This is a genomic window from Streptomyces sp. NPDC003248, from assembly GCF_055563235.1.
Map to the genome: position 1 here is coordinate 1 of NZ_JBVHDT010000027.1, position 51,901 is coordinate 51,901.

The window sequence follows — 51,901 nt, forward strand, 5'->3', positions numbered from 1 at the left end:
CTCTCAGGCTTTCCTCCGGGCTTTTCCCTTCGGTCTTGCGTTTCCGACTCTATCAGATCTTTTCTCGATCCGATTTCCTCGGTGCTTTCCAGGTTCCCGCTTTTGTTTCGCGGTTTCCTTTCCGGCGGTTCCGACTTTATCAGAAGTTCTGAGTCGGTTTTCCCGGCCCCTTCCGGGGTGGTCCCTGCGTGCTCGAAGCTGCCGGGTTCCCGTTCAGGCGGAGCCGTAAACGTACTGGAGCGGGGCGCCCCGATGCAAATCGAGGGGCCCCGCTCCGAGTCCACGCGGATGACGGGTGGTCCGCGGGTCAGACCTCCACGACGACCGGGAGGATCATCGGCCTGCGGCGGTAGGTGTCGGAGACCCACTTGCCCAGCGTGCGGCGGATGAGCTGCTGCAGCTGGTGGGGCTCGACCACGCCGTCCTGGGCCGAGCGCTCCAGGACCTCGGTGATCTTCGGGAGCACGGCCGAGAAGGCCGAGTCCTCGATGCCCGAACCGCGGGCCTGGACGTGCGGACCGCCCGTGATCTTGCCGGTGGAGGCGTCCACCACGACGAAGACCGAGATGATGCCCTCGTCGCCCAGGATCTTGCGGTCCTTCAGTGCCGGCTCGCCCACGTCGCCGACCGAGAGGCCGTCGACGTACACGTAACCGGCCTGGACCTTGCCGGAGATCTTGGCCTTGCCCTCGATGAGGTCGACGGCGACGCCGTCCTCGGCGATGACGATCCGGTCGTGCGGGACGCCGGTCATGGCGCCCAGCTCGGCGTTGGCCCTCAGATGGCGCCATTCGCCGTGGACCGGCATCAGGTTCTTGGGGCGGCAGATGTTGTAGAAGTACAGGAGCTCGCCGGCGGACGCGTGGCCGGAGACGTGCACCTTGGCGTTGCCCTTGTGCACGACGTTCGCGCCCCAGCGGGTCAGGCCGTTGATCACGCGGTACACCGCGTTCTCGTTGCCGGGGATGAGCGACGACGCCAGGATCACCGTGTCGCCTTCGACGATGCGGATCTGGTGGTCGCGGTTGGCCATGCGGGACAGCGCGGCCATCGGTTCGCCCTGAGAGCCCGTACAGACCAGGACCACCTCGTGGTCGGGGAGGTCGTCGAGGGTGCGGACGTCCACCACCAGGCCCGGCGGGACCTTGAGGTACCCGAGATCGCGGGCGATGCCCATGTTGCGGACCATCGAGCGGCCGACGAAGGCGACCCGGCGGCCGTACTCGTGGGCCGCGTCCAGGATCTGCTGGATGCGGTGGACGTGGCTGGCGAAGCTGGCCACGATGATCCGCTTGCGGGCGTTGGCGAAGACCGTGCGCAGGACGTTGGAGATGTCCCGCTCGGGCGGGACGAACCCCGGGACCTCGGCGTTCGTCGAGTCGGCGAGGAGGAGGTCGATCCCCTCTTCGCTCAGACGCGCGAAGGCGTGGAGGTCCGTGAGGCGGTTGTCCAGCGGGAGCTGGTCCATCTTGAAGTCGCCCGTGTGGACCGCCATGCCGGCCGGTGTGCGGATGGCGACCGCGAGGGCGTCCGGAATGGAGTGGTTGACCGCGATGAACTCGCAGTCGAACGGGCCGATGCGCTCGCGGTTCCCCTCCGCCACCTCGAGGGTGTACGGGCGGATGCGGTGCTCCTGGAGCTTGGCCTCGATGAGGGCGAGGGTCAGCTTGGAGCCGATCAGCGGGATGTCCGGCTTCTCCCGGAGGAGGTAGGGGACGCCGCCGATGTGGTCCTCGTGGCCATGGGTGAGGACGATGCCCTCGATGTCGTCGAGGCGGTTCCGGATGGACGAGAAGTCCGGCAGGATCAGGTCGATTCCGGGCTGCTCCTCCTCGGGGAAGAGCACTCCGCAGTCGACGATCAGCAGGCGGCCGCCGTACTCGAAGACCGTCATGTTGCGGCCGATCTCTCCGAGACCGCCCAGTGGCGTGACCCGCAGGCCGCCCTCGGGGAGCGGCGGAGGCGGGCTCAGTTCGGGGTGCGGATGACTCAAAAGACTCTCCTCAACCACGCGCGCCACGTACCGGTCGGGCACGTGGCGCGCGTGACGTTCGTGCAGAAGCAGTTGTCGTGTGGAAGGTGCAGGCGCCGGTGGGCCTGCCGTGTTCGGTCGTATTCAGTTGTGAAGTCTGGTGTCAGAGCTGTACCCCGCCCGCGGCAAGATCGATCTTGAGCTGTTCGATCTCTTCGGCGGAGCACTCGACCATGGGGGCGCGCAGCGGGCCCGCGGGCAGGCCCTGGAGGGTGAGGGCGGCCTTCGTCGTGATGACGCCCTGGGTGCGGAAGATGCCCGTGTACACCGGGAGCAGCTTCTGGTGGATCTCGGTGGCCTTCTGGACCTCGCCGGCGACGAACGCCTCCACGAGGGCGCGCAGGTCGGGGGTGACGACGTGGCCGACGACCGAGACGAAGCCGACCGCGCCCACGGAGAGCAGCGGCAGGTTCAGCATGTCGTCGCCGGAGTACCAGGCGAGACGGGATCGGGCGATCGCCCAGCTCGCGCGGCCGAGGTCGCCCTTGGCGTCCTTGTTGGCCACGATCCGCGGGTGCTCCGCGAGGCGGACGAGCGTCTCGGTGTTGATCGGGACGCCGCTGCGGCCGGGGATGTCGTAGAGCATGACCGGCAGCTCGGTGGCATCGGCGATGGCCGTGAAGTGACGGTACAGGCCCTCCTGAGGGGGCTTGTTGTAGTACGGGGTGACGGCCAGCAGGCCGTGGGCGCCCGCCTTCTGCGCCGCGTGCGCCAGCTCGATGCTGTGGCGCGTGTCGTTGGTGCCGACGCCGGCCACGACGTGGGCCCGGTCGCCGACGGCCTCCAGGACGGCTCGTACCAGGTCCGATTTCTCCGCGTCGCTGGTGGTCGGGGACTCACCGGTGGTGCCGTTGACGATCAGGCCGTCGTTGCCTGCGTCCACCAGGTGGGTGGCGAGCCGCTGTGCGCCGTCGAGGTCGAGTGCGCCGTCCGCCGCGAAGGGCGTGACCATGGCGGTGAGGACCCGCCCGAAGGGGGTCTGCGGAGTGGAGGTCGGAGCCATGGGTAACACGCTACTCGTTGCTCAGGGCGGGGTCTGCCCTCGGGGCGGGCGACAAGTCGTGACAAAGATGGAGCCCGGCACTGCCTGCTCGGGGGTTCAAGCAGTGCCGGGTCCGTTTGATCAGGCTAGATGAACTTCCGCAAATGCCGCAATACGGACACTTCGCACGGATGATCCGTACATACGTCTTCGATCACGGGGCCACACGGCCGTTGGCGTTGAAGGCCGCGTAGGTGAGGGGCATGAGCCTGGCCCACTCGGCCTCCATCTTCTCGCCGACCATCTCGATCTCCCGCTGCGGGAAGGACGGGACCTTGGCGAGCTCGTGCTGGGTGCGCAGGCCGAGGAAGTGCATCAGGGAGCGGGCGTTGCAGGTGGCGTACATCGAGGAGAACAGGCCGACGGGAAGGACGGCGCGGGCGACCTCGCGGGCGACACCGGCGGCGAGCATCTCCTGGTAAGCCATGTAGGCCTCGCGGTACGAGTCCTCCATCGTGCGCGCGACCAGCTCCTGCTGGGCCTCGGTGCCCTCGACGAAGACGTACTTGCCCGGGCGGCCCTCCTGGACGAGCTTGCGGGAGGCGTCGGGGACGTAGAAGACGGGCTCGAGCTCCCGGTAGCGGCCGCTCTCCTCGTTGTACGACCAGCCGACGCGGTGCCGCATGAACTCGCGGAAGACGAAGATCGGGGCGCTGATGAAGAAGGTCATCGAGTTGTGCTCGAAGGGACTGCCGTGGCGGTCCCGCATCAGGTAGTTGATCAGGCCCTTCGAACGCTCGGGGTCCTTGTTCAGCTCGTCCAGGGACTGCTCGCCGACGGTCGAGACGCGGGCGGCGAACAGCACGTCGGCGTCGGACGCGGTGTGCTTGACCAGCTCGACGGTGACGTCGCTGCGGGTGAAGATCTTGGTTTCGTCGGCGGGCCTGTCGGTCACAGTGCGGGGGTCCTTCCGGATCGGCTTGAGCGCGGCGTCAACTCTACGGGGGCGCCGGGGGCGGAACCTCACGGACGTGGCTCGGATTCGTCCCGGACGACTCGTGAAATGGGGCACGTTTTCGGGCACCCGGTCGTCTGTATCAGTGACGCGTACCGGTGACGCGTACCAGTGACGACGTCCACGCGACTTCCCAAGGAGGACTGACCCATCATGTTCCGTCGGCGCGAGTCCGTACCCTTCGCCTTCCTCGCCGAAGCCGACAAGTTCCGCAGCAATGTCACCCCGCCGCCCCGGGAGCGGTCCTCCGTCGGGCAGATAGCCGGGCGCTGGCTGCTGGGGCTCACCATCGTGGCCGCGCTGGTGGGATCCCTGGTCATCGGGATGCCGGCGCTGTCGCAGGACCAGTCCGCCCTCACGCAGCAGTCGCAGGCGTCGGAGGGACGCTGACCTCTCCGCCGTCGTCCGAAGGGTGCGTGGAGTACCCCCACGGGCCCCTGAAGGTGGTGGGGACGGGCGGGGGGCGGATAGCCTCTGCGGGCACAGCCCACGCATGGATCGAGTGAGGACCAGCCGTGCCCCTGTCCTTCCTGGCGGCCGACCGCGCCTTCGAAACGGTGGACGACGTCGCGTTGCCCTTCGACGACCGTGACCACTGGCGGCGCCCCTACCGTCCCGGGCCCTGCCGTGTCGGCGCGGCCGCGCTGTGTCTGCTGCTCGCCTCCTACGTGCTGTTCGCGGCGGTCGTGATCGCGCTGACCAGCTCGGTGTCGGAGGCCGGCGTGATCTTCGGCGTCTCGCTGCTGGTGATCGCCGCCGCGCTGCGGCTGCTGCGGATGGGCGTATGGGTGAGTGCGCGCGGGCTGCGGCACGTGGGCTTCCTCCGCACCCGGACGGTGTCCTGGGGGCGGGTGGCGGCCGTACGGACCGTGCAGCAGCCGGTGCGCTGGCTGGGTCTGCCGCGGACCGTGCAGGGCCAGGCCCTGACGCTGCTGCGGCGGGACCGCGCGACCGACGGTGCCCTGCCGCTGCTGACCACGCACGGGGCCGACTTCTTCGGACGGGTCGAGGCCTTCGACCGGGCCGCGGACACGGTGGAGGCCTGGGCCGAGGAGTACGGGCGGCGCTGAGCCCGGATCTGTACGGCGAGGGGCCCGACCGGCGTGTGTGCCGGTCGGGCCCCTCGCCGTCACCCTCCGGGTGCCTGCGGCCGTGCGCCCTGCCTGGGGTCCGCCTCCGGGTGTCGGACTCCCCGGGCACCTGTGTGCTGTGCTCTCCGCCCGGTGTCGGCCTCCGGGTGCCTGTGGCTGTGCTCTTCCGCCCGGGCGGGGGCGTCCGGCTCAGGGGGAGGTCGGGTGCCGTGCGCTCCTGTGCAGGCTGATCGCGTGTTGCATGGCCTTGCGGGCGCGCGGGGTGTCCCGGGCGTCGTGGTAGGCGACGGCGAGGCGGAACCAGGTCCGCCAGTCGTCGGGTTCCGCTTCCGTCTCGGCCTTGCGCCGGGCGAAGACCTCGTCGGCGGAGTCGCGGTCGATCCGGCCGCCGGGGGTGCGCTTGAGCTCGTCGACGGGCAGGCCGCCCTCGGCGTCGAGTTCGGCGGCGAGCCGGTTGGCGCGGCGGACGAACTGGGTGTTCTTCCACAGGAACCAGACGCCGATGACCGGCAGGATCAGCACCGCCACGCCGAAGGTGACGGTCAGGACCGTGCCGGACTGGATGAGCATGACGCCACGGGTGCCGACCAGGAGGAAGTAGACGACCAGGACGGCGGCCGTGAGGGCGTAGGAGAGCTTTGCGCGCATGACGGTCGGGGCTCAGTTCAGGTCGAGGAAGTGTTCCAGGCCGAAGGTCAGGCCCGGGGTCGTCACCACGCGGCGGGCGCCCAGCAGGATGCCCGGCATGAAGCTGCTGTGGTGCAGGGAGTCGTGCCGGACGGTGAGGGTCTCGCCCTCGCCGCCCAGCAGGACCTCCTGGTGGGCGAGCAGGCCGCGCAGGCGGACGGCGTGGACGGGCACGCCGTCGACGTCCGCGCCGCGGGCGCCGTCCAGGGCCGTGACGGTGGCGTCCGGCGCCGGGGCGGAGCCTGCCCTGCGGCGGGCCTCGGCGATGAGCTGTGCGGTGCGGGTGGCGGTGCCGGAGGGGGCGTCCACCTTGTTCGGGTGGTGGAGCTCGACGACCTCGACGGACTCGAAGTACGGCGCGGCGATCTGTGCGAACTTCATGGTCAGCACGGCTCCGATGGAGAAGTTCGGCGCGATGAGCACGCCCGTCTCCGGCGACTCGGCCAGCCAGCCCTTCAGCCGCGCGAGGCGCTCGTCGGTCCAGCCGGTGGTGCCGACGACGGCGTGGATACCGTGCCGTACGCAGAATTCCAGGTTCTCCATGACGGAGGCCGGGGTGGTGAGCTCGACGACGACCTGGGCGCCGGTCCCGTCCAGCGTCTCCAGCTTGTCACCGCGGCTCAGGGCCGCCACCAGTTCCATGTCCTCGGCGGCCTCGACCGCCCGAACCGCCTCGGACCCGATCCGGCCCTTGGCGCCGAGGACCGCCACGCGCAGCTTGCTCATCTGTTGCTTCCTTACCGAGGGTGCTTTTCCGGAGGTGATCACTGGTGTCAGGCCACGGCGTCGTGCAGACGGGCCGCCTGTTTGTCCTTCAGCGGGCCGATGACCGACAGCGACGGCCGCCGTCCCAGGACGTCACGGGCCACCGAGCGCACCTCGTCCGGGGTGACCTCCGCGATCCGGGTCAGCATGTCGTCGACGGACATCTGTTCGCCCCAGCACAGCTCGCTCTTGCCGATGCGGTTCATGAGCGCGCCGGTGTCCTCCAGGCCGAGGACGGTGGAGCCCTTGAGCTGGCCGATGGCGCGGCCGATCTCCTCGTCGGACAGGCCGTGCTCGGCGACGTGGTCGAGCTCGTCGCGGCAGATCTTCAGCACGTCGTGCACCTGGCTGGGCCGGCATCCGGCGTACACCCCGAACAGGCCGCAGTCGGCGAAGCCGGAGGTGTACGAGTAGACGCTGTAGGCCAGGCCGCGCTTCTCGCGGACCTCCTGGAAGAGCCGCGAGGACATCCCGCCGCCGAGGGCGGTGTTCAGGACGCCCAGGGCCCAGCGGCGGTCGTCGGTGCGCGAGAGACCGGGCATGCCGAGGACGACGTGCGCCTGCTCGGTCTTGCGGCCGATCAGTTCGACGCGGCCCGCGGTGCGGAGCGCGCGCCGGCCGTCGCGCGGGGCGATGGGGACGGCGTCGAGGTCCTTGAGGGCGCCCGCCTTCTCGAAGGCGGCGCGCACCTGGCGTACGACCTTGTTGTGGTCGATGTTGCCGGCGGCGGCGACCACGAGGTGGGTGGGGTCGTAGTGCTTCTTGTAGAAGCGGCGGATGCGGTCGGCGGTGAGGGCGTTGACGGTGTCGACCGTGCCGAGGACCGGGCGGCCGAGGGGGTTGTCGCCGAACATCGTGTGCGCGAACAGGTCGTGCACGCAGTCGCCCGGGTCGTCCTCGGTCATGGCGATCTCCTCGAGGATGGCGCCGCGCTCGACGTCGACGTCCTCCTCCAGGATCAGGGAGCCGGTCAGCATGTCGCAGACGACGTCGATGGCGAGCGGCAGGTCGGCGTCGAGCACGCGCGCGTAGTAGCACGTGTACTCCTTCGCCGTGAACGCGTTCATCTCGCCGCCGACCGCGTCGAGGGCGGAGGAGATGTCCAGGGCCGACCTGCGGGTGGTGCCCTTGAAGAGCAGGTGTTCCAGGTAGTGCGTGGCGCCGTTGAGGGACGGGGTCTCGTCGCGGGAGCCGACGTGCGCCCAGATGCCGAAGGTCGCGGAGCGGACCGAGGGCAGGGTCTCGGTGACGATGCGCAGGCCGCCCGGGAGGGTGGTCTTGCGGACCGTGCCGATGCCGTTCTCGCCCTTGATCAGCGTTTGGGTACGGGCGACGGCCCGCGCCTCCGAAGAGGTGCGGGCCGTCGCCTTGGAGCTACGGGACGTCACTGCTCGGCGTCGTCCTTCTTGTCGTCGGCGGCCTCTTCGCCCTCGATCACGGGCACGAGGGAGAGCTTGCCGCGGGAGTCGATCTCGGCGATCTCGACCTGGACCTTCTGGCCCACGCCGACGACGTCCTCGACGTTCTCCACGCGCTTGCCGCCGGCCAGCTTGCGGATCTGCGAGATGTGCAGCAGACCGTCCTTGCCGGGCAGCAGGGAGACGAACGCGCCGAAGGTGGTCGTCTTGACGACCGTGCCCAGGTAGCGCTCGCCGACCTCGGGCATCGTCGGGTTGGCGATGCCGTTGATCGTGGTGCGGGCGGCCTCGGCGGAGGGGCCGTCGGCGGCGCCGATGTAGATGGTGCCGTCGTCCTCGATCGTGATCTCGGCGCCGGTGTCCTCCTGGATCTGGTTGATCATCTTGCCCTTGGGGCCGATGACCTCGCCGATCTTGTCGACCGGGATCTTCACGGTGATGATCCGCGGCGCGTTCGGGGACATCTCGTCCGGCGTGTCGATCGCTTCCATCATCACGTCGAGGATGTGGAGGCGGGCGTCACGGGCCTGCTTGAGGGCGGCGGCCAGGACGGAGGCGGGGATGCCGTCCAGCTTGGTGTCGAGCTGGAGGGCGGTGACGAACTCCTTGGTGCCGGCGACCTTGAAGTCCATGTCGCCGAAGGCGTCCTCCGCACCGAGGATGTCGGTGAGGGTGACGTAGTGCGTCTCGCCGTCGATCTCCTGGGAGATCAGGCCCATGGCGATACCGGCGACGGGGGCCTTCAGCGGCACACCGGCGTTCAGCAGCGACATGGTGGACGCGCAGACCGAGCCCATGGACGTCGAGCCGTTGGAGCTCAGCGCCTCGGAGACCTGGCGGATCGCGTAGGGGAACTCCTCGCGCGTCGGCAGGACCGGCACGAGGGCGCGCTCGGCGAGGGCGCCGTGGCCGATCTCGCGGCGCTTCGGGGAGCCGACGCGGCCGGTCTCGCCGGTGGAGTACGGCGGGAAGTTGTAGTTGTGCATGTAGCGCTTGCGGGTCACCGGGGAGAGGGTGTCCAGCTGCTGCTCCATGCGGAGCATGTTGAGGGTGGTGACGCCCAGGATCTGGGTCTCGCCGCGCTCGAACACCGCGGAACCGTGGACCCGCGGGATGGCCTCGACCTCGGCGGCGAGCGTACGGATGTCCGTGACGCCACGGCCGTCGATGCGCTTCTTCTCCTTGATGACGCGCTCACGGACCAGGGTCTTGGTCAGCGAGCGGTACGCGGCGGAGATCTCCTTCTCGCGGCCCTCGAACTCCGGCAGGAGCTTCTCGGCGGCGAGGGACTTCACGCGGTCCAGCTCGGCCTCGCGCTCCTGCTTGCCCGCGATGGTCAGCGCGGAGGCGAGCTCCGGCTTGACGGCGGCGGTCAGCGCCTCCAGGACGTCGTCCTGGTAGTCGAGGAAGATCGGGAACTCGCCGGTCGGCTTGGCGGCCTTCGCGGCGAGGTCGGCCTGGGCCTTGCAGAGGACCTTGATGAAGGGCTTCGCGGCCTCCAGACCGGCGGCGACGACCTCCTCGGTCGGCGCCTCGGCGCCGCCCTCGACCAGCTTGATGGTCTTCTCGGTGGCCTCGGCCTCGACCATCATGATCGCGACGTCGCCGTCCTCCAGGACCCGGCCCGCGACGACCATGTCGAAGACGGCGTCCTCGAGCTCGGTGTGCGTCGGGAAGGCGACCCACTGGCCGTTGATCAGCGCGACGCGGACGCCGCCGATCGGGCCGGAGAAGGGCAGACCGGCCAGCTGCGTGGACGCGGACGCGGCGTTGATCGCGACGACGTCGTACAGGTGGTCGGGGTTGAGCGCCATGATGGTGGCGACGACCTGGATCTCGTTGCGCAGGCCCTTCTTGAAGGACGGGCGCAGCGGGCGGTCGATGAGGCGGCAGGTGAGGATGGCGTCCTCGGAGGGACGGCCCTCACGGCGGAAGAAGCTGCCGGGGATCTTGCCGGCGGCGTACATCCGCTCCTCGACGTCCACCGTGAGGGGGAAGAAGTCGAGCTGGTCCTTGGGGTTCTTGGAGGCGGTGGTGGCCGACAGCACCATGGTGTCGTCGTCCAGGTACGCCACGGCGGAGCCGGCGGCCTGCTTGGCCAGGCGGCCGGTCTCGAAGCGGATGGTGCGGGTGCCGAAGGAGCCGTTGTCGATGACGGCCTCGGCGTAGTGGGTCTCGTTCTCCACTAGCGTTTTCTCCGTTACTTGTCGTCTTTCGTCCCTCGGCTGCCCGTGTGGCAGGGGGACGGTGGCGGAGAAGCGCTCCGTGCGGTGCGGGCCGGTCTTCGATCGAAGCACCCGGGGCTCGCTTCCCCCCGGGGGCCACTACCGAGGACCGGCGGCGGCTAGGTGCGCTCCTCCTCGTTCTGGTGTCGTGCGTGCTACTGCGTGATGGTGCGTGGTGTGATGTGCGTCGTGCTACCACACTACAAAGCGTGAGTGACACTCCGCACGTTTCCGTACGTACGGCAAAGGGAGCGGCCCCCGATCGTCACGGGAACCGCTCCCTTCACGGCGTCTTACTTGGCGCCCGCCGCACCACGGCGGATGCCGAGGCGGTCGACCAGCGTACGGAAGCGCTGGATGTCCTTCTTCGCCAGGTACTGCAGCAGCCGGCGGCGCTGACCGACCAGGATCAGCAGGCCACGGCGGGAGTGGTGGTCGTGCTTGTGGGTCTTGAGGTGCTCGGTCAGGTCGGAGATCCGACGGGACAGCAGAGCGACCTGGACCTCGGGGGAGCCGGTGTCGCCCTCCTTGGTACCGAACTCGGAGATGATCTGCTTCTTCACTGCGGCGTCGAGCGACACGCGTACTCCTCGAAGATGTGTGGATGCCCACCGAGTGCCCCCGGTCTGCGTCTCGGGGGAGCTTCCGTTACTCGGGAGGCGGGGATCCGCTGGGCGCGGCCTCCGGAGCGGGGCTCCGGGGGTGCGTACACAGACGGCCGTCACCCACAGTACCAGCAGGCCGGGACCGCTCCGGCACCGGTCGCCGAACCGGGTGGGCGGCACGGGCGCTGCCGCTAGGGTGCTTCTGATGGATCTCCGTGGAAGAAGGAGCGGCGTTCGGTGCGTGCTCTCGGTGTGCGGTGCGGCGGGTCATGTGGCGGAGCCACCTGGCCCTCCGCACCGTGCGGTGAGTGGGGGTACCGCCCACGCCGTTCAGGCAGTGGGGGAGCGTGCCGGGCGTCGGGACGCCGCGGAGATCCATCAGAAGCACCCTAGGGTGACGGGTTGGATCATCCGTGCGTCGGGAAGGGGTCGCCGCGCCATGGCGGACGAAACGAACGAGGACGTCAGGGCCCGCAAGGAACGGGAGCGGGACGAGCTGTACGCGCTCGACATCTCCGGGGTCGAGTGGCAGTGCGCGCCGGGTACGGAGGAGCAGGAGGAGCGCGTGGAGATCGCGTACCTGCCGGGCGGGGCCGTGGCGATGCGGTCGTCGCTCGACCCGGACACCGTGCTGCGGTACACGGAGGCGGAGTGGCAGGCGTTCGTGCTGGGCGCGCGGGACGGGGAGTTCGATCTGGAGCCGGCGCCGCACAATGGGGGGCTGGACGTGTAGGCGGTCCCGGTACGGCGGTGGGGAAGCAGTCCCCGGGGCCCGTCCCCGCCGCCGTACACCCGTGCGCGGCGGCGGCCGCACTACTGCTTCTTCGTCGCCTGGCTCTCGATGCCGAGGACGAGACAGACCCACTTCGACTGGTCGGCGGCCGGGCCGGTGGCGGATCTGACGCCGAAGAAGAGACGGCCGTTCTGGACGATGACGTCGTTGAAGTCGATCGAGGTGAAGTTCTCGGCCTCGGCCGACAGCTCGAAGTAGAAGTACGGGGTCTCCTCGCCGGTCTCCGGGTCGAGGCCGACGAGCGCGGTGGGCGAGAGGTGGTCCTGGCTCTCGCGGAGGGCGAGGAGCCGGTCGCCGCTCGTGCGCACCGGGATCAGCAGCGCGTTGGCGCCGGACTCGAACTTCTGCGTGCTGTCCCCGGTCGCCAGGTCGAAGCCGATGATCCAGTTGGACGTGGTCTTCTCGATGACGTCCTTGCTGCGCACGAACACCTGGCCGTCCCCCACGGCGATGGTCGGGCAGTCGTCGATCACGATGTAGTCGGTGGAGTACGAGCAATCCCCCACGTACGTGCCGTTCCGGAGACTGATGGTGGCGCGGTTCGTGCCGTCGGCGTCCAGCGAGAGCAGCTCGGTGAAGCCGGTGTCCCCCGCGGAGACGGCGAGGACGACCGGATCGGTGGACGGGACCGCGACCTGGCGCACGCCCTTCGCCGCGGAGTAGGTCCACAGGGTGCGCCCCGTGGCCGGGTCGACCTCGCGCACCTTGTACGTGATGCGCTCCCAGGAGTCGACGGCCAGGCTCTCGTCGTCGCTCCAGCACTCCTCGCGCACCAGGAGCGCGCCTCCTCCGGCGGCGCCCCCGTCATGGCAGGCGCCGGTGTTCGACGTGCTCCACCGCTTCGTGCCGTGGTCCATGGCGTAGGCGACGGTGCCGCGTCCCCACGTCACGGCGACGGTGTCGTGCGTCAGGGTCACGCTCGGCGGGTCCTGGACGCCGCCGTTGCGGGGAGTGCCCGTGGTGGTCCCGATGGCCGCGACGGGGAAGTCGTGCGACCAGATCTCGCGGCCGTCGTCGAGGTCGAAGAAGACGACGTGGTCGCAGAAAGCCTCCTCGTCGGTGCTCGCGCGGTACAGCACGGCGGTGCGGTTCTCGTTGGTGACATGGCGGGTGTAGCCGCAGATCGGGCCGTCGAGGGCCAGCTTCCACTTCTCGTCCCCGGGTGACGCGTCGGTGCCGAGGCGGAAGCCGACGAGCGTCTTGTCGATGCCCTTGGCGAGGATCTTGTCCGTGGCCCACATGCCGGGCATCTCGTAGCTCTCGCCGGGGGTCATGTCGTCCACGGAGAGACGGAAGGCCATCGTGCCGACGGTGCTGGCGGGCTGCTCCTCCACCGATTCCCGGACGTCCAGGCGTCCCTGGGCGGAGGGCGTGTCCGTCGGGCTCTTCGACCCTCCGGAGCCGGCGCCCCAGAGGAACCAGCCACCGGTGCCCAGTGCCGCGACGAGGACCACGGCCAGCGACCACAGCAGCGCCTTCCGGCGTCGCCTGGTCCGTTCGGCCTCGGCGGTCACGGCGGACTGGGTGTAGACGGACGGGGGCGGGCCGAAGCTCACTCGACGTTCCTTTCCGTGTAGTGCGCTCGAACGGCCGCGCAGGGCGGCGGGCCTTCCGCTCGACGGCGCGCCGGGTCCGTCGCCGAGCTGGACGGTGCTCAGCCGGACACGGCCACTCGCCCGCACAGCGTGCGCGTTGCAGGCGGTCGACCGTGCCCGGCGCCGCACACGGTCGGCCGCCGCTGTCCGCGGCGCACTCCGACGGGCGCCGGATGGTGGCGCCGCGTTCAGCTCGTCATCGACCGCACGGCCGTGTACACGTCGAAGACGGCCAGCGCCAACGGGACCAGCGTCAGCAGGACGAAGCCCTCGGCGATCTCCAGGAAGCGCCCCCAGAACGGGGTGACCCCGCCCCGGGAGGCGATCAGGCCGACGGCGGTGATGACCGCAGACGCCGCCGCGATCGCCGCGACGAGCCAGATCGTGCGGATGTCGAGGTCGGTGCGGTCACCCGTCAGGGCGTCACGGACCACGGAGAACGGCGGGTTGAGTGCCAGACCGAGCCCGAGGAGCACGAGGGAGCCGAGGCCGGCTGCGAGGAGGGGGGCGACCTGGGCGGTGTACCGGAAGAGACCGGCGCGCATCAGCAGGGCGATGCCGACGGCCAGCGCGAGCAGTTGGGCCCAGACCCCGTCGGAGAAGCCGAGCACGGCGCAGGCGCCGACCACGACCGCCGCGCAGCCACCGACCAGGCCGACGAGAAGCTCGTGGCCACGGCGGGCCTGGGCGGCGATCCGTTCCACGTCGACCGGCTCCTGCGGGGCCGGATCGGCGCCGTAGGAGCTGCGGGGAGCGGTGTCCGGGGCGTCGAATCCGATGGGCAGCCGGGCGAAGCGCATGGACAGGCCGGGCAGGAAGGCCAGCGCGCCCACCGCGACGGGCGCGCACAGGGCAGCGGTCTCGGCCGGCGACCAGTGGAGGAGGATCGCCGCGAACACCGCCGCCAGGCCGACGCCGGAGGCGACCGCGCCGGCGACGAAGGGCGCGTCGCCGCCGGGGGAGCACAGGGTGAGGAGGACCGCGGCGAGCAGGACCGCCGCGCAGGCCAGGAGGAACTGGAGCTTGCCGATGCCCTGGCCGTCGGCGAGCGGGAGGAGGCCGGAACCCGCCACACCGACGTTCGGCAGCGCACCGAGCCCGAGGGCTACGGCCGAGGGCCGGTCGTCGTAGACGCGGGCCCGTACGCAGGCCAGGGCGACCAGCAGGACGCCGGTGACCGCGGCGAGGACGCCGGGCAGCGAGTGCATGTCGTGGCGTGGGTCGCCCGTCCAGGCGACGAAGGCGAGCAGGGCCGGCAGGACGCCTCCGCCGACGAGGCCCGCGGCGCGGGTCAGGTCGCCGCTCCACAGGGTGTGTTCGCGGGTCACCGCCGAGGCGATCGCCTCGGACACGTCGTCGTGGACGGCCGGGGGCAGCGACTCCGCGAAGGGGCGCAGGGTGAGGAGTTCGCCGTCGAGGATGTGCTGGGCGGCGAAGGAGCGCGATCCGTCGAGGACCCTGCCGTCCCGGCGCACCAGGTGGTAACCGACCGGGGCGCCCTCGGCGGGGCTCTGCCGGGAGAGCCTGAGGATCTCCGGATAGATGTCGACGACGGGGATGTCGTCGGGCAGGGCGACGTCGATCCTGCTGTCGGGCGCGACGATCGTGACCCGGCAGAAGCCGAGGCCCGTCCGGGAGGCGGCTCCCGTCCCGTGCCCTCCCCCGGTGGCTGCCGCGGAGGCCGTGATGCTCACCTGCTGCTCCCCCTCAGTGATGGTCCCGCGTCGGTGCTGTGAAGATTTCACGCCGGTTCGCGCCCCGCGGTGCCGGTGGATACGGCCGGGCGGTGGAACCGACGCCGTCGAGCGGCCGCCGAACGCCGAAGCATCCCGATTCTCGCGGAATGTCCCCGCCTCGACGGCCCCTGCCGCATGTGCTCACGCGAACATCCGGCACCCTACCTCCCTCTCGTCCCACAAGAAGTCAGTAGGATCGCGCGGCGGCCTGCGTCCGCCTGACACGGGGTTGGCGGACCTACTTCCGGGGCCGGCAAGGGAATTGGTGAGCAGTGAGCCACATCGTCGTGAAGCGCCCTCCGAGGTCGCTGCCGTCCGAGGTGCCCACGGGTGAGATCGCCGTGCAGCCTCCGCCCGAGCTGCCTCGGGGGCATCAGGAGAGCGTGCTGATGCAACTGCTGCCGACCCTCGGCATGGGCGGCTCGGTGGTCTTCTTCTTCACGAGCGGGCAGCCGTTCATGAAGATCATGGGCATGGTGATGATCGCCTCGACGGTGGCCATGTCCATCGCGATGGTGGTCCGCTTCCGTCGCGGCTCCCAGGGACAGTTGGCGGACATGCGCCGCGACTACCTGGGCTACCTGGCGCAGACCCGGCGCACGACCGCGGAGACGGCCAGGGCGCAGCGGGACGCGCAGTACTACCTGCACCCTTCCCCCGAGCAGTTGTGGGCGCTGGTCGCCGAGGGCAGCCGGGTGTGGGAACGGCGGCCCGGCGACGAGGACTTCGCCCAGGTCCGGGTCGGTCTCGGTGCCCAGACGCTCGCCACGCCGCTCATCGCGCCGGAGACCGGCCCCGTCCAGCAGCTGGAGCCGTTGACCGCGGGTGCCCTGCAACGGTTCCTCGCCGTCCACGGCACCCTGGACGACCTGCCGATGGCCGTCTCGCTGCGGGCGTTCTACCACATGACGGTCAGCGGCGAGCCGCAGTCGGTACGCTCCTCGGTCCGGGCCCTGACCGGTTCGCTGGCCGCGCTGCACTCCCCCGAGGACCTGGTCGTCGTCATCGCGGCGGGCCGGGACGAACTGGCCCACTGGGAGTGGGCCAAGTGGCTGCCGCACGTGCAGGCGCCGGACGCCGTGGACGGCGCGGGCAGCCGTCGGCTGATCGGCGGTGACGCGCGTGAACTGGAGAACCTGCTGTCGTCCCGGCTCACCGGCCGCCCCCGCTTCCACCCCGGCGCCGCGCCCCTGCCGGACGAGCCGCACATCGTCGTGCTCCTCGACGGTCTCTCGCTCCCCCCGGACTCGCTCCTGGCCAACCCCGAGGGCCTCCAGGGCGTGACGGTCCTCGAGATCGTGCCCGGCGAGCTGACCGGGGCGGGCGGCGACCTCGACATCGTCGTACAGCCGGGCGCACTGCACCTGGAGTCGGGGCACGGCGTGGTCTACGAGGGGACGCCCGACGTCCTGTCGTACGAGGCCGCCGAGGTGCTCGCGCGGCAGCTGGCGCCGCTGCGGATGGCGTCCGGCGGCGACGACGACGAACCGCTGCTGGCCAACCTGGAATTCACCGACCTGCTGAATCTGGGCGACGCGGCGTCCGTGGACCCGCGGCGCACCTGGCGGCCGCGTTCGCTGGCGGAGCGGCTGCGCGTGCCGATCGGCGTCGGCGAGGACGGCCGTCCCGTCATGCTCGACCTGAAGGAGGCGGCCCAGGAGGGCATGGGCCCGCACGGCCTGTGCGTGGGCGCGACCGGCTCCGGCAAGTCCGAGCTGCTGCGCACACTGGTACTGGGCCTGGCGGTCACCCACTCCTCGGAGACCCTGAACTTCGTCCTGGCCGACTTCAAGGGCGGCGCGACCTTCGCCGGCATGGCGCAGATGCCGCACGTCGCGGCCGTCATCACCAACCTGGCCGACGACCTGACCCTGGTCGACCGCATGGGCGACTCCATCCGCGGCGAGCTCAACCGGCGTCAGGAGATGCTGCGGGACGCCGGCAACTACGCCAACATCCACGACTACGAGAAGGCCCGGGCGGCGGGCGCGCCGTTGCAGCCCATCCCCTCCCTGGTCCTGGTGATCGACGAGTTCAGCGAACTGCTGACGGCGAAGCCCGATTTCATCGAGATGTTCGTGCAGATCGGCCGTATCGGCCGTTCGCTCGGCGTCCACCTGCTGCTGGCTTCCCAGCGCCTGGAGGAGGGCCGGCTGCGCGGCCTGGAGACGTATCTGTCGTACCGCATCGGTCTGCGGACGTTCTCGGCGGCGGAGTCGCGCGCCGCGCTCGGCGTGCCCGACGCCTACGAGCTGCCGAACGTGCCGGGGTCGGGCTTCCTGAAGTTCGGCACGGACGAGATGGTGCGGTTCAAGGCGGCCTACGTCTCCGGCGTCTACCGTTCGGGCCCGCAGCGGACCGGGCCGGCCGGCGCGGCCCTGCCGGTGGACCGGCGGCCGGTGCTGTTCACGGCGGCCGAGGTGCCGGTGCGGTACGCGCAGGTGCCCCAGCAGCACACCGCGGCGGACGAGCCCGAGGTCGACGAGGCCCTCGCGGACACGGTCCTCGACGTGATCGTGCGCCGGCTGGAGGCGCAGGGCCCGGCGGCACACCAGGTGTGGCTGCCTCCGCTGGACAGCCCGCCGTCGCTCGACGCGCTCCTGCCGGGGCTCGCCGCGGTGCCGGGCCGCGGCCTCACACAGCCCGGCTACGAGGGCGCGGGCCGTCTCGTAGTGCCGGTCGGGCTGGTGGACAAGCCGTACGAGCAGCGTCGTGACGCCCTCTGGGTGGACTTCTCCGGCGCGGCCGGCCACATGCAGATCCTGGGCGGCCCGCAGTCCGGCAAGTCGACGCTGGTGCGCAGCCTGATCTGCTCCTTCGCCCTGACCCACACGCCGTACGAGGTGCAGTTCTACGGCCTCGACTTCGGCGGCGGCGGTATGGCGGCCGTGGCCGGGCTCCCGCACGTCGGCGGGGTGGCCTCGCGCCTGGACCCGGAGCGGGTGCGGCGCACGGTGGCCGAGGTGTACGGCGTGATGACCCGCCGCGAGGAGTACTTCCGTTCGGCGGGCATCCCGTCGATCGGCGACTTCCGGGCGCGGCGGGCACGGGGTGAGATCTCGGTGACGGACCAGCCCTGGGGCGACGTCTTCCTGATCGTCGACGGCTGGGGCAACTTCCGCGCCGACTACGAGACCCTGGAGCCGATCGTCCTGGAGATGGCGGCGCGCGGTCTCGGCTACGGCATCCACGTCGTCCTGACGGCCTCGCGTTCCATGGAGGTCCGGTCGAACATGAAGGACCACCTGATGAACCGCCTGGAGCTGCGGCTCGGCGACACGATGGACTCCGAGCTGGACCGCAAGATCGCCGCGAACGTCCCGGCGGGGGTCCCGGGCCGCGGTCAGTCGCCGCAGAAGCTGCACTTCATGGCGGCGGTGCCGCGTATCGACGGGCTGGCCTCGGACACGGACCTCTCGGACGCCACGCAGGCGCTGGCGGCGGAGGTCACCCGCCACTGGCAGGCGCCGCCCGCTCCCGAGGTGCGGCTGCTGCCGCGGGAGTTCCCCGCCGCGGAGTTGCCGGCGGGCGACCGGTTCCCGCAGCAGGGTGTCGCCTTCGCCCTCGACGAGAACAACCTCGAACCGGTCTTCGTCGACTTCGAACAGGACCCGTTCTTCCTCGTCTTCGGCGAGAGCGAGTCGGGCAAGTCGAATCTGCTGCGGCTGCTGATCAAGCAGTTGACGGAACGCTATTCCGGCGACGAGTGCAAGCTGTTCGTCGTCGACAACCGGCGCTCCCTGCTGGACGTCACCCCGGCCTCCCACCTGGCCGAGTACATTCCGATGTCCAACGCCATGGACCACCACATGTCCGCCCTCGCCAACCTGATGCAGCGCCGCACGCCGACCGCCGAGGTGACCGCGCGGGAGCTGCGGGACCGCAGTTGGTGGCGGGGCCCGACGGTGTTCGTCGTCATCGACGACTACGACCTCGTGGCGACGTCCAGCGGAAACCCGTTGGCCGGTCTGACCGAACTGCTCCCCTTCGCCCGGGACGTGGGCGTCCGCTTCATCATCGCCCGCTCCACGGCCGGCGCGGGCCGCGCCTCCTACGAGGCGTTCACACAGCGCATCAAGGAACTCGGCGCACAGGGCGTGGTGCTCGCGGGCGATCCCGGAGAGGGAGACCTCCTCGGCGGGGTCCGGCCGCGGCCGATGCCCGCGGGGCGCGGGATCTTCGTCTCGCGGCGGCGGGGGAAGCCGTTGGTGCAGGTGGGGTTGGCGCCGGAGGGCGTCTACTGAGGCGGTACCGCCGGAGCTCGCCCCTCCGGCGGTGAGCGGCGGGTCCGGGAGGGGAGCCTCCTGGGCCCGCCGTCGTGTGTCCTCGCTCGGGGTGGGCCGGGTGGAAGGCGCCACACGCCGGCGTCTTGAGCCGGTACCGCGGGTATGGCAAAGGGTGGGCACCTCCCGCGCGTACCCACCCCGTCGCACCATGCCGCCGGCGTCACATGAAGTAGCTGGCGCCCTTCAGGTCGCCACCACGGTAGTCACCGCCGGCGGTGTGGACCTTCTGCGAGATCTGGACCAGCGCCGCGTGGATGGCCCGGGCGTGCTCGTCCCACTTCTTGGTCTTCTTCTCGAACTCGCTGTACGCCTCGCCGCCCCAGCCCGCGGACACCTTCAGCACCGCCTGCTTCAGGGCCTCGAGGTCGTCCTCGAGCTTCTTGGCCTGGTCGCCGAGCTCGGTGGCGAGCGCGTCCATCGTGCCGTACGTGACGGCAAGCTCGTCGTAGTGGACTCCGGACATCTTGTTCCTCGTTTCTCAGGAGATGGTGTGACGGTGGCTCGGTTCCGTCGACGGCGCGTCAGTAGCTGTTGAGAGCCGAGGTCTTACCACCGAGGTCCTCGGTCGAGATCTTGTTCAGGTCGGCCTCGATCTGGTCCTCGAGGTTGCGCTTGTCGGTCGCGGTCATGTGGATGCCCTCGAGGAAGTCGTCGAGCATCCTGCCGATGGAGGCCATGCGGCCGTTGATCTCCGTCTGCTTCGCGTTGAACGCGTTGGCGCCCTGGCCCGTCCAGGCCTTCTCGATCATGTCGATCGTGCCCTGCAGCTTCGCGAGCGACTGCCGGATGTTGTCGTAGCGGTCGATGACTTCGGTCTGGAGTTGCTTTACGTCGCTGTCATTGAGCTTGCGGTCGACCATGTCGGCACTCCCTTTCGTAAGAGCTGTGGTGCGTTGGAACGGATGTGACTGGCGGCGTGAGCCGTCATGCTCCTCGACGGGAGCGGATCACCGCGAAGGCACCGATACCGATCACCAGGACGGCTCCCGCGGCTCCGAGAGCCACCCACAGGGTGGTGTTGTCGGACGATTCCGTGCTCGATCCCGCAGCCGAAGTCTGGCCGCCGGAAGCGCCCTTGGACCCTTGTGACGAGGCCGAGGCGGACGGAGCGGGCGAGTCGTCACCCGTGACGCCCGTCACGTTCTCCTTCGCGAGCGGGTCCGTGCCGGCCGCGCCGGGGTCGTAGTCGCTGTCCTCCAGCACCTTGCGGGGCCGGATCAGCCCGTACCCGAGATACGTGCTCGGGTCGTCCTTCGCCCAGTCACGTCCGGCGGTGTCGATCAGGCTGGCGAGGACCTGGTTGGCCGTCCAGTCGGGGTGGGCGGACCAGATGAGGGCGGCGGAGGCGGAGGCTATGGCGGTGGCTTGGCTGGTGCCCTGGCTCGGGCAGTACGACTGGAAGGTGTTGTCGCACCACGTGGGGACGTCCAGGCCGGGCGAGGCCAGGTCGACGTAGTTGCCGTACTCGGAGAACTTGCCGACGGTGCCGGACTCGTCCGAAGCGGCGATGCCGACTACGTAGGGGTAGGCGGCTGGGTATCCGATGAAGTTCTTTTCTTGGGCGTCATTTCCGGTGCCCGCGATCATCAACTTACCCTTGGACTGGGCATACTCGACAGCCGCGAGAACTTCCGGCCGTTGAATGTCCTCGGTGAAGGACATACTGATGATCTTGGCGTCACTGTCAGCGATTGCCTTGATCACGTCCGGCAGTGCGGGAGCTTTCTTTTTCTCGCTGTCATTCTTCAGTTGGCTCGTCGCGATCCGGTATGGAACGATCTTCGCCCCCGGCGCCAGCCCCTTCAGTCCCCCATCGGCACCGGTCCCGGCGATCAGTTCCGCCATGCTCGTCCCGTGGCCGTCGTAGTCCTCAGTCGCCTTGTAGCCGACGGCGTCGGGCACCTCGGCAGCGAGTACTTGGCCGCTCAGAGAGGCAGTGTCGGGGTTGACACCGGAATCGACAACGGCCACCTTGACGCCCTTGCCGGTGCTCACCTTCCACATCTCGTCGGCCTTCATCGCCGACAAGTACCACTGCTGGGACTGGACGTCCGTGGCCGCCGCACTCGGAGCCAGACCTGCCGACAGGACAGCCAAGGCGCCAAGCGCTGAACAGACGGCGGAAACCCGTCTCCGGCTTTTCCGTCCCGCGAAAGACGCGCTCCACATGTCGCGTCGACTGCTCCCTGCCACCATGCCTCTGTTCGTCCTCGCTCTTGTCCGGTCAGTCGGTCGACGACGGCCCGTCGCGCCGTTCATCACGGCGCGCACGTGTCTCGCCAGATCCCTTGTTGGGCACGGGGCCTCGCGTCCCGCCGGTTCCGCCAGGGGTGTGTCCGCCGTTCCTGGGCCTGGAAGCTCGCTCCTTGGGGGCGCCGACCACGCCACCAGGACTGCCGACAGGACGGCCTGGTGTCTGTCCCGAGCTTGCCGTCGAACTCGGTGCCTTGATCACCCCACGCTGGCCCGGCCTCTCGCCCGTGCCGCGCGAGGTGGGTGCGTTCTGACTTCCGATGACGGTGCCGCGCGGCACCCTGGAGCCGTTGGCGCCAGGGGTAGCTCCCTTGACGGGCTTCCCGCCGACGACGCCATCGGTGGTGCGCCCGATGCCCCCGCGGCCGGCGCCCGTACGCCCCGGGCTCGTGGCACCGTTCCCGGTGACAGGACCGCGTGGGACGCCACTGGCCTTGCCGGCCGCCGTTCCGGCAGCCCTCGGCACCCCTCCGACCACGCCTCGACCTGCGGCGCCAGGCGCACGGCCGCCTGTCTTCCCTGACGCGGCAGCACGTCCGACCGGGCCGGTGCCACCGGTTCCGGTACGTCCCGCCGACGTACCACCGGCTCGCCCCTGTGCAGAGGTGGGCGTCCTCGGCCCGGCCACTCCACCGAAGCCCGAGGTACGCCCGATCTGACCGCGCGCTGCAGGGGGTGCTGCAACTGGGGCGAAGGGAGGGGTCGTTCCCACGGGAGTGACGTTGGGAGTCGTCGACGGCGACGTGATGGGCGTCGACTTGACGCTCTCCTGCGGCGGCAACGTACCGACACTGTCGATCTCTGTGCCGACGTGCTGCACTGGAGCACTGACGGAGCCGTCCACGCTCCCTTCCGAGGAATGGGATGACGACAAGCCCTCCGCGTGGGGTCGCGCTGCTCCGGAGGCCGCGAGGTGCTGTTTCGTACTTCCCGACTCATCCACGGTCGAGAGCGAACCTTGGACCGGTGGGCCCTCGATCAGCCCATTCTCAGGCGCCGGCGCAGGCACCCCCACACTCGGCATCTTAGGAAACACCGGCTCCTCGGCCGACTGCATCGTCCCGCTCGACACCGTGTAGAACGACGCCAGGCGGTACATCTGGTTGATGGCTTCCTGCCGGTGGCTCTCCGCCTTCACCGCCGCCGCGTACTCGTCGTTGGTGTCGACCTGCTGGACCACCGGGATGTCGTCGACCTTCTTGGGGTCGGTGCGGTTGTCACGCGGGGGCATGGACTTGCGTACGGAGGCGAGGCCGGAGCTCGCGGCCATGACCTGGGTGCCGACCACGTCGGTGTAGGAGGCGAGGGAGAGAGCGGTGGTGACCAGGTCGGTACCCCAGTCGTAGAAGGCGGTGTGGGCCTCGCCCTCCCAGTCGACGTCGCCCAGGTTGCGGCTCAGCTCGTTGGCGGCGTCGTTGATGGCGTCACGGGCCGCGACCAGGGCCGTACCCGCGCTCTCCAGCAGCTCGGGGCTCGCGGACTCGACGATGTCGATCATCTGGTTGAGCTCGTGGTTCTCGAAGCTGGTCTTGCCGAAGTGGATGCCCCTGGTGGCCCCGAAGGGGCTGACGATCCGGGTCATGTCGGTGACCGCGTCGAGGGTGTCGTTCTGCCGGGCGGCCTCCTGGTGTTCCGCCTGGTAGAGGTCCGGCTGCTTCCTGTCGCCGCTCATCAGTACCCCGCGTCGGTGTGGTCGGCGTCGTTGTCGCGCTTGATCTGCTCGTGCAGCATCTCGTCACGTTCCTGGTTGACCTCGGCGCGGATCTCGTGGAAGCGGTACCGCAGGTCCTCTTCGAGGTTGTCGAAGGTGACGTCCACGCCGTGGACGGCGATGTACATCGCCTCCAGTTGCAGCCCGAGCGACTTGGACAGCGACGTGATGCGTTCGTGGACGCGCTCGTACTCCAGGTGGAGAGTCTTCGCCTCCGGGAAGTTCCCCGTGCCGAACGCACTCTGCGACAGGCTGTGCGCCGCGACCTTCGACGATCCTCCAGCCGAGTCCTCGAAGGCCTTCAGCAGGTCGTCCACCCGCTTCTTGAACTTCGAGAGCGCCATCAGCCCACGCCGTACGTCGGCGGAGCCCCCCATGTCCGCAAGCACGAAGCTTTCCCTCCCCGTTGTCCGCTGCTGTCCTGAGCAGCTCACGCTCCTCAAGTGTTCATGACTGCAACACGACCACTCTAATGACTAGGTATGACAGTCCCAACTTCCTTATGCGACAGGTGTGCTATAGCCGCTCGAAGCTTCACCGGTCCTTCACGTCCGGCGGCCTGCGGTCCGGGGCCGCGCTCGGCCCGTGGCCGCTTCTACTCCGCCCCCGCGACCCTCCGCGCCCGCCGCCGCGCGTCCCGGATCGCGACCGCCGTGCCGCCGAGTCCCGCGACGAGCACCGCCGCCGCCACGGCCACGTACGTGGCGAGGCGGGCGTTGCGTTCGTCGGCGGTCTCGCCCACCTGGAGCTTCGCGGCCGTGGGGGCCTGGGCTCGGGTGAGACCCTCCTGCGGGTCGGGGGACTCCAGGGGGTGGTCGTCCTCGGTGAGGGCGCGGACGGGGTCGACCACGCCCCAGCCGACCAGCCGGTCGTGGCCGGCGATCGTGCGCTCCGCGGTCTGTTCGATCTGGGCCACGACCTGGCGGGCGGTCCAGTCCGGGTGCTTCGCCTTGATCAGCGCCGCGACGCCCGCGACGTACGGCGCGGAGAAGCTCGTACCGTTGTCGGAGCAGTGGCCGCCCTGGGGGACCGTCGAGATCATGTCGACGCCGGGGGCCGCCACGCCGACGAAGTCGCCGGACTGGGAGAAGGAGGCGCGTTCGTTGTTGCGGTCGGAGGCGGCGACCGCCAGGACGCCCTCGTAGGAGGCGGGGTACGTCTCCTTGACGTTGCCGCCGACGCCGTCGTTGCCGGCCGACGCCACGACGACGATCTTCTGGGCGAGGGCCTCGTCGATCGCCTTCTCCAGATCGGAGGAGGGCTTCACCGCGTTCGAGGTGTCCTGGGAGATGTTGATGACCGCGGCTCTGGCCTGGATCGCGTAACGGATCGCGGTGGCCAGGGTCTCGGTGGTGCCGTGGCCCTCCGCGTCGTTCTGCTGGATGGGGATGATCGTCGCCTCGGGGGCCAGCCCCACGAAGCCGGTTCCGTCGGCGGGGCGGGCGGCGATGATGCCGGCCACCTTGGTGCCGTGGCCGACGGTGTCCGTCGTGCCGTTCTCCTTGCCGCGCTCGATCGGCTCGCCGTCCTCGTCCTTGAGGTTCTTCGGCAGGAGGTTGCGGCCGCTCGCCGCATCGACCGCATCGGTGAGCTGCGGGTTCTGCACGTCCACGCCCGTGTCGATGACGGCCACCCGCACCCCCTTGCCCCTGGACTGGCTCCACAGCTCCTCCAGGAGGACGCGCTGGAGGGACCAGGGACGGCCCGAGTACAGGCCGTTGGGGAACTGGCACTGGTCCGAGTAGGGCAACGTGTCCGCGGCGGCCGCGGGGGGTGCCAGGACCGTGGCCGTGGTCAGCAGGCTCGCGGCCGCCGCGAGCGCCGTGCGCAGCACCATCGTCGGTGTCCTCCTCACGAGCCCTGCGGCTGGCGGGCCGCGGCCGTCGACAGACGCGGGCCCGTGGGCAGGAACTCCGACCACGCGGTGGGGATCGGCGCGGCGTCCACGTCCTTGTAGCCGAGGCGCGTCTGGGCCTGCTGGGCCTCCTGCTGGAGTTGCTCGCGCTCCTTGGCCGTCGTGCCGATGCCCGCGTCGTCCGTTGCGCTGTCGGCGTTGGACTGCAGGACGTAGCGCAGGCCGGTGTCGGTGACGAGGAAGACGGGACCGTCCTTGGTCGCCTTCCCCTGGAACTGGCGGTAGAGCTGGCCGGAGCCCGGGGTGACGTAGGCGCTGGAGGAACCGGCCGGCAGTTTCTCCGGGAAGTCCGTGCCCACCCAGGTGCTCAGGGTGGTGGCGCCGGTGTCGGCGTTCACCCCGCGCAGGACGTTGCAGACCGTGCTGCGGCTGCCGGAGGCCGTCGACGCGTCGTTGACGGGCGTGGGGTCCCCGGTCGGCCAGCGGTGCTCGGTGCCGAACTCCTTGCCCGGCACGATCGCGCCGGGGCTGACCTCACGGGCCTGTCCGGCCTGGTCGAGCTCGGCGAGCTCCTCACTGAACAGCAGCAGCTGGGCGACGAAGGCGGAGACGGGCGCGACCCGGCCGGGCAGGACGACGTAGTACTGCTCCGCGTTGTTGTCGAACGCCTTGAGGACCATGCCGACCCTGTTGGCCGAGTCGTCCAGCTGGCCCGGCGCGCCGGCCGCTGCGCCCGGCTGCCCGTCGATGGCGGGGAAGGTGATGGCGTCACCCTGGTGCAGGGTCGCCAGCCACTCCGCGGACACCCGCTGCGGCTGCCGGTTGGAGCCGACCAGGGCGCGCAGCAGCAGTTCGTCGCTCGCGTCGACGGCGTACGCCCTGCCGTCCGCGTCGACGACGTAGCGCTTGCCGTCGGGGTCCGCCACGTAGAGCAGCTGGCCGCCGGTGAGGCGGCCCTTGCCGTCGGTGACCTTCATGTCGCGGGTGGAGAGCACCAGCGCGGCCTTCTGGACGGAGTCGCCGCCGCCCGCGCCCGGGCGTTCGCAGACCACCCAGCGCTTCGCGGTGCCCGCCTCGGACGCCGAGGGCAGCCGGTCGGGCGCGTACGGGATGCCGATGGTGACTCCGTGCGGGATGTCGCCGTTGTCGAGGACGGACTCGGCGACGGTGACGACGTCGCCCTCCCCGGCGTCGAGGAGCAGCTTGGCGGAGGCCATGTTGAGGACCGGGTGCAGCTGGACCTGGCCGTCGGTCTTGAGCACCACGTAGCGCGTGGTCGAGTCGCTGGCCACGATCACCTTGGCGTTGGGGGTGTCCCAGCCCGTCGGCGCGGTCGGCTTGAGCATGCCCCACGCCCCGAAGACGGCCATCACGATCACCCCCACGATGACGCTGGGCAGAACCGCGCGCAGCGGTCTCGGCGCCCCCTCCTCCGAACCGTCGGTCGACGACTGGAGGAAGGCCGCGAGTGTACGGCGCTTCGCGAAGGTGTAGGCATTGAGCTGATCGCGCCGGGATGCCATCTGTCTGTGTCTCTCCCCGTTTCCCGTCCTGGCCGCACCATCGGGGCCGGTTCCCCGCCCCCGATGTCAGAGCGGCCCCCTACTATGCCTGTTGTCCGCGGGGATTTGGGGAGCGGGTAGGGTTCCCGGGCCGTCAAGTGCCCGGTGCGGTGCGGAAACACGGACGAGTCGTGAGCGAAACGGGGGGATCGGGTGATGGCTTCGGGAACGCGTGAGCGCTCCGGCCGGTCACGGGCGCGGGGCTCTTCGGCGCCCCGGCCGCACACACCTCAGCGTGCGTCGGCGGCGGGCGTGCCCCAGCTCAGGGCGCGTTCGGGGCAGGCCGGGGCATTCCGCCTGCAACGGCTGGTCCTGTGGGAGATCGCGGTCGCCGTGCTGCTCGTCGGCTGGGCGGTCGGCCCGGTCGGTCTCGCGGTGGCGGGGGCCGTCGCCGTCGTGCTGGTGGTTCTCTCCGTCGCCCGCCGCCGCGGCCGTTCCCTGCCGGAATGGCTGGCCACGGCACGGGCGTTGAAGGCCCGGCAGCGAGTGTCCGCGGCCCTGGAGATACCGCCCGGGACCGAACCGGGCTTCGCACCGGCCCTGGAGTGCGACCCCAGCCTGCGGACGTACACCTACGGCGGCCGTGACCGGCGGCCCGTCGGGATCGTCGGGGACGGCTCGTTCGTCACCGCCGTGCTCCTGGTGGAGGCGGACGCGACCGCCCTGCGGGCCGAGCGCAACCGGCAGCCGCTGCCGCTCGCCCTGGTGCACGACGCGCTGGACGTGGACGGGATCCGCCTGGAGTCCGCCCAGATCGTGCTGCACACCCAGCCCGCGCCCGCGCTGCACCTGCCCCCGCAGTCCGTGGCCGTGGCCAACTACGCGCCCCTTCAGGAGCAGACCGGCGCTCCGGCCGTACGCATCACGTGGATCGCGTTGAAGCTGGACCCGGAGCTGTGTCCGGAGGCGGTGGCCGCGCGCGGGGGCGGTCTCGTCGGCGCCCAGAAGTGCGTGGTGCGGGCCGCCGACCACCTCGCGAGCCGGCTCACCGGGGCCGGGTTCCGCGCGTCCCTCCTCGACGAGGAGCAGCTGACGGCCGCCATCGCCACGTCGGCCTGTGCCAACCCGCTGATCACGGCGGAGGCCGGCCGGACCGGAGCGGTGGAGCGGCGGACGGAGGAATCCGGCCGGAGCTGGCGCTGCGACAACCGCCGGCACACGACCTACTGGCTACGGCGATGGCCCTCGCTGGGCGGCGGCAACGCGCCGTCCCTGCCGCAGTTCGTCGCCCTGGTCACGTCGGTTCCGGCGCTCGCCACGACGTTCAGCGTCGCCCTCGCGCGCGGTGACCGGCAGGAGGTGTCCCTGAGCGGCCACATCCGGGTGACGGGCCGCAGTGACGACGAACTCGTGGCGGCCCGGCGCGCGGTGCAGGGCGCGGCCCGGCACACCGGCGCGGGCCTCGTCCGCCTCGACCGGGAACAGGTGCCCGGGATCCTGGCCACTCTGCCCCTCGGAGGTGTTCGGTGACGGCGATGACGACCGGGGCGGCCGCCACCGCCGGCCGGCCGGAGCCCTCCGCGGGCCGGCGGGCGGTACGGGCGCTGCGCAGCGGCTTCGGCCTCATCGGCCCGCGGCACGGCCGCCACTCGTCGACCGTGGAGCAACTGGCCTCGCTCGCGCTGCCCATAGGCGACGACGGGGTCGTCATCGGTGTCGACGCCGAGGGGCGGCCCGCGGTGCTGGGGCTCAACCGGCCCACGCCGTACGACGTCGTCCTCATCGGCGGTCTGTGGACCGCGCAGGTCCTCGCGCTGAGGGCGGCGGCGACCGGGGCCCGGGTCGCGGTGGAGACGGGCCGGCCGCAGGCGTGGGCGCAGATGGTGCACGCCATGGGCGGCGGGCAGAACGGCCTCGCGGTGTACGAGGTCGGCCGGGTGCCTCCGCAGGGCGCCTCCGCGGGGACGCCCGTACTGGTGGTGCGGGACTGCGGTATGCGTCCGCCGCGCGGACGGGTGGCGTCCGGGCCCTGGCAGGCCGTGCTGACGCTGCTGCCGTACCTCAGCCCGGTGGCGCCGCGCCTCATCCGGCAGGCCCGGCTCGTCGGTGTGCAGCGGATCTCGCCGGACGAAGCCGCCGAACTGGGCCGCGCCCTGACGCTGCCCCGGGAGAACATGGAGGCGCTGCCCACCCTCGTCGACGGCTTCACGCTGTGGTGCACCGACCGCGACCGGCAGTACGTGATGACGCAGCCGACGGACGCGGAGATCGGGCTGCTGGGCAGGCCTCGGCGGATGGACTGAGGCGGACGGGGCGGCTGGGGACGGGGTGTTGGGGGCGTGGGGTGTGGGGCGGGGCACCGCGCGCCGGGTGGTGGCGGGCGGGTGAGGGGCGGCGGGCGGCGGTTCGTCGCTCGGCAAGGCGGTTCCCGCTCGGGAGGGTGGCTTCCGCTCGGCAAGGCGGCTTCCCTCGGGAGAGCGGCTTCCGCTCGGGAAGGTGGCTTCCGCTCGGGAAGGTGGCTTCCGCTCAGGAGGTGGCTTCCGCTCAGGAGGTGGCTTCCGCTCGGGGGAAGCGGTTTGCCGTTCTGCGGGCGGCGGTTCTCCGCTCGGCCCGTGGTCCGGGGCAGGTGGCTTGCATCGGGCCGTGGTGGACGTGATGGACTGGTACTGAGGGACGGGCGGGCCTGCCGAGACGGGGCACCTGATGATTAGGCTGGTGCGGGGCGCGGCACCGGAAGCCGTGGGGTGGGTGTCGGCGACCCGGGGAGGGCCTGTGCGTCGGACGACCTGCCTCGGACAACTCGGCCGGCCTCGAACCACTTCGGACGACAAGGAACTCGGTCGCCCCGGCACGGCATGAGGGTGCTCGACCACACCAGGAGGAACTGTGAGCAGCGATCGGGACGGGATGCGCGGGGGCTGGGCCACACCCGGCGATGACCAGCCCGACGCGGACTCCTCCATCGAGATGACGGGCGAGTTCACCATCGACTACGCGCCGCCGGCTTGGTACACGCAGAACGCCGGAGGGTCGGGATCGGGGTCCGACACCGGGCCGGGATCCGACACCGGTTCGGGGGACGGATCGGGAGACGCTTCGGGGGGTGGATCGGAAGCGGGTCCCGGTTGGGGTACGGCTCCTGGTACGGGGGCCGCTCCTGCGGCGGGCCCAGGTGCTCCGGGTGCTCCGGGTGCTCCGGGTGCTCCGGGTGCTCCGGGTGCTCCGGGTGCTCCGGGTGCTCCGGGTGGTGATTTCCTGGTCGGTGGTCCGGTTCCGGGGCCGGGGTCGCCTGGACAGGCGGACATGGCGCCCGGTGGGCCGTTCGCGCCGCCTCCTCCGGCGGTACCGGGGGCGCCGTTCCCGCCGCCCGCGGCTCCTGTTGCGGGGGCGCCTTTCACTCCGCCCGCGCCCCCTGCGCCTCCCGTGCACCCTGCGCCTCCCGTGCACCCCACGCCTCCCGCAGGGCACGGCGCCGTGCCGAGGCTGCCGGAGGGCAGCGGATTCGAACCGCAGCCGCAGCCGCCGGTGCAGCCGGTGCCGAGCGCGGGCTTCCCCGGCCAGGGCGACAGCACGGGTGCGTCGACCGCCGAGGAGGACGGCACCTCCACCGGGGATCTCGAGAGCGGTGCCACCATGCGCTTCTCGCCGGTCGCGCTCAGGCGTCAGATCGCGGAGCAGGCGGGGGCCCAGCCGGCGCCGGACACGGCGGACGGCGGTACCGCCTCCGAAACCGCCCCGAACTCCGAAGACGGCGCGGCCGACGACGCCTCCGCGGCTGGCGCGGAGCCCTCGGACGCGGAAGCGGAGACCTCCGTCTCCGCCGACGAGGCCGACTCGCCGAGTGAGACCTCGGTGGCCGCGGAGACCGAGAGTGAGGCCGGAGACGCCGACGGCTCGGACGCCGAGGTGTCCGCCGCAGGGCCGCAGGAGCCGCAGGAGCCCGCTGCGGCGGAGCCGGGCTCCGAGGACGTGTTGCCGTCCGAGGGGACGGAGGAAACGGAGAAAGCCGAGGCGACGGAGGAAGCGCAGCCTCAGGCCGCCGTACCGCCGGCACCGCCCGCCTGGACCGTTCCGCAGGCCCCGCGGAGCGAGGTGCCGCCGCTGCCGCCGTCGTACCAGCCGGCCGCGCCCGCCCCTGCGGCCCAGTGGCCGGCCCAGCCGGGCCCACAGGCTCAGTCCCAGCCCCAGCAGACGGACCCGTCCGCGCCTGCGGCGGCCCAGCAGCCGCCGGCGCCGCCCGCCTGGAGCCCGGCCGCGCCCGCGCCCGCCCCGCAGCCCGGGTACGGCTTCCCGCAGCCCCCGGCACCCACCGCTCAGCAGCAGCCGCAGGTCCCGAACCCGGCACCCGCCCCCGACGCCCAGCCCGGGTACGGCTTCCCACAGCCCCCCGCCCCCAACCCTCAGCCCGGCTACGGCTTCCCCCAGCCCCCCGCCGGTCCCGTGCCCGCGCCCCCGGCCGCGCCCGGTGGTTACGGCTTCCCTCAGCCCCCGGCCGTCCAGGTGCCCCCGGCCGCCCAGGTGCCCCCGGCACCCCAGCCGCACGCCGGGATCCCGCAGCAGGCCGACGGGCAGACCACCCCCATTGGCGCTCCCCACGGAACGCCTCCGGGTGCACCGCAGGGCTTCGCCGGTCAGCCCCAGCAGGCACCCGGGGCACCTCATGTCCCCCAGCCACCGCAGGCCTCCCCGCAGCCGCACGCACAGCCGCACCAGCAGCCGCACGCACAGGCACAGGCGCCCCAGGACCCCCACGTTCCGCAGCCCCCGATGGACCCCCGTACCGGAGCCGCCTGGCCGCAGCCGATCCAGCACGACCAGCGGCAGCCGGTCAACCCGGGTGCCGCCCCGCTGGGTTACACGGCGGCCGTGGAGCTGTCCTCCGACCGGCTGCTCAACAACAAGAAGCAGAAGGCGAAGAGCAGCCGCCCGGCGGCCGGCGGCGGCCGGTTCAAGCTCGGTGGCAAGAAGGAGGAGGCCGAGCGGCAGCGGAAGCTGGAGCTCATCCGCACGCCCGTGCTGTCGTGCTACCGCATCGCCGTCATCAGCCTCAAGGGCGGCGTCGGCAAGACGACCACGACCACCGCGCTCGGCTCCACGCTGGCCACCGAGCGGCAGGACAAGATCCTCGCGATCGACGCCAACCCGGACGCGGGCACCCTCGGCCGCCGTGTGCGGCGGGAGACCGGGGCCACCATCCGTGACCTGGTCCAGGCGATCCCTTACCTCAACTCGTACATGGACATCCGGCGGTTCACCTCCCAGGCCCCCTCCGGGCTGGAGATCATCGCCAACGACGTGGACCCGGCCGTCTCGACGACGTTCAACGACGAGGACTACCGGCGCGCGATCGACGTGCTCGGCAAGCAGTACCCGGTCATCCTGACCGACTCGGGCACGGGTCTGCTCTACAGCGCGATGCGCGGGGTGCTCGACCTCGCCGACCAGCTCATCATCATCTCGACCCCGTCGGTCGACGGCGCGAGCAGCGCCAGCACCACGCTGGACTGGCTGTCCGCGCACGGGTACGCCGAGCTCGTCTCGCGGTCCATCACGGTCATCTCGGGTGTCCGCGAGACCGGCAAGATGATCAAGGTGGAGGACATCGTCAGCCACTTCGAGACGCGGTGCCGGGGCGTCGTCGTCGTGCCGTTCGACGAGCATCTCGCGGCCGGTGCCGAGGTCGACCTCGACATGATGCGGCCGAAGGTGCGGGAGGCGTACTTCAACCTCGCGGCGATGGTGGCCGAGGACTTCGTCCGGCACCAGCAGATGCACGGTCTGTGGACCAGCGACGGCAACCCGCCGCCGGTCGCCGCCCCGCCGATGCCCGGCCAGCCCATGCCGGGCCAGCCCTACCCGCCCCAGGCGGAACAGCCCTACCCGCAGCAGCCCGGCCAGCCGTACCCGCCGCAGCCGTACCCGCAGGGCCAGCCCTATCCGCAGGGCCGGCAGTACCCGCAGGGTCAGCCGTACGCTCAAGGCCAGCCGTACGCGCAGGTGCCGCAGCAGGGCGGGCCCTACCCGCCGCAGCCCGGCCAGCCGTACCCGCAGCACGGTCAGCCGCCCGCCGGGTACCCGCAGCAGCCACCGCAGCCACAGCACCCGCAGCACCCGCAGGGCGCCGAGGGACAGGTCCCTCCCCCGCCCCCGCAGCAGTAGCAGTAGCAGTAGCAGTAGCCACGAGCGAAGGGCGGCCGGTGTCCTGGGACACCGGCCGCCCTTTCGTGGTGGTGGGCCGCGGGGTTACTCCGCCGCCGCGATCAGCTCCCGGCAGCGTTTGACGTCCTGCGCCATCTGCTCCAGCAGCGCCTCGAGCGTGTCGAACCTGGCCTGGCCGCGGACGAAGGCGAGGAAGTCGACGGCGACATGGAGGCCGTAGAGGTCGAGGCCGACGCGGTCGATGGCGTACGCCTCCACCGTGCGCTCGGTGCCGTCGAACTGCGGGTTGGTGCCGACGGAGATGGCGGCCGGCATCGCCTCGCCGTCCGCGTGCAGCCAGCCGGCGTAGACGCCGTCGGCGGGGATCGCGGTGTGCGGGAGCGTCTCCACGTTGGCGGTGGGGAAGCCGAGTTCCCGGCCGCGCTGGGCACCGCGCACGACCACGCCCTCGACGCGGTGCGGGCGGCCCAGGATCTCGGTGGCGCCCTCGACGTCGCCCTCGGCGACCAGGCGCCGGGTCAGGGTGGAGGAGAACGGCTCGCCGCCACCCGCCTCGCCGGTGAGGCGCAGCTCGACGACCTCGATCTCGAAGTCGTAGATCTCGCCCTGCTCGGCCAGGAAGTCCACGTTGCCGGCGGCCTTGTGGCCGAAGCGGAAGTTGGGGCCTTCGACGACCGTCCTGGCGTGCAGCTTGTCGACCAGGACCTTGACGACGAACTCGGCCGGGGACAGCTTCGAGAACTCGGTCGTGAAGGGCAGGATCAGGACCGCGTCCACGCCCAGCTCGGCCATCAGCTCGGCGCGGCGGTGGTGCGGGGCGAGCAGCGGCGGGTGGCTGCCGGGGCGGACCACCTCGCTGGGGTGCGGGTCGAAGGTGACGACGACGGTGGGCACGCCCAGTTCACGGGCGCGGTCCACGGCGTGCTGGATGATCAGCTGGTGGCCGCGGTGCACCCCGTCGTAGGAACCGATGGTGACGACGCTGCGCCCCCAGTCCTGGGGGATGTCCTCCAAGCCACGCCAGCGCTGCACTGTGACCGCTCCTCGAACCCGTGTCCGTGTTTACCGTTGACCGCGTTTTCCGTTGACCGCTTACGCAGCTCTAAGGGTGCCATGCCGGGTCTTGTCGGCCCGCATCGGCATGGGGCCTGTGATCCTGCCCACGTCCCCGCCCCGGCGTCCGCTCCGCCTGTGGCCGCCTCCGGCCGTGCCGCCGGGGGCGGTCCCGCCGGGGCGGTCATGCCGGGGCGGTCATGCCGGGGCGGTCATGCCGGCGGGCTGGGGGGCTCAGGCCAGGACCCCGGCGGCACCCGCCAGGTTCTCGATCGTGCGGCGGGCGCCCGGGCCGATCAGCGGCGCCCACTCCGCGGGGGCCTCGGCGAGCCAGCCCGCCACCTGCGCGGCGAAGCCGGGGACATGGCGGCCCAGCTCGACCAGGCCGCGGTCGAAGCGGGCCGCGCCGTCCGGGGTGCGGACGAGGAGGAGGCCGGTGCGGTGGACGAGGGCGCGCAGGGCGTCGCCGCGCCGGGCGGCGGCCGCGTGCAGGACGGCGTCCAGGACGGCGGGGTCGTGCTCGTGCGCGAGGAGGTGCTCCAGCAGCTCACGGCGGAGTGAGCCGGACTCCGGGGCCCCGCCGGGGGCGGCCAGGACGGTGGCCAGGGCGGCCCGCATCGGTGCGGGGCCGCTCTCCAGCAGTCCCGTGGCCAGGGGGAGCAGGACGGGGCGGGCGGCCGGCCCCTGGTCGAGGCGCCGGTCGACGGACACGGCCACCTCGCCCGCGGTCTCCGGCCGGTGTTCCACGCCCTCCAGGACGAGGGCGGCGATCCGGCCGGCCAGGTCGGGCGTGGCCGTGCCGACGAGCGCGCCCAGCAGGCGGCCCGGTTCCGGGTGCGGGCCGCGCAGACGGGCGCGGACGGCGTCCAGGACCGGCTCGGGATGGGTGGTCAGGGCGGTGAGCAGGGCGCTCGGCGGCAGCCACGGGTCGCCCGACGCGAACCGTTCCAGCGCCGACGGCAGGTGGCGGGCGCGGGTCTGCGGGTCCCGTACGAGGAGGGCGACCGCGCCGCCGTGCAGGGTGCGGTCGGCGGGGCGGGCCAGCAGGGCGAGGGCCGCGTACCGCAGCAGCGTCCGGTCGGCCGCGGTGCGGACGTGGGGCGCGGCGCGCAGGGCGCAGGCCACCGCCGCGGCCCGCCGGGCCGGTCGCTCGTCGTGGGCCCAGCGGTCCACGGCCCGGCACAGCGCGGACGGTTCCTCCTCCGCGAGCACCGCGAGCAGTTCGTCGGCACGCGGGTGCGCACAGTCCACCAGGGCCTCCGTGAGGTCGTCCGGGGCCCGGTGCCGGTGCGTGTGCAGCAGTGCCTGCGCGGCGGTCGCGACGGTGGCGTGCGGTGTCGCGGGCAGCGGCCGCTCGTCGTCGAACCAGTGGGTGAGCAGCGGCTGTACGGCGGCGGGGTCGGCGGTGAGCAGGCCGGCGACGGCGTCGAGGTAACGGGGCCGGTCCGCGGCGTGCGGGGCGGCGTCGGCGAGGACCAGGCGGCGCAGCAGGTCCAGCCGGGTCCGGTCCGGCAGGGGCAGGGCGGTCCAGAAGTCGGGGCCGAACCCTGCGGGGCCGCCGGGCCGGCCGCGCCGGGCCGCGAGCCGGTCGGCCAGCAGCCGCAGGACGTCGGCGTACGGTGTGGCGTCCGGGACGCGCAGCAGGGTCTCGCTGAGCAGTCGGGCGGCCCACCACTCGTCCGGGTCGGTTTCCAGGGCGTCCGTCACCTCGCGGAGGTGGCGGGAGAGCCGCGGTGTGCCGTGCTGACGGGCGACGAGCAGCAGTGCCTGGACGACGGGGCCGATGCGGTGGTGCGGGACGGGCGACACGGGGACGCCGTCCGGATCGCTGTGGTGCGGGACGGGCGACACACGGACGCCGTCCGAAGGACGATGGTGCGGGACGGGCAAGGCGCGGGTGCCGCCCGGATGGCCGTGGTGCGGGACGGGCGACACGGGGACGCCGTCCGGATCGCTGTGCTGCGGGACAGGGACGCCGTCCGGGGCGCGGTGGCGGTGGACCAGGGCGCGCAGGGCCCCGTCGAGGTCCAGGTGGACGCCCTGGATCCAGTCGGCGAGTTCCTCGTGGGCGAAGCGGTAGCCGCTGCCCGCCGGTACCAGGAGGCCCTCGGCGAGGACCGCCGACGCCCAGCCGGTGCCGCCGCCGAGCCGGGCCGGGGCGGGCCCCCACGGGAACACCGCCTCGAAGGCGGCCCGGTCCAGTTGTCCCTGTCCCGGGCCGAGACATCGCCGGGCGGCCTCGTGGACCTGGCCGGACACCTTCGCCGCGAGCCGGCGCACGGCGGTGCCGCGCAGGCCGTTCTCCGCGGCCAGCCGGACCGCCACGCGCAGGCACATCAGGTCGAGGTGGGCGGCGAGGACATCGTCGCGGCCGAGGGGGGTGCCGGGGGCGTCGGCGTCGGGCAGGGCTGCGCGGAGTTCCGCGCAGAGGCGGAGGGTGAGGGCGTGCCGGGCGTCCGCGGGGTGGAGCGCGGTGTCGGGGACGCCGTATCGGGCGCGGGCCTCGCGGGCCTCCTCCGGGGTGAGATCACCGAGCGGGACGCGGGGCGGGAACGCCCGGGTCGTACGGCCGTACAGCGTCTCGGGCGGGAAGTGCGCGCCGGCCTGCTCCCAGTACTCGGCTCGGCAGGCCACCACGAGCCGTGCCCCCGTCTCCCGCAGCCACGCCACCGTCCCGGCGGTCCACTCGCGCAGCCGGTGGGCCAGGGGCGAAGGCATCTCCTCGGGGCCGTCGAGCAGGAGCAGCAGGGGGCGTCCGGCCGCGTCGGCGAGGTGGGCGACCCGCTCCGGCGTGAGGTCGCCGGGGGTCAGGCCGGGGCGGGACGCGGCCACGATCCGGGCCGCGCGGTGCAGTGCCCGGCGGGCCGCGTCGGCGACCGAGCCGTCGTCGTCCCGGAGGTCCGCGCCGCGCAGCCACAGGGTGGGCGCCGGTTCCGTGCCCCGGCCGCGGCGTGCGGCGAGCGCGGCGAGTTCGGTCGTACGGCCGCTGCCCGGGGCGCCGACGAGGCCGAGGACGGCCGCCGGGCTCGTGGTGAACGCGGCGAACTCCCGGGCCGGCAGCGCGCGTTCGACCGGCGGTCCGGCATGGTCGGCGGGCGGGCCGTCCGAGCCCACCGAGGTGGCGGTGAGTTCCAGGACGCCGGCCAGGTTGAGGTCGGCGCCGTAGGCGGGGACCGTCGCCGCGTTGCGGGCGAGGAGCGCGGTGAGCGGGCCGTCGGGCGGGGCCGGGCGCAGCGGCACGGCGAAGGCCGCGTCGTGCCCGTCGGAGCGCACGGCGGTGCCCAGGACGGCGACGACGGCCCCGGTCGCGGCGTCGAGCACCGGTCCGCCGGTGGCGCCCCCGCCGGGCCGCAGCGCGTCCCGGCCCGCCGTGCCGATCGCGAGGTCCAGGGCGGTGTCGAGGGAGTGGCACCGGTCCGTGGCCGTGTACGTCACGGACGTCGCGCCGAGCACCCGCGCCTCGCGCCAGCAGCCGGCGGCCAGCAGGACGTGGGTGCCCGTCGCGACGCCGTCCCGGACGGTGACCGGCAGGGGGTCGGCCACGAGGCCCTCGGTGCGGACGAGGGCCAGACCGAGCTCCGGCAGCGGGGTGACGGCGTCGGCCGTGACCACACGACCACGGCACCAACCACCGCCATGACCACGGCCACAACCACCGCCACCGCCATCACCACGGCCACAACCACCGCCACCGCCATCACCACGGCCACAACCACCGCCACCGCCATGGCCATCGCCGCCGCCACCGCCGATCAAGTCACCGCGGTCGTTCATGTCCCCTTGCACGTCGCCTTGCAGGTCCCCACGGACCCCGCGAACCCCCGGGCCCCCCGGGTCCCCCAGGCCCTCTCGGTCACCGACGACGTGCAGGACGAGACGGTGGAGACCGTCGACGGCCTCATGGCTGGTGACGACCGTGCCGTGGTGGTCGGCGACGAAGCCGGAACCGCGCGGCCGGCCGTCCGGGTCGTGGAGGGTGACGAGGGAGTCGTCGAAGACCTGCGCGGCAGGGTGCACAGGACCGGCCGGATGCACCGGATGCGGGGCGAGTCCCGGGGAACCGGACGAACCGGTGGAATCAGGAGAACCGACAGAACCGGCGGCACCGGCGGCACCGGCGGCACCAGGGGAAAAGTGACGGCCGTCGCCGGTTCGCGGGTCCCTTTCCGCCATCGTCGTACCTCCCACCGCACGTGCCTGTCCGTTCGACGGTAGGCACGGGGTGATCGCCCGGGCGGACGGCGGAACGAACGCGCCCCCTGACACCCCCCGGGTTCACTCCGAGCGCCTGCCCGGACGGGTGAATGAACGAGGGCCGTCGGACACACCCTAGGGGTGGGGGGAACCGAGGGGGACCGTGGAGCGGCGGCGGAGGCAGGACCCCGTGCCCGCCGCTCCACGGGCGGAACCGGCGGTGGCTCAGGCGGTGGCTCAGCCGAGGACGGCGAGGCTCTTCGCCTTGCCCTTCTGCTCCTCGACCAGCGCCAGGAACCGTCCCTCGGGGTCGAAGACGGCCACCGGGCCGGAGCCGGCGTACTCGTCGGGCATCTCCAGCCGCACGCCGTTGGTGAGCAGCCGGGCCCGCCGCGCGTCCACGTCCCAGCGGGGGAACGCAGCCGCGGCGGCCTCCGCGATCGGCATCACCGTCAGCTCCTCCTGGAGCTGGTCCAGGGTGCGGGCCGCGTCCAGCTTGTACGGGCCGACGCGGGTGCGGCGCAGGGCGGTGAGGTGGCCGCCGACGCCGAGGTCGGCGCCCAGGTCGCGGGCGAGGGCGCGGATGTAGGTGCCGGACGAGCAGACCACCGAGACGATCAGGTCCAGCACCGGGGTGCCGTTCTCGGCGACGGCGTCGCGGACGTCGTACACCGTGAAGGAGGAGATGGTGACGGGCCGGGCGGGGATCTCGAACTCCTCGCCCTCGCGGGCCCGCTTGTAGGAGCGCACCCCGTCGATCTTGATGGCGCTGACCTTGGACGGGACCTGCATGATGTCGCCGGTCAGCTTGGCGATGCCGGCGTCGACGGCGTCCCGGGTGACCGCGGAGGCGTCGGTGGAGGAGGTGATCTCCCCCTCGGCGTCGTCCGTCACGGTGTTCTGGCCGAGCCGGACGGTCCCCAGGTACTCCTTCTCGGTGAGGGCGAGGTGCCCGAGGAGCTTGGTCGCCTTCTCCATGCCGAGGACGAGGACGCCCGTCGCCATCGGGTCGAGGGTGCCGGCGTGCCCGACGCGGCGCGTCCTGGCGATGCCCCGCATCTTGGCGACGACGTCGTGCGAGGTGAAGCCCGACGGCTTGTCGACGATGACGAGGCCGTCGGGCGCGGTGTGCTTCCGGTTCATTCGGCGGTGTCGTCCGTCTCGTCGTCACCGGGCTTGCGGTACGGGTCGGCGCCGGCGGCGTACGCGGCGCCCGCGGACGCCTCGCGCACCTTCTCGTCGGCGGCGCGCGCCTTGTCGAGGAGGTCGTCGATGGTGCGGGCGTTGTCCGGCAGGGCGTCGGCGACGAAGGCCAGCGTCGGCGTGAACTTCACACCGGCCGCGCGGCCGACCTCCGAGCGCAGGATGCCCTTGGCGCTCTCCAGGCCGGCGGCGGCGGCCTTCCGGTCCTCGTCGTCCCCGTACACGGTGTAGAAGACGGTCGCCTCCCTGAGGTCACCCGTGACCCGGGTGTCCGTGATGGTGACGTGGGAACCGAGCCGCGGGTCCTTGATCCCTCGCTGCAGCTTCTGGGCCACCACCTCTCGGATGAGGTCCGCCAGCCTCTTGGCGCGCGCGTTGTCGGCCACTGGTCCGTCTCCCGTTCTTTCTTCTGCTTGCGTTCTCTGGTCTGGTCGGTCAGTCGTCTTCGCCGTGGAAGCGGCGCCTGACCGACAGCAGCTCCACTTCGGGGCGGCCGGCGACCAGCCGTTCGCACCGGTCCAGTACGTCGGTCAGGTGCTCCGCGTCGCCGGACACCATGGCCAGGCCGATGACCGCCCGGCGGTGCAGGTCCTGGTGGTCCACCTCGGCCGCGCTCACCGCGTACTTGCGCTGGAGCTCGGCGACGATGGGGCGGACGACGGAGCGCTTCTCCTTCAGCGACCGGACGTCGCCGAGGAGCAGGTCGAAGGACAGAGTCCCCACGTACATGTGTGTAGCCGGTTCACCCGCCGGTACGGGATCGATGGCCCCGTCGGCCGTGTGGGACAGGGCATCACGAACGGTACAACGATACCCGCGGAGGCTCGACGGGGTTTCCGGGTGCCCCCGGGAACGGCGGCGCGCCGGCCGGCAGGGACGGACCCTGCCGGCCGGCGCGCACCTCGGGTGGTCACACCCGCGGCTTCTCCCGCATCTCGTACGTCGCGATGACGTCGTCGATCTTGATGTCGTTGAAGTTGCCGAGGTTGATACCGCCCTCGAACCCTTCGCGGATCTCGGTGACGTCGTCCTTGAAGCGACGCAGGCCCTCGATGTTGAGGTTCTCCGCGATGACCTTGCCGTCGCGGATGAGGCGCGCCTTGGTGTTGCGCTTGACCTCGCCCGAGCGGATGAGGACACCGGCGATGTTGCCCAGCTTGGACGACTTGAAGATCTCGCGGATCTCCGCCGTGCCGAGCTCGACCTCCTCGTACTCCGGCTTCAGCATGCCCTTCAGGGCCGCCTCGATCTCCTCGATCGCCTGGTAGATGACCGAGTAGTAGCGGACGTCCACGCCCTCGCGCTCGGCCATCTGCTGCGCACGGCCGGCCGCGCGCACGTTGAAGCCGATCACGATGGCGTCCGAGCCCATCGCCAGGTCGATGTCGGACTCCGTGACCGCACCGACGCCGCGGTGCAGGACGCGGATGTCGACCTCTTCGCCGACGTCCAGCTGGAGCAGCGAGGACTCGAGCGCCTCGACCGAACCGGAAGCGTCACCCTTGATGATCAGGTTCAGCTGCTGGACCTCGCCGGCCTTCAGAGCCGCGTCCAGGTTCTCCAGGGAGAACCTGCGCGTGCGCTTGGCGAAGGCCGCGTTGCGCTCGCGGGCCGCACGCTTCTCGGCGATCTGGCGGGCGGTGCGGTCCTCGTCGACGACGAGGAAGTTGTCGCCCGCGCCCGGGACGTTGGTCAGGCCCAGGACCTGGACCGGCGTCGACGGGCCGGCCTCGGCCACGTTGTTGCCGTTGTCGTCGAGCATGGCGCGCACACGACCGTAGGCGTCGCCCACGACCATCGTGTCGCCGACCCGCAGCGTGCCTCGCTGGACGAGGACCGTCGCCACGGCACCGCGGCCGCGGTCGAGACGGGACTCGATCGAGATGCCCTGCGCGTCCTGGTTCGGGTTGGCCCGCAGGTCGAGCGAGGCGTCGGCCGTGAGGATCACGGCCTCCAGCAGCGAGTCGATGTGCAGACCCTGCTTGGCGGAGATGTCGACGAACATGGTGTCGCCGCCGTACTCCTCGGCCACCAGGCCGTACTCGGTCAGCTGACCGCGCACCTTGGTCGGGTCGGCGCCCTCGACGTCGATCTTGTTGACCGCGACGACGATCGGGACGTCGGCCGCCTTGGCGTGGTTGAGCGCCTCGACCGTCTGCGGCATGACGCCGTCGTTGGCCGCGACGACCAGGATCGCGATGTCGGTCGACTTCGCACCACGGGCACGCATGGCGGTGAACGCCTCGTGACCCGGGGTGTCGATGAAGGTGATCTTGCGCTCTTCGTCGTTGACCTCGGTCGCGACCTGGTAGGCACCGATGTGCTGGGTGATGCCACCGGCCTCGCCCGCGATGACGTTCGTCTTGCGGATGGCGTCGAGCAGGCGGGTCTTACCGTGGTCGACGTGACCCATGACGGTGACGACCGGCGGGCGGACCACCAGGTCCTCCTCGTCGCCCTCGTCCTCGCCGAACTCGATGTCGAAGGACTCGAGCAGCTCGCGGTCCTCCTCCTCCGGGCTGACGATCTGAACCGTGTAGTTCATCTCGCCGGCGAGGAGTTCCAGGGTCTCGTCGGAGACGGACTGGGTCGCGGTGACCATCTCGCCGAGGTTCATCATGACCGCGACGAGCGACGCCGGGTTGGCGTTGATCTTCTCCGCGAAGTCGGTGAGCGACGCACCGCGCGACAGGCGAATGGTCTCGCCGTTGCCGCGAGGCAGCATCACGCCGCCGACCGACGGGGCCTGCATGGCCTCGTACTCCTGGCGCCTCTGCCGCTTCGACTTGCGGCCACGGCGCGCGGGACCACCCGGACGGCCGAAGGCACCCTGCGTGCCGCCGCGGCCACCGGGACCGCCGGGACGACCGCCGAAGCCGGGACGGCCACCGCCGCCACCGCCCGGACCACCGGGACGGCCGGCGAAACCGCCGCCACCACCGGCACCCGGACCACCGGGACGGCCGGCGAAACCGCCGCCACCGCCACCGGGACGGCCGGCGAAGCCGCCGCCGCCCGGACGACCGCCGCCGCCACCGGGGCGACCGCCGCCGCCGGGACCGCGACCGCCGGGGCCGCCGCCGGGGCGGGGGCCGGCAGCCGGACGCTGCGGCATCATGCCGGGGTTCGGACGCGGGCCGCCGGGACGCGGACCGCCGGGACCGCCCTGCGGGCGGGGCATGCCGGCCGGCGACGGGCGCGGACCGCCCGGAGCCTGCGGACGCGGACCGCCGCCCTGGCCGCCGGGGGCCTGGGGACGGGGACCGGCGCCCGGAGCGCCGCCGGGACGCGGACCGCCGGGGCCGCCCTGCGGACGGGGGGCCTGCGGACGGGCCATACCGGCGTTGCCGCCGGAGGTGAAGGGGTTGTTGCCCGGACGGGGACCGGCCGGACGGGCGCCCGGACGCGGGGCGCCGGCGCCACCGGGGCGCGGACCCTGCGCGGCGGCCGGACGGGGGGCCTGACCGCCCTGCTGACCCTGGCCGGGGCCGGGACGGCCACCGGGCCTGGGGGCGCCGGGGCGCGGACCCTGTCCGGCGGGCTTCGGCGCGGCCGGGGCCGACGGCGGAGCGGTGAACTCCGGGGCGGCGGGGGCCGGACGCGGCGCGGGCCGGGGACCCGGGCGCGGGCCGGGGGCCGACGGCGCGGGGGCCGACGGAGCCGACGATGCGGCCGGCGCGGCGGGGGCCGCGGGCTGCGGGGCCGCCGGAGGCTTGGGGGCGGCCGGCCGCGGCGCGGCCGGACCCGGACGAGCCGCCTGCGCCGGGGACGGCGCGGCGGGCTTGGGGGCTGCCTTGCGCGGGGCGCCGGGCTTGGCGGACCTGCCGCCACCGCCACCCTGGAAGGCGTCAGTCAGTTTGCGTACGACAGGCGCTTCGATCGTCGAAGACGCCGAACGGACGAATTCACCGAGTTCCTGGAGCTTGGCCATGACGACCTTGCTCTCCACACCGAACTCCTTGGCGAGTTCGTATACCCGGACCTTAGCCACTTCGCTCCTTTGAGGTCCGGGTTGCGTCCGGACCGTCGCTACTTCATGGGCGTACTCATCGCGTGCTCATCGAGTGCTCATCGCAATCTCGACCTACTTCCAACTCGCGGGGTACCAGAGCCGCACGGGGGTTCCGCGCGACGCGTCTTACGGTGTTACCTGATCGGCAACTGTCGTCTGCTCGACGTGCCGGCGCAACGCCTTTGTGTCGAGCGCTCCCGGGGCGCGCAAAGCCCTGGTGAACGCTCGGCGGCGTACCGCCTGGTCGAGACAGACCGGGGCGGGGTGCACGTACGCACCCCGGCCGGGCAGCGTACCGCGAGGATCGGGGACGCAGGCGTCCTCGACCGCCACGATGCGCAGCAGCTCCGTCTTGGCCGCCCGCTCCCGGCACCCCACGCAGGTGCGCTCAGGGCATGTTCGGGCGTGCGTCCGGCCAGACACAGTTAAGTCTACCTCCCCGTAGCGACCCCACCCCTTTGGGGCAGGAATCGCACAGTTACCGCGCAAGAACTGTCGTGATCTCAACGGCCACCGGCCGAGATCTATTCCCCGGCCTGCTCCGTGTCCGGCCGGATGTCGATCCGCCAGCCGGTGAGGCGGGCGGCGAGCCGGGCGTTCTGCCCTTCCTTGCCGATCGCCAGGGACAGCTGGTAGTCCGGAACGGTCACGCGGGCGGAGCGGGCCGCCATGTCGACGACCTCGACCTTCGACACCCGGGCGGGTGACAGCGCGTTCGCCACCATCTCGGCCGGGTCGTCCGACCAGTCGACGATGTCGATCTTCTCGCCGTTCAGTTCGCCCATGACGTTGCGCACGCGTCCGCCCATGGGGCCGATGCAGGCGCCCTTGGCGTTCAGGCCCGAACGGGTGGAACGGACCGCGATCTTCGTGCGGTGGCCGGCCTCGCGGGCGATGGCGGCGATCTCGACGGACCCGTCGGCGATCTCCGGCACCTCCAGGGCGAAGAGCTTCTTCACGAGGTTGGGGTGGGTGCGCGAGAGCGTCACGGAGGGCCCGCGCACGCCCTTGGCCACGCGGACGACGTACGACCGCAGGCGCAGGCCGTGCTGGTAGGTCTCGCCGGGGACCTGCTCCTGCACCGGCAGGATGGCCTCCAGCTTGCCGATGTCGACGAGCACGTTCTTCGGGTCGCGGCCCTGCTGGACCACTCCGGTGACGATGTCGCCCTCACGGCCGGCGTACTCGCCGAGCGTCGCGTCGTCCTCGGCGTCGCGCAGGCGCTGGAGGATCACCTGCTTGGCCGTGGTGGCGGCGATGCGGCCGAACCCGGACGGGGTGTCGTCGAACTCGCGGGGCTGCTGCCCCTCCTCGAGGTCCTCGGGGTCCTCCTTCGCCCACACGGTCACGTGACCGGTCTCCCGGTTCAGCTCCACGCGCGCGTGGCGGCGGCTTCCCTCGGTGCGGTGGTAGGCGATGAGGAGGGCCGACTCGATCGCCTCGACCAGCAGGTCGAAGGAGATCTCCTTCTCCCGCACCAAGCCCCGCAGGGCGCTCATGTCGATGTCCACGGCTACGCCTCCTCCTCTTCCTTCATGTCCTTCTTGTCCTTGCGGCTGAACTCGACCTGGACGCGGGCCCGGTCGATGGCGTCGAAGGCGAGTCTGCGGGTGGTGGCCTTGCGGCCCTTCACTCCCGGTACCTCGACGTCGAGGCCGTCGTCGTCCACGGTGAGGATGCGGGCGACGAGTTCACCGTCCTCGTGGAGCTGGAACCGCACCAGGCGGTCGGTGGCCCGTACGTAGTGGCGGTGTTCGGTGAGGGCGCGCTCCGCGCCCGGGGTCCCGACCTCGAGGGTGTACTCGCCCTCGCCCATCGCGTCCGTCTCGTCGAGCCTCGCCGAGAGCGCGCGGCTCACATCGGCGATCTGGTCCAGGTCGGCACCGCTGTCGGAGTCGACGACGACGCGCAGCACACGCTTGCGTCCGACGGAGTCCACGGCGATTTCTTCGAGATCCAGACCCTGGGAGGTGACGAGCGGTTCCAGCAGTTCTCGCAGCCTCTCGCTCTGGGTGGTGCTCATCCGGGTGACTCCTCGGCCGCGTGTGCTGTTGTGGGATGGGTCGCGTGTCTGGTCAAAGGGTATCCGGTCGCGGGGGGTGTTGCCGTCCACCGCGGGCGGGCCCGCGCCGCCCCGCGCGCGCCGTGCGGCCGGCGGGGTGGGGCCGGTGCCGATGAGTGGTGCCGGGCGGGTGCGCGGGTACGGTGATCACGGGCATGCCCACCCGTGATCGGTGTTTCTGTCGTACGAGTTCCCCGAGGACGTCTGCCGTGCCGTTCCCCCCGCCGCCGCGCACCCTCTCGGGTCCGCGCAGAAGAACCCTGCTCGCCTCGGCCGTCGGGGCCGCCCTGCTGGCGAGCTGCTCCACGGACGGCGACTCCGGCGGGGACGGCTCGGACGGCAGCCCGTCGGCCGCGGACCGGGCACGCGCGCGTGCGGCGCGGGACAGCGCGGGGCTGGTGGCGCGGTACGACGCCGTCCTCTCCGTCCATCCGACGCTGGTGGGGCAGCTGGCGCCGCTGCGGGCGGAGGTCGTGGAGCACCTGACGGCCTTCGGGGGCGCCGCCGGGCAGTCGGCCTCCCCTTCGGCCTCCCCCTCTTCCGCCGCCGCGGCCTCGTCCCCCGCGTCCCCTTCCGCGTCGGCCTCCGGGGCGTCCTCCCCGGCCGCCGTTCCCCCGGTCGAGGGCGACGCGCTCGCCGACCTCGCCGCCGCGGAGCGCACGCTGGCCGATCAGCGGCTCGCGGCCCTGGCGGCCGTGCCCGGCGAACTGGCCCGGTTGCTGGCCTCGGTGGCGGCGGCCGGTGCCGCGCACGCGTACCTGCTGACGGAGGGGGCCCGATGAGCGGGCGGAAGAACGACCGGGACAGCGGGGAGCTGGCGGCGCTCCAGGCGGCGCTGGCCGCCGAGCACGCGGCGGTGTACGGGTACGGCGTCGTCGGCGGCCGGGTCCGCGAGGGGCGGCGCACGGAGGCACAGACGGCGTACGACGCGCACCGGGCCCGGCGGGACGCGCTGGCGCGCGAGGTGCGCGACCTGGGGGCGGAGCCGGTCGCGGCGAGCGCCGCGTACGCCCTGCCGTTCCCGGTGGAGGACTCGGTCGCGGCGGTGCGGCTCGCCGCCGAGCTGGAGGAACGGGTGGCCGGGGTCTACTCCGACCTGGTGCGGGCCACCGGGGACGCACGGCGCCGGGAGGCGGCCGGGGCGCTGCGGGAGGCGGCGGTGCGGGCGGTGCGCTGGCGGGGCGGGAGCGTAGCCTTCCCTGGTCTCGCGGAGCGGTCCGCCACGGCCGGGGACCCGGCCGTCACCGGCGCCGGGCCGTCGGCCACGGAGGCGGGGCGGGCGGCCCCGGCCTCTTGATCGCCGGGCGGAGCAGCGCACACGTCGGGAGACTTCAGGAAGACGCCGGAAGGCACCGGAAGACGCCGGAGGGCACCGGAAGGCGCCGGAAGGCGTCAGGACACGTCAGCGGCGGCGAAGCCGTGAAGGTCGTGAAGGCGGCGGACGGGGGCACAGGCGCACCGGGGGGCCGACGGCCCGCAGCGGAGCGGACCAGGGCGGGACCAGGAGCAGGGAAGGGACGGATCGCGCATGGCTTTCGAACCGCCGCGGCGTCTGGTCAGGGCGCTCGGTGAGACGGCACCGGACGGTGACGACTGGCTGGAGAAGCTGCCGGAGGCGGCCCGACAGGCCGTCTCTCTACGCGGGTTGACCGTCGAGCGGGTGCAGGTGCCGGGTGGGCGCAGCAGCCTGGTGGTGCTGGTGCGGTGCGCCGACGGGACCCCGGCCGTGCTGAAGCTGGCCCCGCCCCGCTTCCGGCCCGAGGCCGAGCGGGCGGCGCTCGCGCACTGGGGCGGCCTGGGTGCCGTACTGCCGCTGGAGGGGCCTGTGACGGAGGGGGTGCTGCTGCTGGAGCGGCTGCACCCCGATGTGTCGGTGCGGTCGCTGCCGGAGGCCAAGGCGTTGCTGGAGGCGGCGGGCACGTTGCGACGGCTGTGGGTCGAGCCGCCCGGCGACGACGCCGGCGGGCGGGTGTTCGAGACGGTGGCCGAGCGCACCGGGCGGCAGGCGGAGGCGATGCGGGCGAGTGCCGACGCCGAGGTGGTCCCGCTGGTCGACGCGGCGCTCACGGCGCGTGCGGAACTGCTCGCCGCGCCGCCCGAGCACCGGTTGCTGCACGGCACGTTCCGGCAGAGCAAGGTGCTGTCCGGTGAGCGGATGCCGTGGCTGGCCGTGGGGCCGGATCCGGTGGTCGGCGAGTGCGCCTTCGACCTGGCCCGGCTGGTCCGGGACCGGGTGGAGGACCTGATCGCCTCGCCGTCCGGGGCGGCGACCACCCGGCGGCGCGTGAAACGGCTCGCGGAGTCGCTGGAGGTGGACCAGGAACGGCTGCGCGGCTGGACCCTGTTCCGCGCGGTGGAGTCCGGTCTGCGGGCCCGCCGGGTGGGCCGGACCCGCGACGCGGAACTGCTGCTGGAGTTCGCCGGCTGGCTGTAGGCGGAACGGCGGCTCGGGTGCCGACGGCGGCGCGGGTGTCGGCGGAGGAACGGCGCGGTGCCGATGTCGGCAAGGGTGCCGCCGTAGGAACGGCGCGGGTGCCGGTGTGAGAGGGGCGCGGGTGCCGGCATGGGGGCAGAAGCGGCCTGGGCGCCGGGCCGGGGGTGGGCGCGGGGACGGGAGCGGCCGGAGTGCCGGATCGGGCACGAGGGCAGCCGCAGAGGCGGACCGAAGCGGGCGCGAGGCGGGCGCAGTGCCGGAACCGGACGGACACGAGGGCGGCCACAGTACAGCCGGGCACGGAGGCGGCCGGCGCGGTGGACCGGGCGGGAAGGCGGGAGCGGCCGGAGTGCTGGAGCCGGCGCGAGGACGGCCGCAGTGCCGGGTCCGGGGCGGGGTGCCGTGGGTGGCACCCCGCGTGCCGGGGGCTCGTCCGTCAGGCGGTGAGGCGGGCGAGTGCCTCGTCCACCGTCAGTTCCTCGCGCTCACCGGTGCGGCGGTCCTTCAGCTCCAGGACGCCCTCGGCCGAGCGGCGGCCCGCGACCAGGATCTTCGGTACGCCGATCAGCTCGGAGTCGGTGAACTTGACGCCCGGGGAGACACCGGCCCGGTCGTCGACCAGGACGCGCAGTCCGGCCGCCCGCAGCTTCTCGGAGACGTCGAGGGCGAGTTCGGTCTGGAGGGCCTTGCCCGCGGCGACGACGTGCACGTCGGCCGGGGCGACCTCGGCGGGCCAGCACAGGCCCTTGTCGTCGGCGGTCTGCTCGGCGAGGGCGGCGACGGCGCGGGAGACGCCGATGCCGTAGGAGCCCATGGTGACGCGGACCGGCTTGCCGTTCTGGCCGAGGACGTCCAGCTTGAGGGCGTCGGCGTACTTGCGGCCGAGCTGGAAGATGTGGCCGATCTCGATGGCGCGGTCCAGCTTGAGGCCGGTGCCGCAGTTCGGGCAGGGGTCGCCCTCCTGCACGACCACGACGTCGACGTACGCGTCGACCTCGAAGTCACGGCCCGCGACGACGTTCTTCGCGTGCGTGTGCTCCTTGTTGGCGCCGGTGATCCAGGCGGTGCCGGGGGCCACGCGCGGGTCGGCGATGTACGTCAGCTTCTCCTGGCGGCCCTGCGGACCGACGTAGCCGCGGACCAGGTCCGGGCGGCCCGTGAAGTCCTCGGCGGTGACCAACTCGACGGTGGCCGGGGCGAAGTGGGCCTCGACCTTGTCCAGGTCGACCTCGCGGTCGCCGGGGACGCCGACGGCGACGATCTCGCCGTCGACCTTGACGAGGAGGTTCTTCAGGGTGGCGGAGGCCGGGACGCCGAGGGAGGCGGCGAGGGTCTCGATGGTCGGGGTGTCCGGGGTCGGGATCTCCTCGAGGGCGGGCACGCCGTCGGCGTCGACCGGCTTGAGCTCGTAGGTGATCGCCTCGGTGTTGGCGGCGAAGTCGCAGTTCGGGCAGTCCGCGAAGGTGTCCTCGCCGGCGCCGGCCGGGGCGAGGAACTCCTCCGACTTGGAGCCGCCCATGGCGCCGGCGGTGGCGGCGCAGATGCGGTAGTCGAGGCCGAGGCGCTCGAACACCTTCTGGTAGGCCTGGCGGTGCAGGGCGTAGGACCGGGCGAGTCCCTCGTCCTCGGTGTCGAAGGAGTAGGAGTCCTTCATCAGGAACTCGCGGCCGCGCAGGATGCCGGCGCGGGGGCGGGCCTCGTCCCGGAACTTGGTCTGGATCTGGTAGAGGATGACCGGCAGGTCCTTGTAGGAGGACGCCTGGTCCTTCACGATCAGCGTGAAGATCTCCTCGTGGGTCGGGCCGAGGAGGTAGTCGCCGCCCTTGCGGTCGTTCAGCCGGAACAGCTCCGGGCCGTACTCGTCCCAGCGGCCGGTCGCCTCGTACGGCTCCTTCGGCAGCAGGGCGGGGAGCAGCACCTCCTGGGCGCCGATCGCGTCCATCTCCTCACGGACGATGCGCTCCACGTTGGCGAGGACCTTCTTGCCGAGCGGGAGCCAGGTCCAGATGCCGGCGGCGGTACGGCGCACGTAGCCGGCGCGGACGAGGAGCTTGTGGCTGAGGACCTCGGCGTCGGCGGGGTCGTCGCGCAGGGTCTTCGCCATCAACTGGGACATGCGCTGGACCGGTGCGTTCGCCATGGTTCTCGTACTCCTGCCGGATGGGGGTCCCCCGCTCGGGCGATGCCGGGAGCGGGAGATGGTGATGGCTAGGAGGTTAGCCGGGAGCCCTGGGTGGCCGGAAATCCGTCAGCCGTGCGGACGGCGCAGCGGGAGCGGGGCGCCCATCACCGCGTACGGGCGGGGGGCGCTGGGGAAGAGGACGCGGCGGGCCAGGTCCTGGTAGCCGAGGGAGCGGTAGAGGGCCCGGGCGGGGCTCTCGGTGTCGATCGCCGAGAGGATCGAGCGGGGTTCCGTCGCGCCGTCGGTGATGGTGGTGATCAGGGCGCGGCCCGCCCCGCGGTTCTGGTGGGCGGGATGGACGTGCAGTTCCGTGATGACGAAGGAGTCGTCGAGCCAGGCGTCGTTGCCCTGGGCGCGGAGGTAGGGCTCCACCACGGTGGACCACCAGTGGGTGCGGTCGTTGGGCATGCCGTACACGAAGCCCACGAGTGTGCCGCCGGCCGTGGCGCCGAGGGCCCTCGCTCCGGGGTACGCCATGTGACGCAGGACGATCTGCCGGCGGACGGCCACTTCGTCCGGGCCCAGCCCGAAGGCGACGGCTTGGACGGCCAAGGCCTCGTCCACGTGGGCTGTGAGGTCCAAGGGGCCGATGACGAGGTCCATGACGGGAGACTACAGGGGAGGTTCCGCCGTCCGCGGGGCGCGGGCTCGTCCGACGCCGAGCGGCCGGGCCCCCACTAGGGCCTGTCGTTTGGATCACGCCGCAGACGCCCACCGGGCGCTGTCGGGTCCCTGCGACCTGATCCGAACGACAGGCCCTAGAACAGCACGCTCATGAACGCGCCCGTCTCCCGGAACCCCACCCTCTGGTACGTCCTTCTGGCCGCCGTGTTGAAGTCGTTCACGTACAGGCTCACCACCGGGGCCACGTCCGCCAGGGCGTAGCGCAGGACCGCCGCCATGCCGGGCGCCGCCAGCCCTCTGCCCCGGTACTCGGGGGCCACCCACACGCCCTGGATCTGGCAGGCCTGCGGGGTCGCCGCGCCGATCTCCGCCTTGAAGACGACCCTGCCCCGGTCGTCGAGGCGGGCGAACGAGCGTCCGGAGCCGACGAGTTCGGCGACCCGGGCCTGGTAGAGCAGTCCGCCGTCGCCCGCCATCGGGGAGACGCCGACCTCCTCGGTGAACATGGCCACGCACGCCGGCATGATCGTTTCCATCTCGTCCTTGCGGATGCGGCGGACGTAGGGATCCGGGGCGATGTCGGCGGGCATGCGGTCGGTGACCATGAGGGGCTGGCGGGTGCGGACCTCGCGGGCCGGGCCCCAGTGGGGTTCGAGCAGCCGCCACAGCTGGGCGGTGGGTTCGGCGGGGCCGACGACGGAGGAGCAGCGGCGGCCGGCCCGGCGGGCGCGCTCGGCGAAGGCGCGGACGGCGCGGGGGGTGGCGCAGATGGGGACCAGGTTGGCGCCGGCGTAGCACAGGGAGGTCAGCATGCCGTCCTCGTACCAGCCCCACATCTCACCGCCCAGCCGCCAGGGGTCCAGGCCGGCGACCTGCACACGGGAGGTCACGAAGGCGTTCGCGACCGGCTCGCGGTCGAGGACGGCGAGCGCGGCGTCCAGGTCGCTCGGTTCGAGGACCCGGGAGGTGGTCTGCGTCAACACGTGCGGGGCCTCACACTGGGGTCTGCCTGATCTCCGCACTGTACCTGCGGAAGCTGGGCAGTGCGCCCTGCGGTTCGGCTCCCGGGGCTGGGGGCCGTCGGGCGCCGAACCGTCGCCGGGGGCTGCCGCCCCCGGGCCCCCGCTTCGGCCCTGAAGGGGCCTCGTCCTCAAACGCCGGACGGGCTGGGTTCGCTGACCGGCACTTGGACGGTGAGGGCCCCGCTGGTCAGCCCGCGACCGACACCGACGGTTCGCCGGAGGTGATGCCGTCCGCCTCCATCTGCTCGGCCAGCTTCATGGCCTCCTCGATGAGGGTCTCGACGATCTTCGACTCGGGGACGGTCTTGATGACCTCGCCCTTGACGAAGATCTGGCCCTTGCCGTTGCCGGAGGCGACGCCGAGGTCGGCCTCGCGCGCCTCGCCGGGGCCGTTCACCACGCAGC

At 72.2% G+C, this 51,901-nt stretch carries 40 protein-coding genes and 1 pseudogene; 11 read left to right on the plus strand and 30 right to left on the minus strand.

Going from position 1 to position 51,901, the window contains the following annotated elements; translation table 11 throughout:
* Positions 1-307 precede the first annotated feature (307 nt).
* The 3 genes from ACZ3KJ_RS34785 to thyX all read right to left on the minus strand — a co-directional run bounded on the left by ACZ3KJ_RS34785 (position 308) and on the right by thyX (position 3,969).
* A complete protein-coding gene (locus ACZ3KJ_RS34785; RefSeq protein WP_467532893.1) occupies positions 308-1,993 on the minus strand; it encodes a ribonuclease J in 1,686 nt (561 codons plus the stop codon).
* Positions 1,994-2,135: 142 nt separating this feature from the next.
* Positions 2,136-3,035, minus strand: a complete 900-nt coding sequence (gene dapA, locus ACZ3KJ_RS34790) for a 4-hydroxy-tetrahydrodipicolinate synthase (protein ID WP_467532896.1) — start codon at positions 3,033-3,035, stop codon at positions 2,136-2,138.
* Between the two features lie 193 nt (positions 3,036-3,228).
* The gene (gene thyX, locus ACZ3KJ_RS34795) at positions 3,229-3,969 is read right to left on the minus strand and encodes an FAD-dependent thymidylate synthase (RefSeq protein WP_467532897.1); all 741 of its coding nucleotides are present in this window, start codon (positions 3,967-3,969) and stop codon (positions 3,229-3,231) included.
* 213 nt (positions 3,970-4,182) lie between these two features.
* Here thyX and ACZ3KJ_RS34800 point away from each other — a divergent pair, with 213 nt between their 5' ends.
* Both ACZ3KJ_RS34800 and ACZ3KJ_RS34805 read left to right on the plus strand, forming a co-directional pair.
* A complete protein-coding gene (locus ACZ3KJ_RS34800) occupies positions 4,183-4,419 on the plus strand; it encodes a hypothetical protein (RefSeq protein WP_467532899.1) in 237 nt (78 codons plus the stop codon).
* Positions 4,420-4,544: 125 nt separating this feature from the next.
* Positions 4,545-5,099 (plus strand): hypothetical protein, encoded by a 555-nt coding sequence (locus ACZ3KJ_RS34805; RefSeq protein ID WP_467532901.1) that lies wholly within the window; start codon positions 4,545-4,547, stop codon positions 5,097-5,099.
* A gap of 210 nt (positions 5,100-5,309) precedes the next feature.
* Here ACZ3KJ_RS34805 and ACZ3KJ_RS34810 read toward each other — a convergent pair whose 3' ends face one another.
* From ACZ3KJ_RS34810 to rpsO, 5 genes are all read right to left on the minus strand, one after another.
* Positions 5,310-5,768: a DUF485 domain-containing protein gene (locus tag ACZ3KJ_RS34810; RefSeq protein ID WP_467532902.1), complete on the minus strand. Its 459-nt coding sequence runs from the start codon at positions 5,766-5,768 to the stop codon at positions 5,310-5,312.
* A 12-nt stretch (positions 5,769-5,780) separates the two neighbouring features.
* Positions 5,781-6,533 (minus strand): 4-hydroxy-tetrahydrodipicolinate reductase, encoded by a 753-nt coding sequence (dapB, locus tag ACZ3KJ_RS34815; RefSeq protein WP_389520102.1) that lies wholly within the window; start codon positions 6,531-6,533, stop codon positions 5,781-5,783.
* Between the two features lie 47 nt (positions 6,534-6,580).
* A complete protein-coding gene (locus tag ACZ3KJ_RS34820) occupies positions 6,581-7,960 on the minus strand; it encodes a M16 family metallopeptidase (protein ID WP_467532903.1) in 1,380 nt (459 codons plus the stop codon).
* A complete protein-coding gene (locus ACZ3KJ_RS34825; protein ID WP_389520106.1) occupies positions 7,957-10,176 on the minus strand; it encodes a polyribonucleotide nucleotidyltransferase in 2,220 nt (739 codons plus the stop codon). Before ACZ3KJ_RS34825 ends, ACZ3KJ_RS34820 begins: the two co-directional genes overlap by 4 nt.
* Before the next feature lie 332 nt (positions 10,177-10,508).
* A complete protein-coding gene (rpsO, locus tag ACZ3KJ_RS34830) occupies positions 10,509-10,796 on the minus strand; it encodes a 30S ribosomal protein S15 (RefSeq protein ID WP_043504552.1) in 288 nt (95 codons plus the stop codon).
* Positions 10,797-11,259: 463 nt separating this feature from the next.
* On the opposite strand from rpsO, the gene ACZ3KJ_RS34835 reads away from it, so the two are divergent.
* Positions 11,260-11,553, plus strand: a complete 294-nt coding sequence (locus ACZ3KJ_RS34835; RefSeq protein WP_467532905.1) for a DUF397 domain-containing protein — start codon at positions 11,260-11,262, stop codon at positions 11,551-11,553.
* Between the two features lie 80 nt (positions 11,554-11,633).
* Here the strand turns inward: ACZ3KJ_RS34835 and ACZ3KJ_RS34840 are convergent, their stop codons facing one another.
* Together ACZ3KJ_RS34840 and eccD are read right to left on the minus strand one after the other, a co-directional pair.
* A complete protein-coding gene (locus ACZ3KJ_RS34840) occupies positions 11,634-13,169 on the minus strand; it encodes an outer membrane protein assembly factor BamB family protein (protein WP_467532907.1) in 1,536 nt (511 codons plus the stop codon).
* A 227-nt stretch (positions 13,170-13,396) separates the two neighbouring features.
* Positions 13,397-14,902, minus strand: coding sequence for a type VII secretion integral membrane protein EccD (gene eccD, locus ACZ3KJ_RS34845; RefSeq protein ID WP_467532909.1), 1,506 nt, complete (start codon positions 14,900-14,902; stop codon positions 13,397-13,399).
* A 314-nt stretch (positions 14,903-15,216) separates the two neighbouring features.
* On the opposite strand from eccD, the gene eccCa reads away from it, so the two are divergent.
* Positions 15,217-19,188 carry a type VII secretion protein EccCa gene (eccCa, locus tag ACZ3KJ_RS34850; protein WP_467532911.1) on the plus strand — a complete coding sequence of 1,324 codons (3,972 nt, stop codon included), beginning with the start codon at positions 15,217-15,219 and terminating at the stop codon, positions 19,186-19,188.
* 202 nt (positions 19,189-19,390) lie between these two features.
* Here the strand turns inward: eccCa and ACZ3KJ_RS34855 are convergent, their stop codons facing one another.
* The 7 genes from ACZ3KJ_RS34855 to eccB all read right to left on the minus strand — a co-directional run bounded on the left by ACZ3KJ_RS34855 (position 19,391) and on the right by eccB (position 26,572).
* Positions 19,391-19,693 (minus strand): WXG100 family type VII secretion target, encoded by a 303-nt coding sequence (locus ACZ3KJ_RS34855; protein WP_467532913.1) that lies wholly within the window; start codon positions 19,691-19,693, stop codon positions 19,391-19,393.
* Between the two features lie 58 nt (positions 19,694-19,751).
* Entirely contained in the window at positions 19,752-20,090 is a 339-nt protein-coding gene (locus ACZ3KJ_RS34860; RefSeq protein ID WP_467532915.1) for a WXG100 family type VII secretion target, read from the minus strand.
* 64 nt (positions 20,091-20,154) lie between these two features.
* Entirely contained in the window at positions 20,155-21,249 is a 1,095-nt protein-coding gene (locus tag ACZ3KJ_RS34865; RefSeq protein WP_467532916.1) for a S8 family serine peptidase, read from the minus strand.
* A 205-nt stretch (positions 21,250-21,454) separates the two neighbouring features.
* Positions 21,455-23,065: a WXG100 family type VII secretion target gene (locus ACZ3KJ_RS34870; protein ID WP_467532918.1), complete on the minus strand. Its 1,611-nt coding sequence runs from the start codon at positions 23,063-23,065 to the stop codon at positions 21,455-21,457.
* Positions 23,066-23,154: 89 nt separating this feature from the next.
* Positions 23,155-23,583: a hypothetical protein gene (locus ACZ3KJ_RS34875; RefSeq protein ID WP_467532920.1), complete on the minus strand. Its 429-nt coding sequence runs from the start codon at positions 23,581-23,583 to the stop codon at positions 23,155-23,157.
* Between the two features lie 206 nt (positions 23,584-23,789).
* Positions 23,790-25,031: a type VII secretion-associated serine protease mycosin gene (gene mycP, locus ACZ3KJ_RS34880; protein ID WP_467532921.1), complete on the minus strand. Its 1,242-nt coding sequence runs from the start codon at positions 25,029-25,031 to the stop codon at positions 23,790-23,792.
* A 14-nt stretch (positions 25,032-25,045) separates the two neighbouring features.
* Positions 25,046-26,572 (minus strand): type VII secretion protein EccB, encoded by a 1,527-nt coding sequence (gene eccB, locus ACZ3KJ_RS34885; protein ID WP_467532923.1) that lies wholly within the window; start codon positions 26,570-26,572, stop codon positions 25,046-25,048.
* 195 nt (positions 26,573-26,767) lie between these two features.
* Between eccB and eccE the strand changes: the two genes are divergently transcribed.
* The 3 genes from eccE to ACZ3KJ_RS34900 all read left to right on the plus strand — a co-directional run bounded on the left by eccE (position 26,768) and on the right by ACZ3KJ_RS34900 (position 32,710).
* Complete coding sequence (eccE, locus tag ACZ3KJ_RS34890; protein WP_467532924.1) at positions 26,768-28,081, plus strand: type VII secretion protein EccE; 1,314 nt, start codon at positions 26,768-26,770, stop codon at positions 28,079-28,081.
* A gap of 5 nt (positions 28,082-28,086) precedes the next feature.
* Entirely contained in the window at positions 28,087-28,854 is a 768-nt protein-coding gene (locus ACZ3KJ_RS34895) for a hypothetical protein (RefSeq protein WP_467532926.1), read from the plus strand.
* Between the two features lie 583 nt (positions 28,855-29,437).
* Positions 29,438-32,710, plus strand: a complete 3,273-nt coding sequence (locus tag ACZ3KJ_RS34900; protein WP_467532927.1) for an SCO5717 family growth-regulating ATPase — start codon at positions 29,438-29,440, stop codon at positions 32,708-32,710.
* Between the two features lie 84 nt (positions 32,711-32,794).
* On the opposite strand, the gene ACZ3KJ_RS34905 is transcribed toward ACZ3KJ_RS34900, so the two are convergent.
* Positions 32,795-33,742, minus strand: a complete 948-nt coding sequence (locus ACZ3KJ_RS34905; RefSeq protein WP_467532929.1) for a bifunctional riboflavin kinase/FAD synthetase — start codon at positions 33,740-33,742, stop codon at positions 32,795-32,797.
* A gap of 255 nt (positions 33,743-33,997) precedes the next feature.
* Positions 33,998-37,375 (minus strand): serine protease, encoded by a 3,378-nt coding sequence (locus tag ACZ3KJ_RS34910; protein ID WP_467532946.1) that lies wholly within the window; start codon positions 37,373-37,375, stop codon positions 33,998-34,000.
* A 24-nt stretch (positions 37,376-37,399) separates the two neighbouring features.
* Here ACZ3KJ_RS34910 and ACZ3KJ_RS34915 point away from each other — a divergent pair, with 24 nt between their 5' ends.
* A complete protein-coding gene (locus ACZ3KJ_RS34915) occupies positions 37,400-37,978 on the plus strand; it encodes a hypothetical protein (protein ID WP_467532948.1) in 579 nt (192 codons plus the stop codon).
* Positions 37,979-38,194: 216 nt separating this feature from the next.
* Here the strand turns inward: ACZ3KJ_RS34915 and truB are convergent, their stop codons facing one another.
* The 7 genes from truB to rimP form a co-directional block, all read right to left on the minus strand.
* Entirely contained in the window at positions 38,195-39,100 is a 906-nt protein-coding gene (gene truB / locus ACZ3KJ_RS34920) for a tRNA pseudouridine(55) synthase TruB (RefSeq protein WP_467532930.1), read from the minus strand.
* Positions 39,097-39,546 carry a 30S ribosome-binding factor RbfA gene (gene rbfA, locus ACZ3KJ_RS34925; protein WP_467532932.1) on the minus strand — a complete coding sequence of 150 codons (450 nt, stop codon included), beginning with the start codon at positions 39,544-39,546 and terminating at the stop codon, positions 39,097-39,099. The genes truB and rbfA overlap by 4 nt, the downstream gene beginning before the upstream one ends.
* Before the next feature lie 49 nt (positions 39,547-39,595).
* The gene (locus tag ACZ3KJ_RS34930) at positions 39,596-39,889 is read right to left on the minus strand and encodes a DUF503 domain-containing protein (RefSeq protein ID WP_385075136.1); all 294 of its coding nucleotides are present in this window, start codon (positions 39,887-39,889) and stop codon (positions 39,596-39,598) included.
* 181 nt (positions 39,890-40,070) lie between these two features.
* Positions 40,071-43,151, minus strand: a complete 3,081-nt coding sequence (gene infB, locus ACZ3KJ_RS34935) for a translation initiation factor IF-2 (protein WP_467532934.1) — start codon at positions 43,149-43,151, stop codon at positions 40,071-40,073.
* Between the two features lie 147 nt (positions 43,152-43,298).
* Positions 43,299-43,595 (minus strand): YlxR family protein, encoded by a 297-nt coding sequence (locus ACZ3KJ_RS34940; RefSeq protein WP_467532936.1) that lies wholly within the window; start codon positions 43,593-43,595, stop codon positions 43,299-43,301.
* 101 nt (positions 43,596-43,696) lie between these two features.
* Positions 43,697-44,683: a transcription termination factor NusA gene (nusA, locus tag ACZ3KJ_RS34945; protein ID WP_467532938.1), complete on the minus strand. Its 987-nt coding sequence runs from the start codon at positions 44,681-44,683 to the stop codon at positions 43,697-43,699.
* A 2-nt stretch (positions 44,684-44,685) separates the two neighbouring features.
* A complete protein-coding gene (gene rimP / locus ACZ3KJ_RS34950; protein WP_467532940.1) occupies positions 44,686-45,195 on the minus strand; it encodes a ribosome maturation factor RimP in 510 nt (169 codons plus the stop codon).
* A 248-nt stretch (positions 45,196-45,443) separates the two neighbouring features.
* Between rimP and ACZ3KJ_RS34955 the strand changes: the two genes are divergently transcribed.
* From ACZ3KJ_RS34955 to ACZ3KJ_RS34965, 3 genes are all read left to right on the plus strand, one after another.
* Entirely contained in the window at positions 45,444-46,016 is a 573-nt protein-coding gene (locus ACZ3KJ_RS34955) for a hypothetical protein (protein ID WP_467532941.1), read from the plus strand.
* The gene (locus ACZ3KJ_RS34960) at positions 46,013-46,531 is read left to right on the plus strand and encodes a ferritin-like domain-containing protein (RefSeq protein WP_467532943.1); all 519 of its coding nucleotides are present in this window, start codon (positions 46,013-46,015) and stop codon (positions 46,529-46,531) included. The genes ACZ3KJ_RS34955 and ACZ3KJ_RS34960 overlap by 4 nt, the downstream gene beginning before the upstream one ends.
* A 231-nt stretch (positions 46,532-46,762) precedes the next feature.
* Entirely contained in the window at positions 46,763-47,668 is a 906-nt protein-coding gene (locus tag ACZ3KJ_RS34965) for an aminoglycoside phosphotransferase family protein (protein WP_467532944.1), read from the plus strand.
* Positions 47,669-48,104: 436 nt separating this feature from the next.
* On the opposite strand, the gene ACZ3KJ_RS34970 is transcribed toward ACZ3KJ_RS34965, so the two are convergent.
* From ACZ3KJ_RS34970 to ACZ3KJ_RS34985, 4 genes and pseudogenes are all read right to left on the minus strand, one after another.
* Complete coding sequence (locus ACZ3KJ_RS34970; RefSeq protein ID WP_389520147.1) at positions 48,105-49,808, minus strand: proline--tRNA ligase; 1,704 nt, start codon at positions 49,806-49,808, stop codon at positions 48,105-48,107.
* Between the two features lie 108 nt (positions 49,809-49,916).
* Positions 49,917-50,453: a GNAT family N-acetyltransferase gene (locus ACZ3KJ_RS34975; RefSeq protein ID WP_467532945.1), complete on the minus strand. Its 537-nt coding sequence runs from the start codon at positions 50,451-50,453 to the stop codon at positions 49,917-49,919.
* Positions 50,454-50,608: 155 nt separating this feature from the next.
* A complete protein-coding gene (locus ACZ3KJ_RS34980; protein ID WP_389520151.1) occupies positions 50,609-51,457 on the minus strand; it encodes a GNAT family N-acetyltransferase in 849 nt (282 codons plus the stop codon).
* A 226-nt stretch (positions 51,458-51,683) separates the two neighbouring features.
* Positions 51,684-51,901, minus strand: a pseudogene (locus tag ACZ3KJ_RS34985) (flavodoxin-dependent (E)-4-hydroxy-3-methylbut-2-enyl-diphosphate synthase); the annotation flags it as partial.

Bases quoted from the DNA above. Each gene is read 5' to 3' on its own strand.
- ACZ3KJ_RS34810 (WP_467532902.1), bottom strand. From the start codon at position 5,768: ATGCGCGCAAAGCTCTCCTACGCCCTCACGGCCGCCGTCCTGGTCGTC.
- ACZ3KJ_RS34965 (WP_467532944.1), top strand. From the start codon at position 46,763: ATGGCTTTCGAACCGCCGCGGCGTCTGGTCAGGGCGCTCGGTGAGACG.
- ACZ3KJ_RS34870 (WP_467532918.1), bottom strand. From the start codon at position 23,065: ATGACCCGGATCGTCAGCCCCTTCGGGGCCACCAGGGGCATCCACTTC.
- ACZ3KJ_RS34860 (WP_467532915.1), bottom strand. From the start codon at position 20,090: ATGGTCGACCGCAAGCTCAATGACAGCGACGTAAAGCAACTCCAGACC.
- ACZ3KJ_RS34865 (WP_467532916.1), bottom strand. From the start codon at position 21,249: ATGAAGGCCGACGAGATGTGGAAGGTGAGCACCGGCAAGGGCGTCAAG.
- dapB (WP_389520102.1), bottom strand. From the start codon at position 6,533: ATGAGCAAGCTGCGCGTGGCGGTCCTCGGCGCCAAGGGCCGGATCGGG.
- ACZ3KJ_RS34930 (WP_385075136.1), bottom strand. From the start codon at position 39,889: ATGTACGTGGGGACTCTGTCCTTCGACCTGCTCCTCGGCGACGTCCGG.
- ACZ3KJ_RS34800 (WP_467532899.1), top strand. From the start codon at position 4,183: ATGTTCCGTCGGCGCGAGTCCGTACCCTTCGCCTTCCTCGCCGAAGCC.
- rimP (WP_467532940.1), bottom strand. From the start codon at position 45,195: ATGAGCACCACCCAGAGCGAGAGGCTGCGAGAACTGCTGGAACCGCTC.
- ACZ3KJ_RS34855 (WP_467532913.1), bottom strand. From the start codon at position 19,693: ATGTCCGGAGTCCACTACGACGAGCTTGCCGTCACGTACGGCACGATG.
- ACZ3KJ_RS34895 (WP_467532926.1), top strand. From the start codon at position 28,087: ATGACGACCGGGGCGGCCGCCACCGCCGGCCGGCCGGAGCCCTCCGCG.
- ACZ3KJ_RS34835 (WP_467532905.1), top strand. From the start codon at position 11,260: ATGGCGGACGAAACGAACGAGGACGTCAGGGCCCGCAAGGAACGGGAG.
- truB (WP_467532930.1), bottom strand. From the start codon at position 39,100: ATGAACCGGAAGCACACCGCGCCCGACGGCCTCGTCATCGTCGACAAG.
- eccE (WP_467532924.1), top strand. From the start codon at position 26,768: ATGGCTTCGGGAACGCGTGAGCGCTCCGGCCGGTCACGGGCGCGGGGC.
- dapA (WP_467532896.1), bottom strand. From the start codon at position 3,035: ATGGCTCCGACCTCCACTCCGCAGACCCCCTTCGGGCGGGTCCTCACC.
- ACZ3KJ_RS34960 (WP_467532943.1), top strand. From the start codon at position 46,013: ATGAGCGGGCGGAAGAACGACCGGGACAGCGGGGAGCTGGCGGCGCTC.
- eccB (WP_467532923.1), bottom strand. From the start codon at position 26,572: ATGGCATCCCGGCGCGATCAGCTCAATGCCTACACCTTCGCGAAGCGC.
- ACZ3KJ_RS34915 (WP_467532948.1), top strand. From the start codon at position 37,400: ATGACCACGGCCACAACCACCGCCACCGCCATCACCACGGCCACAACC.
- mycP (WP_467532921.1), bottom strand. From the start codon at position 25,031: ATGGTGCTGCGCACGGCGCTCGCGGCGGCCGCGAGCCTGCTGACCACG.
- ACZ3KJ_RS34975 (WP_467532945.1), bottom strand. From the start codon at position 50,453: ATGGACCTCGTCATCGGCCCCTTGGACCTCACAGCCCACGTGGACGAG.
- ACZ3KJ_RS34970 (WP_389520147.1), bottom strand. From the start codon at position 49,808: ATGGCGAACGCACCGGTCCAGCGCATGTCCCAGTTGATGGCGAAGACC.